The organism is Sulfophobococcus zilligii, assembly GCF_055398255.1.
The window spans coordinates 980,418-1,038,088 of sequence record NZ_AP042406.1 but is presented as its reverse complement, the minus strand read 5'-3'; the positions used below and the strand labels follow the sequence as shown (position 1 = coordinate 1,038,088).

Annotated in this window: 58 protein-coding genes, 1 tRNA gene, 1 pseudogene and 1 CRISPR repeat array (2 of these 61 cut by a window edge); of the genes and pseudogenes, 29 read left to right on the top strand and 31 right to left on the bottom strand. The window is 38.1% G+C overall.

Going from position 1 to position 57,671, the window contains the following annotated elements; translation table 11 throughout:
- The 3 genes from ACZ5YP_RS05915 to ACZ5YP_RS05905 all read right to left on the bottom strand — a co-directional run.
- On the bottom strand, positions 1–1,421 hold the 5' portion of the coding sequence (locus ACZ5YP_RS05915) for a heavy metal translocating P-type ATPase (RefSeq protein ID WP_464834830.1). It extends 961 nt beyond the left edge of the window; only the first 1,421 of its 2,382 coding nucleotides appear in the window; its start codon is at positions 1,419–1,421; the stop codon falls past the left edge of the window.
- Between the two features lie 57 nt (positions 1,422–1,478).
- Complete coding sequence (locus tag ACZ5YP_RS05910; RefSeq protein ID WP_464835968.1) at positions 1,479–1,631, bottom strand: YHS domain-containing protein; 153 nt, start codon at positions 1,629–1,631, stop codon at positions 1,479–1,481.
- A gap of 374 nt (positions 1,632–2,005) precedes the next feature.
- Positions 2,006–2,696: direct repeats of the CRISPR family, unit length 24 nt; unit sequence GAATACAATAAAAAGAATTGAAAG.
- 196 nt (positions 2,697–2,892) lie between these two features.
- Entirely contained in the window at positions 2,893–3,237 is a 345-nt protein-coding gene (locus tag ACZ5YP_RS05905) for a hypothetical protein (RefSeq protein ID WP_464834829.1), read from the bottom strand.
- A gap of 446 nt (positions 3,238–3,683) precedes the next feature.
- On the opposite strand from ACZ5YP_RS05905, the gene ACZ5YP_RS05900 reads away from it, so the two are divergent.
- Positions 3,684–5,651 (top strand): protein NO VEIN domain-containing protein, encoded by a 1,968-nt coding sequence (locus tag ACZ5YP_RS05900; RefSeq protein ID WP_464834828.1) that lies wholly within the window; start codon positions 3,684–3,686, stop codon positions 5,649–5,651.
- A 505-nt stretch (positions 5,652–6,156) separates the two neighbouring features.
- Here ACZ5YP_RS05900 and ACZ5YP_RS05895 read toward each other — a convergent pair.
- The 7 genes from ACZ5YP_RS05895 to ACZ5YP_RS05865 form a co-directional block, all read right to left on the bottom strand.
- Entirely contained in the window at positions 6,157–6,879 is a 723-nt protein-coding gene (locus ACZ5YP_RS05895; protein WP_464834827.1) for a hypothetical protein, read from the bottom strand.
- A gap of 443 nt (positions 6,880–7,322) precedes the next feature.
- Positions 7,323–7,694, bottom strand: coding sequence for a hypothetical protein (locus ACZ5YP_RS05890; RefSeq protein ID WP_464834826.1), 372 nt, complete (start codon positions 7,692–7,694; stop codon positions 7,323–7,325).
- 660 nt (positions 7,695–8,354) lie between these two features.
- Positions 8,355–8,978, bottom strand: a complete 624-nt coding sequence (locus tag ACZ5YP_RS05885; protein WP_464834825.1) for a hypothetical protein — start codon at positions 8,976–8,978, stop codon at positions 8,355–8,357.
- A 120-nt stretch (positions 8,979–9,098) separates the two neighbouring features.
- Positions 9,099–9,488 carry a hypothetical protein gene (locus ACZ5YP_RS05880; protein WP_464834824.1) on the bottom strand — a complete coding sequence of 130 codons (390 nt, stop codon included), beginning with the start codon at positions 9,486–9,488 and terminating at the stop codon, positions 9,099–9,101.
- Positions 9,489–9,507: 19 nt separating this feature from the next.
- Entirely contained in the window at positions 9,508–9,759 is a 252-nt protein-coding gene (locus ACZ5YP_RS05875; RefSeq protein WP_464834823.1) for a hypothetical protein, read from the bottom strand.
- Positions 9,743–10,390: a hypothetical protein gene (locus ACZ5YP_RS05870; protein ID WP_464834822.1), complete on the bottom strand. Its 648-nt coding sequence runs from the start codon at positions 10,388–10,390 to the stop codon at positions 9,743–9,745. Before ACZ5YP_RS05870 ends, ACZ5YP_RS05875 begins: the two co-directional genes overlap by 17 nt.
- Before the next feature lie 892 nt (positions 10,391–11,282).
- Positions 11,283–12,017 (bottom strand): hypothetical protein, encoded by a 735-nt coding sequence (locus ACZ5YP_RS05865; protein ID WP_464834821.1) that lies wholly within the window; start codon positions 12,015–12,017, stop codon positions 11,283–11,285.
- A 70-nt stretch (positions 12,018–12,087) separates the two neighbouring features.
- Between ACZ5YP_RS05865 and ACZ5YP_RS05860 the strand changes: the two genes are divergently transcribed.
- On the top strand, positions 12,088–14,607 hold the full coding sequence (locus ACZ5YP_RS05860; protein WP_464834820.1) for a hypothetical protein: 2,520 nt from the start codon (positions 12,088–12,090) through the stop codon (positions 14,605–14,607).
- A gap of 40 nt (positions 14,608–14,647) precedes the next feature.
- On the opposite strand, the gene ACZ5YP_RS05855 is transcribed toward ACZ5YP_RS05860, so the two are convergent.
- Positions 14,648–15,829: a magnesium transporter gene (locus ACZ5YP_RS05855; RefSeq protein WP_464834819.1), complete on the bottom strand. Its 1,182-nt coding sequence runs from the start codon at positions 15,827–15,829 to the stop codon at positions 14,648–14,650.
- 74 nt (positions 15,830–15,903) lie between these two features.
- Here ACZ5YP_RS05855 and ACZ5YP_RS05850 point away from each other — a divergent pair, with 74 nt between their 5' ends.
- Positions 15,904–17,106: a potassium channel family protein gene (locus tag ACZ5YP_RS05850; RefSeq protein ID WP_464834818.1), complete on the top strand. Its 1,203-nt coding sequence runs from the start codon at positions 15,904–15,906 to the stop codon at positions 17,104–17,106.
- Here the strand turns inward: ACZ5YP_RS05850 and ACZ5YP_RS05845 are convergent, their stop codons facing one another.
- On the bottom strand, positions 17,107–17,385 hold the full coding sequence (locus ACZ5YP_RS05845; protein WP_464834817.1) for a hypothetical protein: 279 nt from the start codon (positions 17,383–17,385) through the stop codon (positions 17,107–17,109).
- A 59-nt stretch (positions 17,386–17,444) separates the two neighbouring features.
- Between ACZ5YP_RS05845 and ACZ5YP_RS05840 the strand changes: the two genes are divergently transcribed.
- Positions 17,445–18,545: a saccharopine dehydrogenase family protein gene (locus ACZ5YP_RS05840; RefSeq protein WP_464834816.1), complete on the top strand. Its 1,101-nt coding sequence runs from the start codon at positions 17,445–17,447 to the stop codon at positions 18,543–18,545.
- Here ACZ5YP_RS05840 and glmS read toward each other — a convergent pair.
- On the bottom strand, positions 18,532–20,373 hold the full coding sequence (gene glmS / locus ACZ5YP_RS05835) for a glutamine--fructose-6-phosphate transaminase (isomerizing) (protein ID WP_464834815.1): 1,842 nt from the start codon (positions 20,371–20,373) through the stop codon (positions 18,532–18,534). The two genes, ACZ5YP_RS05840 and glmS, sit on opposite strands and share 14 nt — an antisense overlap.
- 89 nt (positions 20,374–20,462) lie before the next feature.
- Here glmS and pyrH point away from each other — a divergent pair, with 89 nt between their 5' ends.
- On the top strand, positions 20,463–21,143 hold the full coding sequence (gene pyrH, locus ACZ5YP_RS05830; protein ID WP_464834814.1) for a UMP kinase: 681 nt from the start codon (positions 20,463–20,465) through the stop codon (positions 21,141–21,143).
- A 75-nt stretch (positions 21,144–21,218) separates the two neighbouring features.
- On the opposite strand, the gene ACZ5YP_RS05825 is transcribed toward pyrH, so the two are convergent.
- The 8 genes from ACZ5YP_RS05825 to ACZ5YP_RS05790 form a co-directional block, all read right to left on the bottom strand.
- The gene (locus ACZ5YP_RS05825; RefSeq protein WP_464834813.1) at positions 21,219–21,944 is read right to left on the bottom strand and encodes an RNA methyltransferase; all 726 of its coding nucleotides are present in this window, start codon (positions 21,942–21,944) and stop codon (positions 21,219–21,221) included.
- Complete coding sequence (locus ACZ5YP_RS05820; RefSeq protein ID WP_464834812.1) at positions 21,937–22,521, bottom strand: methyltransferase; 585 nt, start codon at positions 22,519–22,521, stop codon at positions 21,937–21,939. Before ACZ5YP_RS05820 ends, ACZ5YP_RS05825 begins: the two co-directional genes overlap by 8 nt.
- A gap of 3 nt (positions 22,522–22,524) precedes the next feature.
- Positions 22,525–23,355 (bottom strand): 16S rRNA (adenine(1518)-N(6)/adenine(1519)-N(6))-dimethyltransferase RsmA, encoded by an 831-nt coding sequence (gene rsmA, locus ACZ5YP_RS05815; protein ID WP_464834811.1) that lies wholly within the window; start codon positions 23,353–23,355, stop codon positions 22,525–22,527.
- On the bottom strand, positions 23,339–23,890 hold the full coding sequence (locus ACZ5YP_RS05810; RefSeq protein WP_464835967.1) for a DUF655 domain-containing protein: 552 nt from the start codon (positions 23,888–23,890) through the stop codon (positions 23,339–23,341). The genes rsmA and ACZ5YP_RS05810 overlap by 17 nt, the downstream gene beginning before the upstream one ends.
- A 109-nt stretch (positions 23,891–23,999) precedes the next feature.
- The gene (locus ACZ5YP_RS05805) at positions 24,000–24,368 is read right to left on the bottom strand and encodes an RNA polymerase Rpb4 family protein (protein WP_464834810.1); all 369 of its coding nucleotides are present in this window, start codon (positions 24,366–24,368) and stop codon (positions 24,000–24,002) included.
- Between the two features lie 25 nt (positions 24,369–24,393).
- Positions 24,394–24,726: a 50S ribosomal protein L21e gene (locus ACZ5YP_RS05800; RefSeq protein ID WP_464834809.1), complete on the bottom strand. Its 333-nt coding sequence runs from the start codon at positions 24,724–24,726 to the stop codon at positions 24,394–24,396.
- 77 nt (positions 24,727–24,803) lie between these two features.
- Entirely contained in the window at positions 24,804–26,147 is a 1,344-nt protein-coding gene (locus ACZ5YP_RS05795; protein ID WP_464834808.1) for a tRNA pseudouridine(54/55) synthase Pus10, read from the bottom strand.
- Between the two features lie 9 nt (positions 26,148–26,156).
- Complete coding sequence (locus tag ACZ5YP_RS05790) at positions 26,157–27,506, bottom strand: signal recognition particle protein Srp54 (protein WP_464834807.1); 1,350 nt, start codon at positions 27,504–27,506, stop codon at positions 26,157–26,159.
- Between the two features lie 194 nt (positions 27,507–27,700).
- Between ACZ5YP_RS05790 and ACZ5YP_RS05785 the strand changes: the two genes are divergently transcribed.
- Both ACZ5YP_RS05785 and ACZ5YP_RS05780 read left to right on the top strand, forming a co-directional pair.
- Positions 27,701–29,248 carry an APC family permease gene (locus ACZ5YP_RS05785; RefSeq protein ID WP_464834806.1) on the top strand — a complete coding sequence of 516 codons (1,548 nt, stop codon included), beginning with the start codon at positions 27,701–27,703 and terminating at the stop codon, positions 29,246–29,248.
- Between the two features lie 91 nt (positions 29,249–29,339).
- Positions 29,340–30,758: an RAD55 family ATPase gene (locus tag ACZ5YP_RS05780; protein ID WP_464834805.1), complete on the top strand. Its 1,419-nt coding sequence runs from the start codon at positions 29,340–29,342 to the stop codon at positions 30,756–30,758.
- 46 nt (positions 30,759–30,804) lie between these two features.
- On the opposite strand, the gene ACZ5YP_RS05775 is transcribed toward ACZ5YP_RS05780, so the two are convergent.
- Positions 30,805–30,889 (bottom strand) — tRNA-Leu (locus ACZ5YP_RS05775).
- Positions 30,890–31,136: 247 nt separating this feature from the next.
- Between ACZ5YP_RS05775 and ACZ5YP_RS05770 the strand changes: the two genes are divergently transcribed.
- The 10 genes from ACZ5YP_RS05770 to ACZ5YP_RS05725 all read left to right on the top strand — a co-directional run bounded on the left by ACZ5YP_RS05770 (position 31,137) and on the right by ACZ5YP_RS05725 (position 38,193).
- The gene (locus tag ACZ5YP_RS05770) at positions 31,137–31,904 is read left to right on the top strand and encodes an alpha/beta hydrolase (RefSeq protein WP_464834804.1); all 768 of its coding nucleotides are present in this window, start codon (positions 31,137–31,139) and stop codon (positions 31,902–31,904) included.
- Between the two features lie 275 nt (positions 31,905–32,179).
- Positions 32,180–32,728: a flavin reductase family protein gene (locus ACZ5YP_RS05765; RefSeq protein WP_464834803.1), complete on the top strand. Its 549-nt coding sequence runs from the start codon at positions 32,180–32,182 to the stop codon at positions 32,726–32,728.
- Positions 32,729–32,812: 84 nt separating this feature from the next.
- Complete coding sequence (locus ACZ5YP_RS05760) at positions 32,813–33,499, top strand: phosphoribosyltransferase (RefSeq protein WP_464834802.1); 687 nt, start codon at positions 32,813–32,815, stop codon at positions 33,497–33,499.
- Between the two features lie 11 nt (positions 33,500–33,510).
- Positions 33,511–34,332, top strand: a complete 822-nt coding sequence (locus tag ACZ5YP_RS05755) for an S-methyl-5'-thioadenosine phosphorylase (protein ID WP_464834801.1) — start codon at positions 33,511–33,513, stop codon at positions 34,330–34,332.
- The gene (locus ACZ5YP_RS05750; RefSeq protein ID WP_464834800.1) at positions 34,293–34,508 is read left to right on the top strand and encodes a hypothetical protein; all 216 of its coding nucleotides are present in this window, start codon (positions 34,293–34,295) and stop codon (positions 34,506–34,508) included. Before ACZ5YP_RS05755 ends, ACZ5YP_RS05750 begins: the two co-directional genes overlap by 40 nt.
- Positions 34,450–35,208, top strand: coding sequence for a hypothetical protein (locus ACZ5YP_RS05745; RefSeq protein WP_464834799.1), 759 nt, complete (start codon positions 34,450–34,452; stop codon positions 35,206–35,208). The genes ACZ5YP_RS05750 and ACZ5YP_RS05745 overlap by 59 nt, the downstream gene beginning before the upstream one ends.
- 46 nt (positions 35,209–35,254) lie before the next feature.
- Positions 35,255–35,575, top strand: a complete 321-nt coding sequence (locus ACZ5YP_RS05740) for a hypothetical protein (RefSeq protein WP_464834798.1) — start codon at positions 35,255–35,257, stop codon at positions 35,573–35,575.
- Positions 35,576–35,580: 5 nt separating this feature from the next.
- A complete protein-coding gene (locus tag ACZ5YP_RS05735) occupies positions 35,581–36,468 on the top strand; it encodes an ATP-grasp domain-containing protein (RefSeq protein ID WP_464834797.1) in 888 nt (295 codons plus the stop codon).
- A gap of 106 nt (positions 36,469–36,574) precedes the next feature.
- Positions 36,575–37,765 (top strand): N2,N2-dimethylguanosine tRNA methyltransferase, encoded by a 1,191-nt coding sequence (locus ACZ5YP_RS05730; RefSeq protein ID WP_464834796.1) that lies wholly within the window; start codon positions 36,575–36,577, stop codon positions 37,763–37,765.
- Between the two features lie 80 nt (positions 37,766–37,845).
- Complete coding sequence (locus ACZ5YP_RS05725) at positions 37,846–38,193, top strand: DUF167 domain-containing protein (protein WP_464834795.1); 348 nt, start codon at positions 37,846–37,848, stop codon at positions 38,191–38,193.
- Here ACZ5YP_RS05725 and ACZ5YP_RS05720 read toward each other — a convergent pair.
- From ACZ5YP_RS05720 to ACZ5YP_RS05705, 4 genes and pseudogenes are all read right to left on the bottom strand, one after another.
- Entirely contained in the window at positions 38,180–38,728 is a 549-nt protein-coding gene (locus tag ACZ5YP_RS05720; protein ID WP_464834794.1) for an NTPase, read from the bottom strand. The genes ACZ5YP_RS05725 and ACZ5YP_RS05720 overlap by 14 nt on opposite strands.
- A gap of 27 nt (positions 38,729–38,755) precedes the next feature.
- Positions 38,756–39,652 (bottom strand): helix-turn-helix domain-containing protein, encoded by an 897-nt coding sequence (locus ACZ5YP_RS05715; protein WP_464834793.1) that lies wholly within the window; start codon positions 39,650–39,652, stop codon positions 38,756–38,758.
- 86 nt (positions 39,653–39,738) lie between these two features.
- Positions 39,739–40,446: a fibrillarin-like rRNA/tRNA 2'-O-methyltransferase gene (locus ACZ5YP_RS05710; RefSeq protein ID WP_464834792.1), complete on the bottom strand. Its 708-nt coding sequence runs from the start codon at positions 40,444–40,446 to the stop codon at positions 39,739–39,741.
- Between the two features lie 17 nt (positions 40,447–40,463).
- Positions 40,464–41,694 (bottom strand): annotated as a pseudogene (locus ACZ5YP_RS05705) (C/D box methylation guide ribonucleoprotein complex aNOP56 subunit).
- Positions 41,695–41,779: 85 nt separating this feature from the next.
- On the opposite strand from ACZ5YP_RS05705, the gene ACZ5YP_RS05700 reads away from it, so the two are divergent.
- The 7 genes from ACZ5YP_RS05700 (at position 41,780) to ACZ5YP_RS05670 (ending at position 48,760) form a co-directional block, all read left to right on the top strand.
- Positions 41,780–41,944: a 30S ribosomal protein S30e gene (locus ACZ5YP_RS05700; protein ID WP_464834791.1), complete on the top strand. Its 165-nt coding sequence runs from the start codon at positions 41,780–41,782 to the stop codon at positions 41,942–41,944.
- A gap of 146 nt (positions 41,945–42,090) precedes the next feature.
- Positions 42,091–43,452, top strand: a complete 1,362-nt coding sequence (gene gatD, locus ACZ5YP_RS05695) for a Glu-tRNA(Gln) amidotransferase subunit GatD (RefSeq protein ID WP_464834790.1) — start codon at positions 42,091–42,093, stop codon at positions 43,450–43,452.
- Positions 43,445–45,376, top strand: a complete 1,932-nt coding sequence (gatE, locus tag ACZ5YP_RS05690; RefSeq protein WP_464834789.1) for a Glu-tRNA(Gln) amidotransferase subunit GatE — start codon at positions 43,445–43,447, stop codon at positions 45,374–45,376. The genes gatD and gatE overlap by 8 nt, the downstream gene beginning before the upstream one ends.
- A 256-nt stretch (positions 45,377–45,632) precedes the next feature.
- Positions 45,633–46,526, top strand: a complete 894-nt coding sequence (locus tag ACZ5YP_RS05685) for a hypothetical protein (protein ID WP_464834788.1) — start codon at positions 45,633–45,635, stop codon at positions 46,524–46,526.
- Positions 46,519–47,460: a metallophosphoesterase family protein gene (locus tag ACZ5YP_RS05680; protein WP_464834787.1), complete on the top strand. Its 942-nt coding sequence runs from the start codon at positions 46,519–46,521 to the stop codon at positions 47,458–47,460. Before ACZ5YP_RS05685 ends, ACZ5YP_RS05680 begins: the two co-directional genes overlap by 8 nt.
- Before the next feature lie 55 nt (positions 47,461–47,515).
- The gene (locus tag ACZ5YP_RS05675) at positions 47,516–47,809 is read left to right on the top strand and encodes a hypothetical protein (protein WP_464834786.1); all 294 of its coding nucleotides are present in this window, start codon (positions 47,516–47,518) and stop codon (positions 47,807–47,809) included.
- Positions 47,810–48,202: 393 nt separating this feature from the next.
- Positions 48,203–48,760: a hypothetical protein gene (locus ACZ5YP_RS05670; protein ID WP_464834785.1), complete on the top strand. Its 558-nt coding sequence runs from the start codon at positions 48,203–48,205 to the stop codon at positions 48,758–48,760.
- Between the two features lie 22 nt (positions 48,761–48,782).
- On the opposite strand, the gene ACZ5YP_RS05665 is transcribed toward ACZ5YP_RS05670, so the two are convergent.
- A complete protein-coding gene (locus tag ACZ5YP_RS05665) occupies positions 48,783–49,130 on the bottom strand; it encodes a thioredoxin family protein (protein WP_464834784.1) in 348 nt (115 codons plus the stop codon).
- Positions 49,131–49,289: 159 nt separating this feature from the next.
- Between ACZ5YP_RS05665 and thsA the strand changes: the two genes are divergently transcribed.
- The 4 genes from thsA to ACZ5YP_RS05645 all read left to right on the top strand — a co-directional run bounded on the left by thsA (position 49,290) and on the right by ACZ5YP_RS05645 (position 54,526).
- Complete coding sequence (gene thsA, locus ACZ5YP_RS05660) at positions 49,290–50,933, top strand: thermosome subunit alpha (RefSeq protein ID WP_464834783.1); 1,644 nt, start codon at positions 49,290–49,292, stop codon at positions 50,931–50,933.
- 98 nt (positions 50,934–51,031) lie between these two features.
- Positions 51,032–51,355 carry a DNA-directed RNA polymerase subunit K gene (locus tag ACZ5YP_RS05655; protein ID WP_464834782.1) on the top strand — a complete coding sequence of 108 codons (324 nt, stop codon included), beginning with the start codon at positions 51,032–51,034 and terminating at the stop codon, positions 51,353–51,355.
- Positions 51,312–52,406 (top strand): site-2 protease family protein, encoded by a 1,095-nt coding sequence (locus ACZ5YP_RS05650; protein WP_464834781.1) that lies wholly within the window; start codon positions 51,312–51,314, stop codon positions 52,404–52,406. Before ACZ5YP_RS05655 ends, ACZ5YP_RS05650 begins: the two co-directional genes overlap by 44 nt.
- A gap of 41 nt (positions 52,407–52,447) precedes the next feature.
- Positions 52,448–54,526: a DNA topoisomerase I gene (locus tag ACZ5YP_RS05645; protein ID WP_464834780.1), complete on the top strand. Its 2,079-nt coding sequence runs from the start codon at positions 52,448–52,450 to the stop codon at positions 54,524–54,526.
- Positions 54,527–54,533: 7 nt separating this feature from the next.
- On the opposite strand, the gene ACZ5YP_RS05640 is transcribed toward ACZ5YP_RS05645, so the two are convergent.
- The 3 genes from ACZ5YP_RS05640 to ACZ5YP_RS05630 are packed head-to-tail and all read right to left on the bottom strand — an operon-like array spanning position 54,534 to position 55,588.
- A complete protein-coding gene (locus ACZ5YP_RS05640) occupies positions 54,534–55,004 on the bottom strand; it encodes a signal peptidase I (RefSeq protein WP_464834779.1) in 471 nt (156 codons plus the stop codon).
- Positions 54,973–55,278 (bottom strand): chromatin protein Cren7, encoded by a 306-nt coding sequence (locus tag ACZ5YP_RS05635; protein ID WP_464834778.1) that lies wholly within the window; start codon positions 55,276–55,278, stop codon positions 54,973–54,975. Before ACZ5YP_RS05635 ends, ACZ5YP_RS05640 begins: the two co-directional genes overlap by 32 nt.
- Before the next feature lies 1 nt (position 55,279).
- On the bottom strand, positions 55,280–55,588 hold the full coding sequence (locus ACZ5YP_RS05630; protein WP_464834777.1) for a hypothetical protein: 309 nt from the start codon (positions 55,586–55,588) through the stop codon (positions 55,280–55,282).
- Between the two features lie 24 nt (positions 55,589–55,612).
- Here ACZ5YP_RS05630 and eno point away from each other — a divergent pair, with 24 nt between their 5' ends.
- On the top strand, positions 55,613–56,929 hold the full coding sequence (gene eno / locus ACZ5YP_RS05625; protein WP_464834776.1) for a phosphopyruvate hydratase: 1,317 nt from the start codon (positions 55,613–55,615) through the stop codon (positions 56,927–56,929).
- A gap of 47 nt (positions 56,930–56,976) precedes the next feature.
- On the opposite strand, the gene ACZ5YP_RS05620 is transcribed toward eno, so the two are convergent.
- Positions 56,977–57,671, bottom strand: partial view of a S8 family peptidase gene (locus ACZ5YP_RS05620; protein ID WP_464834775.1) — the 3' portion only. 286 nt of this gene lie beyond the right edge of the window; 695 of the gene's 981 nt are visible here — the last part of the coding sequence; the start codon falls outside the window, past its right edge; the stop codon is at positions 56,977–56,979.

The following is a 57,671-nucleotide window of genomic DNA, read 5'->3' as shown; positions in this document are numbered from 1 at the left end:
TTTGCTTTCATCATCCTCTCGAATAAATCACCTCTTCTGATTAAAACCTGGTTTTTCGATGCTTTTATTACTCCTATAGAAACTGCTAGTGGTATTGCTATTCCAAGTGGACATGGACACGTAATTGCCAGTACTGAAGCCATTATTGTAATTGATAATACAAGGTCTCTTGTAACTAGATACCAAGCTGTAAAAGTCATTATTGCTATTGCTACTACAATCCACGTGAGGAAACCTATCACGCGGTCTGCCACTCTCTGAAACCCGGGTTTGTAGAAAACAGCTGTTCTAGCTGATTCAAGTATATTTGAGAGAACTGTTTCATCTCTAACTCTCGTAGCCCTAATCCTCAAGTATCCCGAGACCAGTATGGAACCAGCTAGGACGAAGTCTCTGTTCTCAGCTGTTTTAAACACTGGTTCTGGCTCACCAGTAAACATTGATTCGTCAACGTATCCCCAACCCTCAATTACAACTCCATCTACGAGTATTTTATCTCCAGCTTTTACTTCAACGATGTCTCCAATAGATGCCTCTTCAACACCTATTTCAACAACCTCATTGTTTCTAATGACTCGTATCTTACCATGTAGTGCCTTTTCTAAGTCACTTAGATGTGAGAGTGCCCTGTATCTCAACCTCTCTTCGAGGAATAAACCAAGACTGACAAAACCCAGTACTCCAGCTGACGCTTCAAATAGAGATCCGGTATTGTGCTCATGGTGTCCAATTACAAATAGAATTAATCCAATAGTAAACGTAGATATAGATGACAGTGTTATCAGTGATTCCATTGTAGGTCTAAGATACAGGAGTGATTTAAACCCTCTTACCAGTATATCATGAGACAAGATTATTACTAGTAATGCGAGGACTAGTAGTGTATAACCCAGTGTTACATTGAATAGCATACTACTCATACCGAGTACTAGGGCTACGATACCAATGGTGAAAGACGCTATTCTCCTATAGAATACTCCCATTTCTCTCTTTTTGTGCACTAACTCTCCGGCTTCACTGTATTTTACACCTAGATTACTAAGTTCTCTTAAAACAGTGTTACTTGTAGTTACACGTGGATTATATGTAATCTTGGCTACATGGTTTACTGGATTATATCCAAAATCAAGTACTCCGTTTGTTCTTAGTATTCTATTTTCTAGTAGAGGATATTCTTCTGGCTCAATGTATAAATAGATATTTACTGTCTTCTTTTCAACATCGTATCCAGCGTCTCTTATAGCCAGGTATATGTCTCTCAATGTAGTCTTTGAATCATCATATTCGACAATTGCTTCGCCAGTAGAGGCATCTAAGTCAAACCCCACTACTCCACCAAGCTTCAATACATTCCTCTTTATTACGTATACACAGGTTGGACAGTCTACGCCGATAACTCTTAGTTTCTCTTGTTTAATCAATAGAAAAATACCTCTGGATATTTATTAATAAATATGTTATTTACAACTTATAAACCACTACATACTATGAGAAGGCATACCTCTCGGGCCGCTTTGAAGGTAGTATTCGGGATTCTTCTCGAACTCTTCGAGACACCACTTACTACAGAAGTAGTATATTCTACCCTTATACACAGTCTTATACTTAGCTCTCTCTGTATCAACACTCATTCCACAAACCGGATCAATCGCTTTCACACCAAACACCCTAGTCAACAACAATCCCAAAACCAACTAATACAATACACACAATAAAAACAAAAAACATTCCCTAATCCCCAGGGAAAACCGTTTCCACAGTGTAGACGCACTGGAATTATGAACGGTTCAGATCCCTTAACAGTGTATTATTCCATATGCAAGTGTATTGATCAAAAACTCAAAATTCCCTACTTCCCAGGGAACCACCATGATCACTAGTCATGAACAGTTTTGATCAACCCCTCATGATCACCATGAAGAAAAACATATAAACCCAACCCCACAATATAATAAAACAGACCACGAATACAACATTAAAAAACCCAAATCAAAGATCACAAATAGAATACAATAAAAAGAATTGAAAGAGTGGGTTAAAGAAAGCTTTGAAGAGGTAATACTAGAATTATTGGAATACAATAAAAAGAATTGAAAGTTTCACATTAGTATTACTTGGGTAAGACCCATGGAAAATAATCAAGAATACAATAAAAAGAATTGAAAGACTCCACGGCATTATACCACCAGAGCTCGAAGCAAATAAACGAATACAATAAAAAGAATTGAAAGATACGCTGTGAATACCAGGGCTGCACCAGCCATAGCTAGGAGGAATACAATAAAAAGAATTGAAAGCAACTATAGCTCCAAGCTTCTCAGAGTCAACCATTCTACTCCACCGAATACAATAAAAAGAATTGAAAGTGGGCGGAAGCTCAAACACCCAGTCATCAACACCGAGCTGTCTTGAATACAATAAAAAGAATTGAAAGTCTTAGCAATCCATCCTTCAAGCCATAGCACCTAGTATAGGGAATACAATAAAAAGAATTGAAAGAAGAGGAGAGAAGAAGGCAGGAAGAGGAGCTCAGGAGGAAGCGCGGAATACAATAAAAAGAATTGAAAGGTATTCGTGAGGAAGCTGAGGTAGTCGTGTCATATACAGAATACAATAAAAAGAATTGAAAGGTATTTGAACAACCACTACTACCAGTCAAAGAAATAATAGTAGAATACAATAAAAAGAATTGAAAGCACTACAAGCCGCAGGAGCTGCACTACAAGCTATACATGCAGAGCAATCCACTATTACCTTATACCTAGCCACATATACCACCATGTAAAAATACACATTTGAGATTTACAAGCCTTATTTAAAAATATTAAAACACAATTCTTGAGTTAGAAAACTAAACCAATAAAAACCAAGATATACCCTCTTGAAAACAGACTATTCCCGCCCTCTTAGTTTTTGGAGTATTTTTACTGTGCACCATGTGTAGAAGAGTAGTATTGTGAGGAGGATTGAGCCAGCAATTATAAACTTAGACAGTAAAAACCAGAAGACTCTCCTAGCTAGCTCAATGCTTACCTCGTGTTTGACAAATAACTCCAATAGAGGTAGGTATATCTGGAAAAACACGATAGCGAGAACCATGAATACTATTGCAAGAGTTATCCCTGGAATTACTACTGGGATTAGTTTAACCACTATTTTTGCAAGCCATGGATGTTTCTCAGCGAGTTTTCGAAACTCTCTAACCAATACCTCTACTTCCTCTACAGACAAATGCATAATACCACATCTCACATGATTAAAGATTATTATCCACAATACTGAAAGGCCTGTTTTTAAGTGTCATCCTGGGAGAAACCTCTAGGTATAGATGTATTGATGTGAGAGACTGAATTGTATTTGTTAAATCAAAGTATTAAGAGTACCCGATATGTGGTGTGACATAAGTCTTTTCACTCTAAGTTTATTGATTAAAAAATAATTAGGTGTAGGGTGTTTACTATGTTTTCTCTAGTTTTAGCTATGTATTAGAATGGTAGTTTGTATTTTTTAACTATGTGGTCTATTCCTAGTTTTTCTAGTATTCGGGAGTTTTCACTGGGTTATATTCATTCCTGCCTGTACCAGAGGAGACTACGGAGTTCAACTTCCTTATACAAGCAGATCTTATAACCCAACCCGGTCGAGAAGCCATAGACTATGAAGCAAGGTGGAACAAGTGGATCATGGAGTGCGTAGCAGAACTACTTGAGAAAGCGATAGACTACTTCATTAAACACAGTTATGGAGACCACTACCTAGGACTATTCTCAGAAAGCGATTTACGTAAAATAGAAGAGAGGTATGATGGTCTACACGAAAAGTTGATAAAGCCGATAATAATACCACGTCTGCGTACTAAATTAAAAGATCCTCTTATACCAAGTCTACTGGGTGAATTAATACCCTTATCAAGAGCCGTGAAACCCGTCCATGAGACATATAAGTTCTACCAAGAGGGCCTTGTAGACGAATCAGACTTAGAATTATTATTTAAAGAGAAAGGTCTTAGATTTATAGCTCCAGATATAAAGCTTGGAGAAAGAAGTGTAAGAGAGTTAACTTTGGAGAAATTGAATAATATAGAGTTAATTAGAAAGAAAATCAAAGAAGGTAAAGTCGTAGACTTCCTAGCTAAACTATATACGTCCATAGTCGAATTGTATAGTTCTATGCAACGACCACTACCTACAATATATACAATTGATGAAAACTATAATATCGTTCTAGCACACGAGACATACTTTAAGACACTACCACGAGATGTTATCGAATTGACATCCAAATACCCCGAGGCTGGAAGACTACTAAGAAGCATGTATAGATTTATTCATCCAGAACTCGAAGAGAAGGTAGGTAGAGATGTTTTAAGGCTCTTTGGTGTTAAAGAAACCAATTTCGATAGATTCTACAAAGACGTGGTATCACCAAAACTAACAGATCAACAACCCCCTTCTAGAGAGGAAGCATTGTATTTAACAGCATTACTGAGGAAACGTGAGGAATTATGTAATAAACGCGATAATAATATTTGGGTTTTAACTAAGAATGGGTTTTTAGAACGATCTCACAAAGTATGGCTACCAGTAGAGGATATACTACTAGAAAAACTTGGGCTCCCCGTGTTAGACCTTGATAGCTACGTAAGTATTGATGGAGATAGAGAGAGGTGGCTGAGATGGTTTGAAAGTTGTGTAGATATAGTAAAACTATACTCTCCTGATGTAAAGTTCGCGCATATAGCTGTTGATCTAATAGGCAGCATATTGCGTAGATTGAAAGAGTCGAATGAGGAAGAAATACGCGAGGTTATACCATTACTCAAACATGTAATTAACACATTAAAAACTAAAGGGGAAATAATTAAAAACTCGTATCTTATTCTATTTCCATACGGCCTTGGAATAGAGTTGTCGAAACTCATTGACGAGGAAGTAAACGCCAAAAAATTATATCTATATACTCTTATACTGAGGTATGCGTGGGAGGCTGATAAACAAGCCTTTAACGAGCAACTATGTGTAAAAAGTGATCGACGCTATAGAGGTTTAAAGGTCTTGACTACTAGCGGTATAATGTACTCTACCAACATATTCTTCCCCCAAGAATATAAACCGTCGGTAAACTGGTCTGAATGGAAGGGAAAACTAAAAGACGAAGGCTTTGAAATCGGTCCCTTCCTATCTAATGCGTACTTAGAATTAGACCCCGAAGTAGACAAGTGGAGAGAATTTTTTAAGTGTTTTGGAGTTATTGACGATGATCTTTCAGTTATAGAGGAAAGTATAAGAAACGAATTCGTCAAGAATTTTGCAATAGCCTATGTTAAAAGAGTATTGAAGAAAAATGGATTCCAAGTATACGATATTCCCAGAGAGGGCTGCGACTTGAGAGTAGTGAAAGATAAGGAATACTGCGTTGAAGTTAAAGGTAGAAGCATTCTTAGCGACGTAGAATTGACTGAGACAGAGACTGCTAAGGCTTTAGACGAAGGTGACCAATACATACTTGCCGTGGTAGCAAATATTCCAATCAACCCAGTAATATATATCCTAAGGAACCCAGTAGTAACAACTTTAAAAGCTCATAGAGGTACTTTCAAAATACCAAGAGATGTGATCGCATCCAAAGGCGAGAAATTATATGAAGGGTAAAAAAGTTGCTTAATCCATAATCTCAACTTCATCATTATTCAATTTACGCATTCTTTTACTCCTTGGCCTAGAGGTCCTAATTTTTATGATTCTATAATCGTGTATAAAATTACAACTATAGCCGGTTTAATCAAGTAGTAAACATATTCCTCTCACATTTCTCTCAATGTTTTTGCATAGTTTGATATATGAACAAGTTTCTACCCTCAATAACATAGAAGTGACGGTGATAACTATAGTGAAATCTTTCAACTAAACGAAACACTTATGCCACCATTGGTTTTTCTCCCATATCTCTTTAAAATTTCTTATTAAAGATCCTCAGTGAAACTCCAATAGGACACAGCATTACTTATCAATGAAATATCACTGTATGATTCTACTATTATATATTCACGCCTTTTCACCACAAAGAGGAGTAGTGGAAAAATAAGAAGATATTTTAGCCTTGATCGGCGAACACGTGGTTTATACACTCGTGTTGTAATTGAGGTTAGTTGCTCTGCTAATGTGGTTTCGTGGTCTCTGGATTTATTTCTACCTGATTTCTATTTTGTCCTACTTGTCCTCCTTCATTTTGGTGAACAGCCCCCATCTCCACGCACTTTGCTAGATATGCCAATATCTGGAGTACTAGGTTAAAGACTAGTTCGGTGGTTACTCGTGGTGTTGGACCAGGATGCGGGCCACCATAGTGTAGAAAGCTTTTGATATCGCTAATTAACTTCTCCATTTTATCCTGGAAGTCCTTGGTTTCCTCTAGTTTCTCGACATCTATTCTATATTTATTCAAGAAGTTCTCTAGCACTTCGAGAGTTTTTCGTGTCGCCGTTCTAGCACCCTCAACGTCGTTTTCCTCTAGTCTAAACCATGCATCCCATAAATAGCTTAGTGCTTTGTTGAGCGCTGATTGCTCCAGGATTAGAGATAGTTTCACGCCGGCTTTCTCCAAGTGCTCAAGAATCCCAGGTAACTTGTAGTATACTGCTCTAACACTGGAGGGTATGAGGGGTGTTTCATCGTATTTAGTGATAATTAATACCAGTTTGTATCCCTCTTCTAAATTTAATCTTGAAGCCTTTTCTGCATCTAGCTTTAGACAGAGTATCAGTCGAGTACGATACCGGCGATATCTTGTTTCCAATTGGAGTTTTTCAAATGGCTTGAATCTCTTAACCAGCCTGTTCTGCTCGTCTCTAACCTCGACTAAATAGACTTCTACACTCATATCTTCAGCTATATGGGACTCGATCTCTCTCAATTTGTCTATATTTATATAAAATTTGTTTCTATAGGAATGTGCTTTAGAAGATATTATCGCCGGCATGCAAATTCGCACCCACTTCATTCCGCCTAAAATTCCCATAGTTTTCTAAAAACCCTCTTGTTTATATATCTTCTTAAACCTATCTACTAACCAATCTTTCCCCCAAATTGATTCCACCTAACATCACATTTCACTTTCCTAAGTATCTATTATATGGGGGTGTAATCAAGGCACATATATATGGTATAGCGAGTTGGAGAGTAGCAGACTCACGTCTCTTACTTTAATCTTTGAGGCTAGTCTTACCAGCCGTGAGTAAACTCCACAGAAAAACTACTTCTATTAGGTAATCCAGCAGCTCGGTATTAGACCATTTCTCTTTACCACTTTGTTCACGTGAATTTCTAGCTCTCTTGGGGTTTTGCTCTTAATAATCGGGGTGCAACTATAAATCGTAGATAGTAATAGAAAATTCCTCCAAAGAAGACATACCACGAAAGTATAAACCAGAACATGATACCAAAGACTTCCAAGGCTTGTTTACATGTGATCTGGTATTTAACAAATAACTCCAATAGAGACATGTACACCTGGATAAACAATAGAGCAAAAATTAATGGAACAAAAACAACTATCAATAAGGGGATACCATACAATGCAAGTTTAGCTATTATTGGATGTTTCTCAATGAATTCAACCAGTTTTCTTTTATCATCTTGGGATATACCACCAATTAACCCACCAATAAATTCAATAATTGACTCAATAAACTCCATACTACTTACCTTTTGGAGTCAATAACAATATATTACATCTTTAACTTCCATAAATTTTAATAAACAACCATGTTACAATTTTTGCAATATTTACCAGTTGAAAAATCAATAGCTTAGTAGAGAAATCTATTGGGCTTCCATGAAACTCTACAGGATTTACTTAATTAGACTATGGAAAATTATAATGCTTTATTAGAGCGAACAATTAGTTTTCTGCATTGTCGTTACAATATAATACAAAGCCCAAGGCATTGAAAAATCAACAGCGTTATTGTAATACTCGATTCGACCCCACTTTGATCACACAAACTCCTCTCTCACTTATTATAGATTGAGGTGGGAAAATGCGAAGATCGTGTTTCCTCACCTTGTAGTTGGTATTACTAACTGTGTTGTAGAACGGTCCAGGAAAAAAGTAGTTCTGTTGCTCTATTAGATGGTGCACGTTTTTAACCTACTTAAAGCATTTTTCTTTCTCTCATCTCTTTTCCTCTATTTATTCATTCTATGTTCTTTTTTATCGTGATTTCTACATTATTTTCTCAATTTTTAGGTGTAATATTAAATACTAATGAGGGTATAGTAGGGAAAATATCATACTATGCTAATGATTTAAAATAGAATACCATGAAAAGAATTGAAAATACATGGTTATGTGTTTTATCTATATATTTCTGTTTTAGTGTTTATTAGTGTTGCTAGTTGTTCTAGTTCTTCCAAGTAGTCGCCAATTGCTAGTACTATATGTGCACCCATAGGGTCTTCTAGTATTCTCCTGGTGTATTCTCGTGGTACTTCTATTGTTGCCTGTCTTCTACACCTGTATGAGTGTACTGGTTTTCCTGTTTTCACGATGCCACGTGTTGTTCTTAGTAGGTTTTTCTTTGGATCGTATTTTGCGAGTGTTACTTCTACTCCCTCTTCTAGTACCCCTGCTATACCTGTTGGCTTCTCGCTCTCAAAGTGTGTTGTTAGTGTATAGCTGGTTGTTGGTGTAGTGGCTATTGTACAGTGTGCTATTTCAACTTGGTTTTCACCCACGTTGACTATGTTTGCCATCCATGTTGGTTTCCCGCTTAGCTCGCTTAGTATTAGCATTGTAATCGTTGCTGGTATGTCTCTCTCGCAACCGGCTACTATGCCACTATCTAGTAGCCTGGATACACCAAGGCAACCAGTTACATCCTGGTCCTTGATTAAATCAAAACACCTAATAGTTAAACCCCTAGCGCCTTCTCGCTCTACGAGTCTCTTTAATCCAATAGTTGTCCTCGTGGATTCCACGAGGCCATTGTTATCGACTTGTATACTAGTAGCCTCGAAGAGGTTTCAAAGACCTCTTTTTCAATCAATGGGTCTCCACGACTCGGTAGTTCACTGTAGAGTGATTTGGGGTCTACGTGTTTAAATATTGCTCCAGACTTCTCTCACGACGTCTTCTACTCCAGGGGGGTATACAAGCCATGGTAGTGGAGAACCGAGAACGAGGATTATGTTACCCCTTATTCTATTGAGAGCACTATATGCTTTCATCAATGCACTCACTCTGCCTCCAGCCTGGCCAAGCATGACAACTACAACACTAACACTAAGTATCGACTTTAGGACGGGTTTATCCCCCGGTGTAGCTGGGAGTGAGTTGTCTGATTCATGGTGTACTAGTAAGACGTATCTAAGACTACTACTGGTTCTAATAGTATCAATTGCTGTGTGCTCTGTTCCACCAGTAGCAACCAGTATTATTAAAACCCCGCATTCAACCCCTACGGGCTCAGTGTATACATCGAGAGACATTATCACTCTAGGTTTTTACTCATTGTGTGGGGAGTGTAATTTCTAGTTGGACTCTATGTGTTTTACAGGATCCAGTGGTGTCGACTATGAAGTTTAATGGTATTGTTTTTCCTCTAAAGGATTCTTTGTAGTCGTCTAGGATTTGTATTTGGCCTATTATACTCTTTGATTCCCCGGGCATTACAACAATGTCTGATGGTGTTAAAACCCATCCTATTATGTTTCCTGTTCCAGGGAGTTCTATTCCAATATCACTACCTCTTAGTATCAAGGGCAGGTCTCCCGTGTTGACAATAGTGATTGCTAGGTTTTTCACTCCAAGAAGACCATGTTGTCGGAGTTATAGAAGTATTAAATAACATTTTGAATTCAAAGGTTTTATTGAAGAGTATTGTTTTATTATCGTATGGCCCCTGTAGCCAAATTCCAACTCTATATTCTCCCTCCAAACACGGTTCTTCAAACCACTCAGTGGGTATATAGGCATCACGTATTGTCGAGCCCGAGATGTATCTAAAAGTCTCTGCAATAGTGGAGTAGTCGGGTGGCTCGAAAATACTTGTAGATTCTCCACTTGGAAGTACTTCATCACTACGGCCAACCCACCAATCATAAACCCCACTAATATTAACACGCTCTCTCACATCGACTTCACCATAAATCCTAATCCTCCAATACAACTCTCCATCCAAGAATACAAATCCTTCTGAAACAACACCGGTTATTACCGGCTGAAATAGAGTACTCGTAGTAAGAGGAGTAGAAACAAGCATAGTTGTAGTCTGGGTTGTATGTAGAGTTGTAGTAGTTGATGGTGTAGGGCCTCCTTGATAGAAATAGAGAACAACAGAGAGGGTAATCAATAATTCAAGGACTACGAGAATTAACAACGAAGACTTCAAATTTACACCTCGCAATACCCTTCTACTACACAACTTGATATATCTATCGCTTCTAAGTGTTAAATCCCTGTACAAAACGATTTTCCCTATACATAATGTAAAAACCGAAATCAATATGGAAACAATAATTAATTATGGATAATAAACAATAACAATAAACAGTAATACATGTTAATGTCACATAGCTTCCAATAACAAAAACATTCCATTAAAACCAATAAAGAAAACCAGTCAATTTCACTGCATCAAACCAATTTTTATAATCGACTTTAGTCTAATTATATAGTAAATAACACAGTAATAATACATATAAGAATAAATCAATCCCATAACGGTAATACCATTAATCACCGATCATGGAGCCCAGGCTTCAATATACCTATGTATAATAAGCCCCGGGCCCGGGGCCACTCCACTACAGGTGTTACACATAATGGATCGTATTATTAATTAATAATATTTAATACTGTCTTGTGTATTTATACATTGTTATTGTTGATTATTGGTATTACTAGTTGGGGTTGATCTTGGTGGGTTTTTTGTTTTTTATCTATGTATTGTCTTTGTATGCATGATTTGGGTTTTAATGGTGGGTGTTACGTTTTATTGATTGCTTATTTGTTTCTTGGTTTGTATTTGTGTATTGTTTTATATTTATTGTTGTATTTGTATAATGGTGTTTTGGTTCCGCGCCCCACTCGTTGATGTTTCCACGGGGCTTTATTAGATCGGGGCTTCACAGTGGGGTTCCTGGTTAACTCTACTCTGTCTTAGTTAATTCGCGATTAACTCAACCAATTGATCATGTTTAAAGTAAACCAGGATCGGTATTAATAATATAACTTATTAACAAATCCATGATTTATTAAAGTGTTGGAATCCAGGATCACTACTACCCTCGTGTAAAACACTCTAGTTTACCACCATAATACGGGTCGGCCCCGACTTCCCCCATTGTTTCTACTACTGCACTACACACGTCTATGTTCTCATAGAGTAGTTTTCTTAGAAATAGCAGAATTGCTGTATCACTATGCTCTATGGTTACAGGGCCGTTCCAAGCAATATACGCCAACACCCCTTTCTCCACGAGTTTATCGATGAATACACTATCTCTACTTCCATCACAACCCATTAATACAATAATAGAGTTAGCCAGTCTATCACCAATTCTATCAACCCAGAAACGAGCACTCAATGCAAAAAACTTCTTACCCTCCTCACGGAGATCACCAATACCAACCACTCCTAAAACACGCAAACCCAGATAATCAAATTCGTTATACAATTCCCCAGTAAACAAAAAGAGCTCTCCATCAATAGAAATCGACGAGTGAAGCCTCAATACTATAATATCGTAGCGGCCAATACCAAGCAAGTAGTTAACACTAACGTTTTCTCCACGTACAACATCAACAGAATACCCAGCCTTTAAAAACAATTCCCTCGTATTCTCCACGAAGAAATCACTTGGCTCAATAACACTCAAACCATCAATTACCAGTACACTACGCGTAGTATTACTCTGAGACTGAGATACATTACTATGATCTATAACACCCATAAATACAAATACAACCAGCAATACAGCAACCACTATGAGACCAGTGAGTAAAGCCCTCTTCACTTTAATTTCAAACACCAGAAGACTTAATAACTCAAAACAATATATTAAACTATTTGAAATGGGTGTTACAATGAATAAATTAAAGACTATACTCGTACTTTTAATACTATTCCTAACGCTCTTCACACCACTAACCCCAATAGTAGATACAACACAACTAAAAACACATGGATCCAGCCAGGAAACACCATTAGCATACACGGTTGAAGCACCATACATAGTACCACTAGCCATGGGTAGTACAAATATACCAGTAGGCTTCGTCAAAGTATGGAATGACAATGAATACCTCTACGTATTATTCGAAATAGACTTGGACAGCTATCCAACATATAAAATGTATCAAACACACCTCTACCTCTCAAAAACACAGCCGGTGTGGAGCGCGCCAGGGCTATGGCCCTATAGCAATACATATCCATATCCAAACATGGTGACTTCAGACCTCTATAAAATACCACTAGCAGACATAGATGGAGGAGTTGGTGTAAATGAAACAATATACATAATGGCACATGCAACAATATACCAAGACAACATACAAATGGGAAGTGCTTATGGAGGATACTTCAAAGGCTACTTTACATATACAATCCAAGAGCAGCCACCACCAACACCCACAATATCACTATTGAAAACAGGCCCCATAGAGGCATATCCAGGCGGAGTATACAATTACCTAATCGTAGTTAGTAATACAGGCAGTGTAGTAGTAGACAATGTAGTCGTAGAAGACACTCTACCATGGGGCGTTGAATACATATCAGCCGATCCAGCACCAAGCGAGATAGTAGGCAATACAGTCAAGTGGAATATTGGAACAATAAGCATCAATGGATACGTATTAATCACACTAACAGTGAGGTTTTCACCAGAGCTAACGCCAGGAACACCCGTAGTAAACAATGCTATAGCATGGGGTGAAAACTCCAATACTGCAACAGCTAATTTCACAACGATGATCGTAGCTGGTCCATCACTAGTAATAGAGAAAACCGGGACAAGTATTAGCTATCCAGGTAGTCTAATCACATATATACTCAAGATTACAAATGACGGTAATGAAACCGCATACGATGTAACAGTATACGACTATATACAACTAGACAGAGTAGACGTAGTCTCTACAACACCCGCCTCGGTAATAACCAATAACACGGTAAAATGGAGTATTGGAACACTAAGCCCCGGGTCCACGATATACCTATACCTAGTCGTCAGAGTACGCGAGAGTGTATCAAATGGAACCCTCATACTAAATAGAGCGGAGGTTACATGGCGCGATAATACTGGGCAATTATATGGTCCGCGCAGTGACGAGTTTACAACATTAATACTCTCTAATCCACAACTTACAATAGTGAAATCAGGGCCTTTAACCACTCTGCCAAATCAACTAGTCACCTATACTATCACGGTATACAATGCTGGTGGTTCACCTGCATATAATGTAACAGTAGTCGACCAACTACCCCCAGAAGTAACCTTTGTTACTTCTACTCCAACACCATTCTCTATCTCGGGTAGCACAGTGACATTTAAACTGAGTAGACTAAACCCTGGAGAATACTATGTTATATTGATAACTGTAAATATGAGTGTAGTAGTAGAAGGCGACTACGAAGACTATGTAAACAATGCTAGTGTAACGTGGAGTGATATAGATAGCAGGAGTTATGGACCAGTTAGAGACGCCATTGTAACACGAGTGTATTCTAGGCCGCAAATAATACTTGGTAAAATAGGAAGCATAAGTGGATATATAAATGAAACAATATCGTTCACTATTACCGTGGTAAATACAGGTGGAAGTACTGCATACAATGTCACTGTGTGGGATTACCTACCATACGGGATAAAACTAGTTTCATCGAATTACACGTATCAATACGATAATGAAACAAGGAGGATTACATGGCTTATTGAGGAACTAGGTCCAGGCGAAACAATAATCATCACTATCCAGGCAAGAGTGTGCGAAATAGAATATGATGGAGTAATAGTGATAAACAATGTATATGCTAATTGGAGTGATGTAAATGGAGAACCATATGGTCCCGTCACAGACTTCCACCCAGTAAGACTATTTGTAAACCCATATGTCGAGGTATACAAGTCAGCTCCTACACTCTCACAGCCCGGTGTGAGACTCACATATACAATAAGACTAGTTAATCCGACACTAACAGTGATCACGGGTGTAGAGCTAGTAGACTACCTACCATCTAGAGTGACATATCTATCGAGTACGCCTCTAGGTGTATACAATGCATCAACACACACTATTAAATGGAGTAATCTAACAATACCGCCTGGAGGAGAATTAGTGTTTAGTGTAGAAGTACTAATACACACGGGTTTAATAAACGGGTCTCTAATAATAAACGAGGCCGTGGCAACCTGGCCTACTGGTTCTTCAACAGGACTCTCTACAACAATGATTACAACACCACCGCCTCCACCTACTCCAACTCCACCGAGAGCCGTTGGTGGAGAAGTAGTATATGACTACTCAGCAATAATCATAGTGGTTGTGGGAATAGCCATAGTCTTGCTTACTTCACTGGTTTTCATAGAGAAGAAGACTTAAAGAAACAATTCAACTTTTTTTCCTCAAAACAGCTTTCACTCTATACTAGGAGTACTAGTCCTAGTGTTGATACCACGATGGGTCCGAGTAGGTCTACAAAAGTAGTCATAATTGGAAATACAATGTTGTCTGGATCCCATCCTTCTCTATAAGAGAAAACTGTGAGTATATATGTCGTAGTAGATGCTAGTGTATAAACTATTAGTACAGACAGAGTGATTGTTAATACAAATAAAGCTGTTTTAACCAATGCGATCGGCGAGATAAGAGTTACTATTATACCCGCAGTAGCAATCGATGTATAAGTAGCTATAAATCCACTTATAGCGTCACCGCGGAAAGAACTAGTTGGTTCTTCAACACCGATGTGCAAGTCTATATTGAGCTTGCTTCCAAGATACCCCATTGCAGCACCAATAACAGCATTAAATGCAGGGAGCACACCGAGAATTTCAGGATTAGATTCTATCAAGGCTACTCGAGTAGCGAGTATAAAGCCTCCAATACTACTTCCAGTTGATGCTATAATAGATGAAGACAGGTTTTCTAATAAGTCTTTCAACCCCCCATTACGGTGGACAAACAGGGTAATTGGTATAAGCATAGAATACGTGAAAAACAAGAAGACTAGTTTGAAGTACCAGGGAAATACTTCGTGAAAGTATGCAACACTCAGTAAAACCAATGGGGTTGTAAAATCCCCAATACCCGTAACTATAGCTGCAACAAAAGTAGATGGATCCCTACCCGTCTTATACAAGTATATTATCGATGAAAAAGTAAGGGGTGTTAGAAAAACAAATACTATTAGTGTCGAAATAGAGGCTAGAAACAATAGTGAGAGAGGGTCTGGCGAATTCAGTTTTGTTATAAGTGATAAAACAAGCCCTATTAACGCGAGTATTGATGTAGCAATAATTGAAACTACATATCCAGTAGCAAGGTTTACAAGGTTTTCTCTAGACCAGTATTTGGGCTGAGCTAAACCCAAGTGTAGAGCTTTAGTGAGTCTATAGCCCATAGCTCCATATACATCGCCCCTCAAATCCATTAATCCAGGTGTAATAATTAATAGAACTGGGTAGACAACTAGTAAATCCACGTTAAATCTAAGCGTTATACCAGCTAGTATCTCGGCCAATCCCAGGGAAACCAGTGGTACCAACCACTTTCCAATATCCCTCACTGTCTTTGCAATGCTCTCATCCCCATGGTAGATCACTGCATCCTTCTATAATCACCCGGAGTTAGACTTAAATCCCTCCTTGATAATAAAGATTTTACGAGGAGTCAATATTGTCGCGGTTAACCCCCGACATACATAGAATGCTTCACATTAAACCATCAATGGTGAAGTATAAACCACTCAGTGTTAAATTTATTCTAGAGGAGATCTGGAAGTATGCAAATATAGCTATAGACCTGGCATTCTACGCATTCTTCAATAAAGACAAGGAGCTATCACTGAAAATCCTTGAATTAGACAAGCATATATCAGAGTATATAGCTCAATACATAATGCATAATTCTCTAGCATATGGTCGAACACAAGAGGGGGCGTATGCTAGTCTTCTTTCATTTTATTACGGCTCGGCAATGGATGGTATTTCAGACTCTGTAAAAGACATAGTATACTCTCTCCTAGTTGGTTATACTCCGAGAATAGACTATAATCAAGTACTACTCTACGCCGAGGGAGAAGTAGTAGGAAAGTTTATAGCAGATAAAGATTTCAAAGTAGTTGATTTAACAGATTCATACCCTGTTGACGTACTCCTTGTTGTAGAGAAAAACAAGTATTTATTCAATCCACAACCCAATTACATCGTTAAAAAGAACAGCGAGGTATATGTAAGAGGCTTTAAAGAAGTAGTTCTCAGACTCCTCGGAGATAAAGGATTAGAATACGAAATGAAAGACTTGAAAATACCAAAACTAGAACAAGTCATAAAAAACATCGTCGACATAAAAGACTGTACTGTATTAATGCTAGACCTAGCACACTATGTCTTAATGGAACACAATAGAGAATTAATGGATGAAGTCGAAGACCTAGAAGTATACATGGACTGGGCACACATGGAAACACTAAACATCCTCGGCGAACTAAGAGAAGAAGTAGACCAAGACACGTTTATTGGACTCGTCACAATGCTAAAAGAACTAGAAGACATAGCAGATGCAAGTGCATCGATAAGTAGAATACTAGAACTACAAGAAGAATACCCCGAAGAATACAGAGAGCTATTTAAACACGTATTTGAGAGCACAGCTGAGAAGATAAAATTGGTAACAGCTTCAAAAACTATACCATTATCCAATATTGAACACTATTTGAGAAAATACGGTGGTCACATACTAGCAATAAAGACAAGAGAAGGGTGGATAGCTTACCCTCTAGCTAGAAATATATCTATAAATCCAGGAGACAAGTTAATTATTGTCTACCAGGAGGAATTCTCTGAAGAAGTAGAGAGGCTTTTATCGGAAAAACTATGATTAACCAGCAATATTGTCTTCCATGTCTATACACTTACTTCTACGTAGTCTAACAGCCGCGCTTTTAACTACTTCTATTAAATATCCTTCTTCGCCTACTACACCAGATCCAATGAATACATCATCAATATATATTTCTGGGTCTTCCGTGTTTCCATCTTCAATGTGAACTTCTATTTCATCGCAGAGTTCTCGTGTAAGTATATCTCTTATTTCAAGGAGCCAGTTGTAAACAGTGTATCTCCAATAATTGTTTCTTCCTTTTACAGTGATCTTCAAGTGAAACCCCTGGTTTATTACTTTTCCCAAAAAGATTAATAATTGTAGAGGTGGCATGTTTGACATCTATAATGATTGTGGGGTTGGGTAGAGTAGGATCAAGGACACTAAAATATCTAAGGGAACTCATTCCTAAAGCAAGCTTTATTGTAGTAGACACTGATAAAAACAAACTGGTTGAAGTATCCAAATACGAGGGCATAGAAGCATACCAGTATGAACCAGGAATACTTGGAAAACTAGGAGAAAAAGTAGACTTGGCGGTGACAGCTCTACCATCTAGTATTGCATGGAGGAGCATTCTTGAATTAACTAGTAGGTGTGTAAGTGTAGTTGATGTTTCATTTGTAAACGAAGATCCATACATACTTGAAAAAGTAATTGGTGAATGCAACGGCTTTCTAGTTGTAGATGCTGGTTTCGCACCAGGATATAGCAATATTGTTGCTGGATATGCATTCTACAAACTAGGATTAAAATACAACATAGAAATCGCTGTGGGAGGAATACCAGAATACCCTGTTCCCCCAATAGGCTACGTTGTTACTTGGAGCGCTAGAGACCTACTCGAAGAATATACGAGGCCAGCTAGAATTATAGAAGATGGCGTTGTCAAATCAGTAGATCCACTGGCATTCATTAAAAACATTGAGATACCGGGGATAGGTGTTTTAGAAGCGTTTTTAAGTGATGGATTAAGAACAATGCTGAGAAATATTAAAGCGAGAAATCTAAGAGAGTATACTCTGAGATGGCCTGGACACATATCTGCTATTAGACTACTAAGAGACCTTGGTTTTCTAAACTCCGACGAAGTGGAAATAAATGGTGTTACTATTAAGCCAATAGATTTTACAGCAACTCTATTCGAAAAGAAGTTGTCGTTGAAAATCAATGATATTGCAGTACTCCAGGTATCAGCAAGTGGAGATACACTTCAATATAGAGAAACTGCTTTGCTAAAGGGCTCGATAGAAGACCCTGCAACACCAGTCTTTACAGCACTAGTCCACGCCTACACTGTTAAACTAGGAGTTGAAAAGAAGATAAAACCAGGTGTTATAGCTCCAGAAAACCTCTACGAGTATAAAGAAGAATACGAGAAATACCTTGCCTCGAAAGGAGTAGTTATAAATAAAGAATCTACTATTCAACAGTAACTGTTTTAGCGAGATTTCTCGGTTTATCAGGGTCATACCCGTATTTCACAGCTAGATGGTAGGCTAGTAGTTGGAGGAAGGGAGTATGGGTTAATGGAGTAAGCAACCAGTGTGTAGACTCTACTGTAACCGGATAGTCAACTTTAGCTACGAGATTCGACTCCTTGTAGAGAACACCAATTACAAACGCTCCTCTCGCCTTCATTTCCTCGATGTTTCCAAGTAGTTTTCTTTCTAGTTCACTATCATTAGGTACTATGAATACGACTGGAAATCCGGGTTCAACGAGAGCTATAGGGCCGTGTTTGGATTCTCCGGCAGGATACGCCTCAGCATGGACATAGGCTATTTCCTTGATTTTTAGAGCTCCTTCTCTAGCAACCGGTACTCCTATACCACGGCTTAGATAATACATGTTTTTCGAGCTAGAGATCTTGTCTATTAGTAGTTGAACAGCGTTATTGCTCTCCTCAATTAATTTATCCATGTTTTTAATAGTGGGTTCAACATGGTTGACGAGTATATCTCTAAATTCTGATTCTCTGAGAACTCCGCTTGCTACTCCGTATTTTAAAACTATATAGCTAAGTGTCAGGGTTTGCGTGAGAAAGGTTTTTGTTGCTGCTACTCCTATTTCAGGCCCTGCTCTAGTGTATACTGTATAATCGCTTTCTCTTGGAATAGCTGAATCAACAACGTTTGAAACAGCTATTGCTTTAACACCTCGTTTTCTGAATGCGCGGAGTGCTTTTAAAGCATCTATTGTCTCGCCACTCTGGCTTACAACTACTAGTACATCTCTATTTGAAGCTGTATTCTCGTAGATCTCGTATTCGCTTGCAATAAATGGCGTGACTAGTCTATTAGTCAACTTGGCCATTGCTAGCGCGAAATACTCTGATGCGTGAAAGCTCGTTCCAGCTCCTGTTACATAGATTTTATCTGCATTTAATAGTAGTGATACTGCTTCGTCTACTCTAGGATCACTATATAATCCACTAAGTGTTTGACCGAGAGCTCTCGGCTGTTCATATATCTCTTTTAACATGAAGTGTGGGTAGCCTTCGCGGCTGGCATCTTCAAGACTCCACTCTATAAATCTAACGTATTGATCGAGATTTGAAATCCCGTCTTTTCCAAGTTCTTCTATATAGACACCACTGGGTGTAACATATCCAACCCAGTAGTCTCTAACTACTAAAACCCTCCTCGTGTGTTCGAGGAGTGCTGGTATATCGCTTGCTAGTAGGTTGTAGTTTTCTCCAAGTCCTATTACTAGTGGACTATCTTTCTTGGCAAAGAATATCTTGTCTGGTTCTAATGGTGTAATCATTAGTATTGCATATGTTCCACGTATTAATCCAACAGCTTTTTTAAATGCTTTGTATACATCACCTATTTGTCTATAATACTCTTCAACTAGGTGTGAAAAAACCTCTGTATCAGTCTCAGAGGTAAATATGTGTCCTTTATTCAAGAGCTCTCTCTTTATCTCTAAGTAGTTTTCTATAATGCCATTATGTACAATTGCAAATAATCCCTGACAGTCGAGGTGGGGGTGTGCGTTTATATCTGATGGCGGGCCGTGTGTAGCCCACCTAGTATGTGCTATTCCAACCCTCCCCTCCAACTTTGTAAAGCCATATTTAGACTCCAGCTCGCTAAGCCTCCCCTTACCCTTTAATACAAGGAGTTTTTCAGATTCTACTATGGCCATGCCGGCTGAATCATATCCTCTATACTCTAGTCTAAGCAACCCTCTGTAAAGGGCCTCACCTAGTTTTAATTGATTCTTGTCTCTAAGACAAATGCCTATAATTCCACACAATACACGAGCACCACTAAATACCTGATTTATGTGTTTTTCAAATCCAAATTAATAAGCTTGAAATGAGAGATTGTTTTAAGGTGTTGGTTATGAGTGATCAAGAACTACTAGTTATTAAACTAACTGGCAAGGCCTTTGACAATCCAGAAGTGCTTTCAAAACATATTAATGTATTAAAAAACCTCCTAGAGAAGTATAGAATTGTACTCGTTGCTGGCGGTGGAGGAAACGCTAGAAAATACATTGAACTAGCTTCCCGTATAGGCGTAAACTCAAATTACTGGCTCGACTTGATTGGTATTTGGGCTTCTAGAGTAAATGGATTGGTATTGATATCTGCTCTGAGCAACTATGCATATCCATTTACCCCGGTAACCATTGAAGAAGTACTTCGAGCTGTAAAGTATAGCAGACTAGTAGTTATGGGTGGATTAATACCAGGCCAGTCAACTGCTTCAACACTACTAGAAGTAGCTGAAGCTCTAAGTGCTCGTAGAGTATACTACTACTCAGCAGTGGGCAGAGTATACGATAAAGATCCAGCTAAATACAGCGACGCCAAGCCATTCAGTATTATAAAAGCAAGCGAGTTGAAAACCCTACTAGTCCAGAAAATCCTACCAGGTGAATATGCATTAATAGATGAAAAAGCACTAGACTTGGCAATTAGAAGTAGAATTGAAATACAGCTACTAGACTATAGAGAACCAAGTCAAATCTATAGCGCTCTAAGAGGAGAAAACCCAGGTACACTGATTGTACCAGAATAAACAGTAAACAAGGTTTTATACCAAGTTGTTTTCAACCCTTGAATTCAAAGTATTTTGAACACGGGTTTTAGTAAACTAGTTTCCTGGGGGTGATCCACCTTTTTCTTTTAGTTTTCTTAAAACTCTACGAGACCAGTATAGAAGTGTTTTCCCCTCGAATAGTGATGGAGTTGATCTATAAATAATGTTTTTCAATACTCTATTACACCTCTCAGCCTTGTCTTTCGTTGTAACTACCATTGATGTTACTTCTCTCAATACTTCTAGTGTTTTTTCAATGTCTTCGCGGCTTGCACGTGGAGGTATATTTGTAGGTGTAATACCAGTCTTCTTCCATATCTCCCATAGAAAGATAGCAACAGACTGGCTAATATTGAGAACAGGGTATTCGGGGTTAGCTGGTATTGATACGAGAAAGTCTGCTCTAGCTAGTTCCTCGCGTGTCAACCCAGTACTCTCTCTACCAAATACAAGTGCTATTTTATTGACTCGAGGTAGTACTTTCTCCACGAATTCCTCTATTGATAGTGCCTGTCTTAACGGGTCTCCCTCTGAATAACCTTTCGCGCTAGTAGCTACAACCACGTCAACTCCCTTCAAAGCCTCATCTAGTGAATCTACAATTATACTCTTTGACAAGAACTCTCTACCACCAGCGGAATATCTTAATGCTTCTTCCACACTAGCAACTGGTTTAACCAGGTATAACTCGCTTACTTTGAAGTTTACACATGTTCTAGCTATTACTCCCAGGTTCACTGCTCCCTCTATCCCTACGAGTACAACTCTTACTTCAACCAATTTTCACACACTCAACAAGATATAGTGTTTCAAAAAAGAAGTTTTTAGTATGAGAGTATTTAATTTTAAAGCCTTTGACTTCAAGGTGTCTAACTACTACTTCTGGCTTGGATAAACTAGAATATACGAGGAATAAAACACCATTATTCTTCAACATCAACCACGCGTAGTCAATAAATTCCAGTATTGCTTCATAGCCCTCTATTCCACCCTCAGTAGCAATATCTTCCACTACGCCCTTAAAGGCTGGAAGATATGGAGGGTTTGCGAAAACAATATCAATTGAAAACTCTCTAATAACAGAGCCGTCTCCTTGAACAACAATACTCATCCACGCATTATTCTCTACAATATTCAAACGCGTTGTTTCAACAGCGTCTTCAGCTATATCTATAAATACAACGCGTTGACAGAAACCATTTAGGAGGGCATAGAGCCCTAAAACCCCCGAGCCAGATCCTAAATCTACACAAAGGTCTCCACGCTGTTTCCTCTCAAACAAGGCATTTATAATCATCCAGGAGTCATCACTCGGTCTATAAACATCTCCCAGGTATTTTAAAACAGGGTGTTTCAACTCCTACACCAATCCACGAGAGTGCAGTTCTCTCGATATTGCCAGCCAAGACTCGGGGTCTATAGTGTAAACCCTCCTACCGGCAAACTCGGAGAGTACACCTAGATCCCTGGTTTCCACACCAAACTTCTCGCGTAGTACTTTCTCGAAAAATCTTTTCCTCTGAGTGAAAAACACTCTAGTTACATCTTCAACTACTCTTACCTCGTCTGTATATCTACGTTTACGTGTCAATACGATTACTTGGTGGCTGACTTCTGGTTTAGGGTAGAAACTACTTGGTGGGTAGACACCACCTAGTTTTACATTAAATAATAGTGATACTAGAATAGTTATTCTACCATATTGTTTAGAGCCTGGGGGAGCTGTAAGCCTCTCTGCTACTTCTCTCTGAATAGTTAATACTACTTTCTCTACTGTGTTTTCCCTGGCTGTTTTAACGAGGAGTTCAGATGTAATGTGGTAGGGGAGATTTGAAACCAGTGTCCTACTTGTAAAAGGTGTTTTCAAGGCATCTCCATTAACAACTATAAACTCGGATTTACCAACTACATCTCTTGCAATACTGCATAATCTAGGATCTAATTCAATACACAGCAACCTCCTGGTTTTACTTAGAAGAGCCATGGAGAGCGTTCCAAGACCACACCCTACCTCCAATACGTAGTCTTCACTTTCAAGGTATCCAGTGACTTCTCTGAGTAGTAAGGGGTCGACAACGAAGTTTTGACTAAACCTCCTTCTTGGTTTCACTCCGTGTTTTCTAAGTATAGTTTTAGTCCAGGAGAGAAGAAAAGACCTTGTTGATTCAAGTGGATTAAAATATTTCTCCATAAAGTCTCTCCAAGTAGCCGAGGTAAATAGCACTTCTATCTCTCGGCTTTATAAACAAGTAGTATTTTTCATTGCCAATCAACTCCTTTATTACTCTCTCAACAAGTGCTTTCACAGGGTCTATTCCAACCCTTGTCTTGATGTCTTCGAAACTAGTAAATCTTGATTGTCTACGAGCATCGAGAATAGCATTCATTGTCTTTTTACCAATATCGGGTAGGAGTTCTAGTGAGTGTAGTCTTATATTTATGGGTTCAGCTATATTGAAAAACTCTACAAAGTACTTTTCGTTTTCAAGTATTATACGTCTAATAGCTTCGGGGAGGTTGGTGCGAGACATAGAAGTTAACTCGTTGTAGGAAATAGGAATAATTCTTCGGAGTTTACTGGGAAAACTCAAATCCACTCTCTCTAAGTATTCTATTCTAACACCAATAAGAGGACTTGCTTCTAGTAGAGAAAAGTATTTTACACCAATACACTGGACAAAGGGTTGATTTCTATGCTCATAGTGTATATCTGAGGGATTACCCATTTCAAGATAGTCTAATACATATACAGCTGGCTCATAGTGTTTTCCTACTCTATGTGGACTACGAGGAGGATGAGACAATACAAACCCCTTTAAATCCTAGTTATATAACTTATTGAGATTGTAAACAATACTCTTTAACAAGAGAGAGGATAGCTTCTAAATTCTCTTTCTCTGGAGTTTTCTCCTCAAAGACTAATAGTGTGAATAACTCGTCAATGGTTTGTGGACATATATTCATAATCATTACAATACTCTCTTCTCTAAGCCCGAGCGAAGCAAGCTTCTCTCGGAATTCACTTGCTTTTTCCACGGGGACTTTTGAGAATTTTTGAAGATAGTCGAGTACTCTCTGTGCAATAAGTGGAACAGCTCCTGTTTTTTCTCTTTCTCTCTCTACATACTCCCTCAGAATTTTCAATGCCTCTGGATTAGAGAGTAAAGTAATCTTGTCTGTTTTTGCCTTCATTGGGAGGCTCAAGAACAACCACCACTATATAATCAAACTACTGGCCGGTAACTTGTGTAGTTTGTGTTTGAATTGGTGCAACAGGTCTGAGGTGTTCTGGCCTTATAAACAATATCTTTTCTTTGTTTCCAACTACTACTTTTACAATATAGCTTCTACCCCTCTTCCCGATTACTTCTCCTGTTTTACCATGATATCTTCTATGCGGCATGCCTTTATGAATTGCTGGATTTGTAATAATGTGGACTTTGTCTCCTGGTTTATACTCAATCATTAGTAGGCTTAGACTAGGCACTGCTCCTTTTTCACGAATGTTCTTTTTGTATAGTTTTCTCGTTCTATGTCTTAAACCCCTTGGTGCTTTAACCATGTAAATACACCCTTAACCCACTAAGCAAAACAAACTTCTAACACATGAACTAGTCTTGTCGGCTCTTTTATTTTTAACTATTTTACGTCTTCAACATATACAACATCTAGCTCAAAGGGTATTAGTTTTTTACCGAGGTATTCGCTGAAACTAGGAGTTGTTCTTCCATTATCTCCATGAACTAATTCCTTTACGTAGAGTCCACCATCACAGTGTATAAGTGCCTCGAACACTCTGTTTGACACCATGTAAGTTTTAACAGTGTAGACTCTACGACGCCTCTCTCTATCCTTCTTCCTTCTAAGTATCCTTGTTGGAGTTCTCTGTTTAATCTCTCTATTCGAGAAGAACTCTTCTAGAGCTTGTAGCTCGCTTGGATTTACTGGTTCACTAGAATAAATAGATACTCTATAAACCTTCTTTTTCTGCTTACTGGTCTCTTTGATTAATCCGATTTCGCGCCTAGAGCTCTCTGAGTAGACTTCTACTCTTATAGGAGCTATTGTATACTTCTCTAAGAGAACACTATTGACTTGATCAATGGGAACACTCCTTCTTTTTGGTTTTTTAACTTCTATGATTAAGGGACGTCCACTACCAATCATTCTAGCATCTACGTCTTCGCGTCCAGCAGCGTGGATAACAACTTCTTCTGCTTCAAAGAGGTCTTTTAATGCGTATTCAATAAACTCCTGTATGCTAATAGGGTATTTCTTGCCTCCGCTACGTGTATACCATGGTATATGTGATATATTTCTCCCATTCTTCCAGTATTTGCCAGTGAGGAATATGGGGTTTGCTTCTACACTAATAGAGTAGTTGAATTCTCTATCGAAAGATATAACTAGTACAACATCTGGTTTTGCAAAATCTGGCTGTATATTACAGGTTTCCATTATGGCCTTGCCTATTTCTCTCTTTAACTCTCTTTTAATTGACTCGGTTGAATCTGATCCATGTTTTACTATTATTTCTAGTTCTCTCTCGAGTATTTCTCTATCAAGTACTATTCCAACTAGAAATGTAGATGCACTGTATTCTCTGAGTTTACTACAAGCCTCTCTAGCTATTGCTTCAATTAGTGTTTCTCCTAGTTTTCCACTGCAAATATGGCATTTTCTAGGTTCTATTTGTTCACCATATATCTTTCTATAGGTAGATGCTATTTGGCCCCCTCCATTCTCTGCTAGTATCTTGTGTACTTCTCTCCTCGGGGTATTGGTGGTATACTCGTTATGTATTTTTATGGCTAGAAGTGTTTTCAATGTAAATCCTCGATCATAGTTTGAAAGTCCAATACCATATTTTGCAAACATTCTTCCAAGACACGAGTTACACAATGGGTATTCTATGAGAATGCTTTCTGCTTTATTGACGATGTTTTCTACTAGTTTACTAAATCCCTCTATGTTTTGATTCACAGTAGACCCCTATTTTCCAGCTCCTTCTTCCTCTTCTAGTGATTCAGGTAGTTGAATACCTAGTTTCTTCAATACATCTTTTCTCCTCAATGTCTTCATTAACTTCTTCATAGCCTCGTATTGTTTGAGTAGTTCGCGTACATCGTTTATTGATGCTCCTGCTCCATAAGCAATTCTCTTCATACGAGACCTGTCTATTATTTCTGGATTGTCTAGTTCTTCGTAGGTCATAGAGTTTATTATTGCAATCCACTTATCCATTTTCTTCTCTAATTCCTTGGTATCTACCTCCATTGGAATTTTGAGTTCGAATCCAGGAATCATTTGAAGTACTTTTCTAAGAGGTCCGAGCTTCCTCATGCTCAGAAGTTGCTTGTATACTAATCTCATATTTAGTTTTCCTTCTATTAGCTTCTTAGCGTCTTCTTCCGTGAACTCCAATTGCATTTTCTTTACTGATTCAACAAGGCTTTCAATATCTCCAAGACCGAGAACTCTCGAGATAAACCTCTGTGGTTTAAAGACTTCTAAATCCTCTATTTTCTCGCCTGTTCCAATGAATTTTATTCTAGCACCAGTAGCTGCAACGGCTGATAGTGCACCACCGCCTTTTGCTGTACCATCTAGTTTTGTAACTATTATTGAACCTATTGGAGTTGCCTCGTGGAATTTCTTGGCTATATTGTATGCTTGCTGTCCAATTGCAGCATCAATAACTAGAATTATTTCGTCTGGATTTACTGCTTTATAAATCTCTTTCATTTCTTCGAGCAACATCTCCTCTCTATGGTGTCTTCCAGCAGTATCTATTATTACAATATCAAATCCTCTTTGAACAAAGTATTCAACACCCCTCCTGGCTATTTCAACAGCGTCTGTCTCGCCTGGCTCGCCATATACTGGAACACCTATTTTCTCACCTAGTTGCTTGAGTTGCTCGTATGCTGCTGGTCTATACGTGTCTGCTGCTACCAGTCCTACTTTATAACCCTCTAGTTTATAGAAGTATGCTAGTTTACCAGCCGTGGTGGTTTTACCACTACCCTGTAATCCAACTAGGAGTATAATCCATGGTTTTTTACCTGGTTTAACAACTGGCTTCTTTTCTCCCCCAAGAAGCCTCAGTAGCTCCTCATATACAATAGTAATAAACCAGTTCTTCCTTGAAACCCCTGGTGGTGGTTTTTCATTTAGTGCTCTTTGTTTTATTCTACTTGATATTTCAGAGACTAGTTTTAAATTAACATCTGATTTAATCAACTCCCTCTGTAAATCCCTTACAAACTCGTTAACAGCCTCCTCGTACTTCTCTTGACTAAGAAACTTCTTGAGTGCTTCCTTAACACCTTCGAAAACCACGTTTCAAATACCCCGTTTTCTAGTCTAGGCATTAAATGCGTTTGAGTCAATTTATCCCTTTAATACGAGAAGTCATAATAAGTTTTTCCAGTGGCTAACGAGCAGGCTCATATAGATAAAAATATTAGTGTGAATTAAAACTATGAGTATGTGTAGAGAGGGGGTGTACGTAGAACTGGCACCGTGGTGGTCTAATGAGTGATATGGAAAAAAGTAGGCGAGTCTTTACATGGCTTGATGTATTCCTCTGGAGTATTGCAAACCCCCTGGCTTCTGGACTACTATTCTTCTCTGTAACAGTAACAGGGTTTCCAGGAGCATATGGCGGTGTAATTCCACTATCGTTTTTCTTCGCCGGCTTGCTAATATACCCCTTGGTTTTAATTACTGCGATTTTCTCTTCGTTTTTTCCGAGAACAGGGTCTTTCTACTACTTTATTACACGTGGATTAGACCCGGTTGTAGGTATTATAGCGATATGTCTATATCTATATGCGTTATTCCATGGAATTGGTTATTTATCTTATTCATCAGTTAAAATACTGGGTAGTGCACTCGTTACAAGTGGTGTTATAACTGGCGACTCTCAACTCGTATATCTCGGAGAGGTGTTTTCAAAGCCTATTACAGCACTTGTTTTTGGAGCACTAGTTGTAATAGTTGTTTTTGCATTGAATATTAGTGGAGTAAGAGTATTGAAGGCGAGTCTTAGGATTACGACGTTAATTCCACTCGTTGCATTGTCTTATATATTAATTCTAAGCATACCATTTTCTAACACTGTATTTGTAAATAACTGGAATAGATTCTTCAATGGAAGCTATTACTCAATAACTCAATTAGCACTGAGCGGGGGGCCTGGAATACCTAGACTTGAAGCCGTAGACCCGTTTACTAGTACATCATATTTAATACTCGTGGCGTTATGGGCTTTCTTCGGTGTTGAAACAACTGGTTTTATCGCTGGAGAAGTAGAAAACCCACATAGGTCTTATTGGAGGGGTCTTTTAGCAGGGTATAGTGTCCTACTAGCACTATATATTGCAACACCTGTTGTCGTTACAGCTTTCACTGGATACGAGTTTATATCTGCATATAGCTATCTCTACAACTTCTATCGTTCAGAACTAGCTGGCATCATGGGGACTACTCCAATAGAACCCGGTATTTCACTGTATTTATCAATATATTTTGCCAATAAGTACCTGGTCATTCTACTTGGTATAACTGGTTTTCTATTCTACTTCAATACTGTTTTAACAAGCTTTGCCACTGTTATAAGGATATTTCACGCTATAAGTAGTGATAAATTAATGCCGGGGCGTTCACTTAGAAGCCACTATTATATAGCCTTTACTCTCTCACTCCTTGTTTTAACGCCGTTTTACCTCGTTGAGGTATACCCGGTTTTAAAACTAGCTTTATTTGGTATAGCCGTTTTAAACTATGGTTTCTTCATGGTTTTCATTGGGATTTCAGCGCTCTCCATATCTCTAGTTAGAGAGAGATTGTTTAGACAACTTGTCTTCAAGAATAGAAAGCTCATGGTTATATCTGGAGTTATATTGACTAGCACTGGTTTTGCATCTACACTGATAGGCCTTGGCGAGTCTTTAATAATAGTTGGTTTCACCATGATTGTCTCTCTATTAATTCTAGGCATGCTAGTATTAATGGTATATACTGGTAGAAAGAGAGGTGTAGACTACGAGGTGTTATTTTCAGAGATTCCTCCATACTAGTTGGGAAATCCATAGGAAAACTTTATATGTATCTTTAAACATTTATAAAGAAGGTGAAAATCCATATATTTCGGAGTTCTAGGTGCTCTTGGTGGATAATGGCAAACAAAGAGTAATAGATTTTCTAAGTAGATATTTAGGAGAGTCTATTTGGAGAAATGGTACTATTGTAATTGCTGGACAACCAGGAACAGGTAAAACGGTTTTATCGTCAACTATATGTTATGAAAGAGCATTAAAGGATATTCCATGTCTCTTTATGGAGTTATATGAAGACAAAGAGAAATTATATAGAAACCTCAAGAGCCTCGGATTAGACTTTGAATACCTGGAGTCAAAGGGACTAGTGAAATTTGTAAAACTACCAATATTCTCCCAGGAAGGATTGTTTGAAGAGTTTCTTAGAAGCATTTCAAGAGAAATAGCCAAATTTAAACCAGGAACACTCGTAGTAGACTCTATAACTCCTGCTCTAGAGGTTATTGCTGAAAGCGCTAGGAGTAAAGCATATCTACAAAACTTCTTCTATGAATTGTCGAAAACCATTAATGGAGTAGTTGTTCTAACAGCAGAAATACCACTTGGAGAACATAGAATTAAAACAGAGGGTATAGAGTTCATCGCAGACGCAGTGATAATCTTGAAGAACGAAATTGAAAAAGACAAAGTAGTTAGATCAATGGAAGTGAAAAAGATACGTGGTGAGGAACTACGCGACTCCGTAATCTATTTTTCAATTCAGAAAAATAAGGGAATAATCTTCCTAGAAGCCCCTCTCTCCGTCGAGCATAGAGAAGATATTGGAGTTAAACTAAGAGAAATCGTAGAGAAAACAGGGTTAGACATCGATGTTAAACCAGGTGAATACATATACATAGAAGTTATACCAGAACATCAATCACCCGAATTCACTTTGTTAATACCGTTAATTGCCGCAGCGAGTGGTTTAAAGGTCTTGTTTATTTCATATTTAAATATAGAGGAAGCCATTGTAAAACAATTAAAAGAGGTAATAGAGAAAATTATAGGTGTAAAATCCGAGTCTCTTATAGAGTCACTTATAGAGAAAATACTTAGTAATATGAAATTTGAATATATAGATCCATTTAAATACAGCCTTAGAGAACAGAGCTATCTAGAGTATTCACTGATCAACGAATACAAGCCACACATTGTTGTCTTTCACGGCGTTGAGATTTCGATGTGTGCCACAGAGAAACCAGATCGATATAGAGAACTACTATATCAAATGATACTAGAGTTAAAACAACGAAAAATTATCTTAGTGAGAATTTCCAGCAGGCTAGATCCACATCTAAGTAGATTCAATGCCTTACTTGCTGATATAGTAGCTAGAGCCGAGTGTATTAATGAATGCAGAGAGATGAAGTACTATATAGGGAGAAAAACAGGAAAACAAATGACAGTGTCTTCAAAGGAGCTAGAAAACTACTTGAAGAAGTTATTAGAAGTTATGCCGTTAACTACGAGTTCCATTAAATTGAATTAAATCATTATAGAGTCATCCTAGTCTACACAGAGTATTGTTATAGGAGTGCGGGGGGTGGGATTTGAACCCACGCAGGCCTACGCCATCGGGTCCTGAGCCCGACCCCTTTGACCAGGCTCGGGCACCCCCGCACTCTCATTCAATACTCTATTTATTGATGCTTTATAATTCTTTGAGAGAATAGTTTCATTGGGGATCAAGTGTATAAATCAATAATTACGAGTAACTACAGCTTTCTCCATCTACGACCGGTCTACTCGACTGTTCCTAGATTCAAGTAGTAGATAGTAAGTGTAACTTAACTTATTGTATTCCCGTCGAGTACACATTAAAAGTCTTATAAGTTGACATGTTCCTTTATATAAAGCAGTGATAAAAATGTCTTGTTTTGAAAAGCCCTTAACTTTTCCAAGTAACGGGTTTGAGCTGTCTTCATATATACATATACCTGGTTCAGGTACATCTTCAATGGTTTTAATGTTACATGGTTTTACAGGTAATAAAATTGAAGCTGGTAGGCTCTTTGTAGATATTGCTAGGGAGCTATGCAGTGCTAATATAGCCGTTTTTAGATTTGACTATAGGTGTCATGGAGAGAGTCCTTTACCTTTCGATGAATTTAAACTAGATTATGCTATTGAAGATGCTGAAAACGCTTTGAAATTTATCGTGGAACACTTTAAACCCAGAAAAATAGGTTTGATTGGTCTTAGTATGGGTGGTCACGTAGCTATTAAAACTGCTGTTAAATATCAAGATAAAATTTCATCTATAGCTCTCTTAGCCCCTGCCATAAATTTTGGTGAACTTGTTGAAAGAGATATAAGAAACAAAGTCTTTCAGAAAGTTGATGAATTCTATATATTTGGTCCAAATAGACTTAGAGAAGAGGGCGTAGAATCTATAATTAAATCAAATGCAATGGATCTAGCTGAGAAAATACATGTACCCATTCTCATAATACATGCAAAAAACGATAATGTTGTACCATATAAGCAGTCAGAAGAATTCTTTAGTAGAGTAAACTCTATAGACAAGAAACTAATATTGCTTGATGAGGGAGAACACGTATTTGTTACATATAATTCGAGAAAAAGGGTTATAAACGAACTGGTTGATTGGTTTAGAAATAGATTAATATGGTAAATTACTATTTTAGATTTAATTTTGAAGCTCATAGCTATAAGTTATGCTTGATTTTTATTAGTGAAAGAAAGAAGTAGGTGTTGAATAGTTTATAGATTTACGATTTTTTCACGATTAGAGTAAGTAATACTCTGTATTGAAGTGTTTAAAGAATATAAAGAAAAAACAATTATTATAGCTCTAATCCAAGCAAGCGTAAAGATATGCTTTGATTTATCATTATTGCGAAACATTTAAATTTTTTATTGGAATTGTTTTCATTAAAGGGGGATCAAATGTATAAGTCTATATCTCCAAGTAACTATCACGTCCTCCACCCACGCCCAGTGTACTTAATCGTCTCTAGGAATAAGAGTAGTTCGTTAAATGTTATGGCTGCATCGTGGGTTTCACCTGTTTCTGATGAACCCTTTCTCATTACTGTATCTATTTGGAGGGGTAGTCTTACACACCAGTATATTTCTGAGACAAGAGAGTTTACTATTAACATTCCCAGCGAGAAACACGTAGATATAGTCTACAAGGCTGGAACTACTAGTGGGCGTGAAGTAGATAAGTTTAAACTACTTGGTTTGAAAACCGTGAAATCTAGTGTTATCGAGACACCTGGATTAGATGGAATGCTTGGTTTTCTCGAGTGTACTGTGGTAAACCAGGTAGAAGTCGGCGAGTCAACTCTATTTATAGCCGAGGTTAAAGCGGTACACGTACTAGAAGAGCTTTATACTAGGTATGGATGGGATTTAAATAAAGCCAAGATACTACTACACCATAGTGGCAGAGGTTTTACAACACCATCAAAACTAATACTAGCACTCAAATAATCTTTGTTCACAGCACTGTAAACTATTGTATCAATAGAGTTATTGATTTAAATCCAGAGTGTATATAAGTAATATGTGATAGAGATGTCCCGTATTCCAGTAAAACTAGTTTCATGGGAGGAAATAGTAGACTGGGCAATGCACCTAGCAGACATCATTAAGAGAGACGGGTTTAAACCAGATTTAATTGTTGCAGTAGCACGTGGTGGATATGTTCCAGCAAGACTTCTATGCGACTTTCTAGGCGTGGAAAACCTAGCTAGTATTCAAAGCCAGCACTGGACAGAAGCAGCTAAAGTAGAAGAGAAAGCAATAATAAAGTTTGCATATGATATAGACGCCTCCAATTTGAATGTACTCGTAGTAGACGACATAGTAGACACTGGTGAAACACTCCTACTTGCTCGCGACTATATAAAAACACACTGGAATCCAAGAGAAGTAAAAACAGCTGCACTACAATGGATAAGCCCCGTAGCAAAATTCAAACCAGACTACTACTACCTAGAAGTCAAAGAATGGATTTGGTTCCAGTATCCATGGACAAGGCTAGAAGACACTTATCAATTCATAAAGAGAATGATGACTGAAACCCACAAAGAAACCGGTAAAACAGAGTGGAGTTACGAAGAGATAATACAAGGATTCAAAGACTGGTACGGTATAGATGTCGGTGAAGAATACTATAAGAGAGCACTAGAAGTACTCATCGAGAAAAACATTATTGAATACAATACAGAGAAAAAGATATATAAATTGAAAACAGCATAGTGGTGGAATCAATGCTCCTCGAACCACCAGTCAAAGCCGAGATAGGAATAATTGGTGGTAGTGGACTATACGAACTACCAGGCATCCAGAACATCAGAGAAATAAAAGTATACACTCCATATGGAGCACCAAGCGACAATATAATAGTGGGCGAGCTAGCAGGACGTAAAATAGCATTCCTCGCTAGACATGGAAAAGGCCACAAAATACCTCCGCATAGAGTAAACTACAGGGCAAATATCTGGGCTTTGAAAACACTGGGTGTTAAATGGGTTATTGCTGTCTCAGCAGTTGGGAGTTTAAGAGAAGACTATAAACCAGGAGATTTTGTCGTACCAGATCAATTCATAGATATGACAAAAGGATATAGACCCCACACATTCTTCGAGGGAGGAGTAGTAGCACATGTAGGCATGGCCGATCCATTCTGCAACCACCTCAGAAAAATAATATTGAAGGCGGCAGCTGAATTTCCAGATATCAAGATCCACGATAAGGGTACATATGTATGTATTGAAGGCCCGAGATTCAGTACAAGGGCCGAGAGCAGGGTTTGGAAAGAAGTATTTAAAGCAGACATTATAGGAATGACGCTTGTCCCCGAAGTAAACCTTGCATGTGAAGCACAGTTGTGCTATGCTACAATAGCAATGGTAACAGACTACGATGTATGGGCAGAGAAACCCGTTACAGCTGAAGAAGTAATTAAAACCATGAATGAAAACGTTAATAAGGTTAAGAAGCTATTGCCACGTATAATAGAGTTACTACCACCACAACCGGATGAACGAGAATGCAGTTGTTGCAAGTGCTTAGAGACAGCAGTGCTCTAGACAAAGTAGTTAGAGAAATAGAAGAAGTAGAAAGATTTGCACGCAGTCTTTCAAGTAAATTAATTAGTTTTTTAAATCAATCACCAGGAAACATCCATATATACTCGTATACAGGATTTGGATATTCAGCTGCTGAGTCTACTCTACTGGGCTTCACTAATATTTCAGGGGAGTAAACACCCAGTATTAGCCGAGAGCGAAGAGTCTAGTATTTATCTCCTACCATACCGAGAAGACTATTCTGCAATAGTATTCAGTACTGGTGAGTATTCAAAACTAATACAGTCGCTTCAAGTACTACGTATTCTAGGAGTTGAATACCTCGCATTTTCTCCAACACCACCTAATGAAATGATTAGAAATACTCTTAGATACTACAATGTAGAGTTGATTCCAACAAACGACTCTGTATCAGCATCACTATATACAACACTAGCATCATTCATAGCGATCTCTGAAATCTATAAATCAAGCCTGAATATAAGGGGGAAGAGGCTGTTTGAACACGGCCGCGAGGGATTTACTGTTACCGTGAAATCCTTTATTGAAAAATACAGTGATGTTATAGAGGCCTCGCTGAGTAAACCAATAACTGCTATTACATCTACAAGGTTTCTCGAGGGAGCTGGAATACTATTATCCCATGTACTCCGCTCAATAGGAGTAGAAGCCGTCTATCTACCAGTAGAAGAAGCATTGACTTATAATAAACCACTACTTGGAGTATTTCTATCAAGCGAAGAGCGTTTGAGAAGAGAGTTTAAAACACAGAAAGGAAGTAATTTATACGAATTAGTATTGAATGTAGAGCCACTAGAGGGAATTGTATACACTGTTATTTTATCCTATGTACTCTACAAACTCGTAAAACAATGATTTAAATTAAAAATCTCATTGATGTATTAATCAGCAAGGTGTGATAATGAAGAAGTATGATACACTAATAGGCTTGATCTTGTTGGCTACACTGGCTTCCACAGCGCTAATTATAGTTCTAGAAGACTCGGTATACCGCTTACTTAGTATGACGGTATTAGTTGTAGCTTCTCTACTAGCTACTAGATTAATCGATGTACATCTAGATAGAAGTGACGCGATTGCTTTATACGCTCTACTCTCTACATTTATTATATTGGGTTCACTAATAGGAGCCGTTATATCTCATTCTATCCAAGCCACTCTCCTAGCCACTATTATATCTCTAATTGCAGTTATCTACATAGTAGTAGCTTTCAAGGTGTAATCCAAGTGAAAATAGCTGTTATTGAATATAGAAAAACACCACCCAAAACAGCTCAAGAGTTAATAGAGGCAATAGAGAGAAAAGGTCATACACCAGTCTATTTAAAAGCTCATCTACTAGACGCCAAAATCACTACGAGAGGAGTAGAAGTATACCACGGCCCCAACCCGGTTGATGTCGACGCTGCATTAATGAGAAATATTGGATTATACCTCTCACTAGATACTTTTTTAAAGAGAATAGGAGTTATCGAGGCCCTCGCTTCTAAAATCCCCGTAGTTAACAATCCAACTGCAACACTAGTTACCAGGGACAAATGGAGGTGTTTATTAAAACTCCACTTAACTGGACTACCAGTACCAGAAACACTAGTTACAGAAAACCCGTTTTCAGCGATGAGGTTTACAAATGAGAAAAAGAAAGTAGTTTATAAACCAATAATTGGAAGCCTTGGTTTAGGTAGTACTTTAATCCAAGACCCAGATATTTCATTCCACATAACGAGGAGTTTGAAAAACCTTGGACTACCAAGCTACTACCAGGAATTCCTTGAAAAACCAGGATTCGACTATAGAGTCTTTGTTGTAGGTGATAGAGTTATAGGTGCAATGAAGCGGATTAGTAGTTCTTGGAAAACCAATATAGCACAAGGCGCAAGTGGAGTAAGAGTTGAAGAGAGTGAAGCACCAGAAGTATTTCAAATAGCTATTAAAGCAGTAAAAACACTTGGTTTAGACTATGCAGGTGTTGACGTAGCATACGATTTAAACACGGGTAAACACTACATACTAGAAGTAAACGCGTTTCCAAACTGGGAGGGTTTAAGGAGGGCTACAGGAGTAAATCCGCCAGAAATAATCGTTGAATACCTCGTTGAAAAAACAAAGAAGTAGTAGTTTTAATACTCTTATAACACAATTTACAATTGATGATGAATAGTAAACCGCCTGATTAATGACGAGGAGCTCTCATTCTGAAAATTAATTACAAGTGAGGTATATGATGGTTAATACACAATACGAAGAAGTATTAAACGAGGGGCTTGCAAAAATAATTGTTCCACGCCTAGAGCGATATAAGAGGCCTGATGGCTCAATAGAACCAGCATGGATGCCTGTATTCTACAATCCACAAGCAGTTATCAGCCGTGATTTCACCACTATGTTTCTAAAAACAATATTTAAAAACAAAGAATTTTTCTTTGTAGACGCTCTTGCAGGTACTGGTATAAGAGGAATTAGAATAGCGCTTGAATCAAGCGGCAAAGGTATATTAAACGATGTTGACCCCAGAGCCTACAACTACATTGTAAAAAACATATTGTTAAATAATCTCGCTGAGAGGCTTGAAGCATATAACAGCGAAGCCAATACACTACTAAACAACCTTGTTTTTACAGGTGTACTTGTAGACTACGTCGACGTAGATCCCTATGGCTCGCCATCCCCCTACATAGATTCCGCGCTTAAACCACTAAATAAAGAAGCATATATAGGAGTAACAGCCACTGATACCGGCCCCCTCTCCTGTACCTATCCACATAAAACACTATCAAGATACTGGAGCAATTGCTTCAAAGTAGATTTTGAAAAAGAATTTGCTACAAGACTACTAATAGCAAACACTGTGTTGAGAGCGGCTTCTCTAGAAATAGATTTAAAACCACTCGTAGTCCTTGTATACAAATACTTTATAAGAGTATTCTTTAAGTCTAAAAGGAGCGCGTGGGAAGCATATAAAACAGTAGAAAACTGTATTGGCTACCTATGGTATTGTCCAAAGACACTGGAGAGAGGATTTACTAGTAGTATAGAGGAATTAGATGTTAAATGCAGTGATGGTTCAAAACCACTAGTCGCCGGCAAAACCTGGATTTGCAATATATACGACTACAATACTACTAGTGAACTAATTAACAACATTGAAAAACACAATTGGATATCAAATGAAACACGTAAAACAGCTAGTTTAATACTCAACGAAGCAGAAATAGAAAATCCATACATCAGACTAGACAAGCTATGCTCAGTACTCAAAATCAACATGCCTAGTGTAACAGTCGTTATTGAAAAACTACGTGAAGCAGGATTTAAAGCATCAAGAACACACATGGACCCACGTGGAATACGCACCAATGCTGGTTACAACGAGCTAACCAGTCTACTACTTAGTCTCACAAACAACAGTTAGTAAAATATATTGAGACATGTCTCTTCACTGAAAAACATTTATACCACAATAGTATAAATTAAATACTTGGTGTCCGGGATTTGACTACTATAGATGAATTCCGCGAGTCACTCCTCAAAATAATAAGTAAAAACATTTCTGAAACTAGTGATGGACTATTACTAACTGTGAGAGTGGAAGAAGACCCTAGAGAAACCTATTTAACTATAGATAATGATGAACTAGTCTTTAAAACTAGAGACGTAGAAAATGATAGTAGATGTAATTCCAGTCTTATAGGGTATTTATCGTCAAACTTGAAAATACCATCATCAAATATAGATGTAATTTATGGTTTAAGAGGGAGCAGAATAAAAACAGTTCTAATCAAGGGTGTAAAGAGAGAGGATTTCGAGAAGAAAATACTTAGATACATCAGGCCGATCTAGACTCTGAGCCGGCTAAAGCTCTTATTATTTTCAATGGTATTTCTCTTCTTAGTTTTTCTCTGTTTTCAATTGTTACAACTATCCTCTCAGCATCTCTTAATCTCGAGAGTATTTCTTCATCGTTTAGTCTATAGTGTACAACGAGTATTACTGGTTTATTTGAGTCTAGTGCTTTGAGTAGATAGGGTTTGAAAGAGGGTAGTTTTAACTCCATAGGTCCAACTTCGTCTACTGCTATAACACTGGCTTCCTGGATTGCTTTTTCAAGTGCTTTAACAACAATTCTATCCGCTTCATCAACTAGTACGCCATATGCACCGACTTTTACTGTACTAGGATAGTCTCGTCTAGCTAGCCAGGTTTTTTCACCTGTTGCTATATCGACAATCATAAATCCAGTTCTCAATGTTCCCTCGCGTACTTCGGGTGCTATTATACCTCCTACTGTAAAGCCGTGTTTCTTTAATGTATCTACTATTGTATTAAACAATGTAGACTTTCCTACTCCAGGTCTACCAGTAATTACATATTTCAACTACTCCACCAATTTATATTGCTAGAGCTATGTTTCCATATTGGGGTTTTCTTCTATATCTTTTAACTGTAAAACGTCTCTTGGTGATTTAACTAGAATTAGCTTCGAGTTTATTTTCTCGGCTAGTTTTCCAGCGTTTTCTATTTTTTCTCTCAGGTCTTCATATACGTTTTCTTTGACAATTGATATACATGTCCTTCCCTTTAACACTATGTCTACGGGCATTCTAGAAAAAGCGACAAGTGTTTTTCTCATATTACTCGCTATTTTATAGAGTATTCTTTCAACCTCGTCTCTGGGTTTTAAAGCGAGGTCTTCACCCGGCGACTCCTCTGTTATTGATTCATTAAATATGTCGAATTCGTCAAATACGTCTTCGCCGAGTAGAGAGGCTAGTTTCAAGCCTTTTTCTAGAGTTATATACATTTCTCCGCGTTCATACATATATACTGCTTTTTTACTTATACCTAGCGCGTCGGCTATTGCTCCTCGAGATATGCGTGTTTCTTCTAGTTTCTTTTTGAACTTCTCGGGGTTTATCTTCAAAATATAGTTTCCACGTATGTATGCAACAATGAGTTTTTCGTTTTTAACAAGGTTTTGCTCGAGTGTGCCGGGTGTAATTATTATTGAACCGTATTTGTAGTAGACTACTTCGTCTTCCATTTTCTCACTTCTATCTTCATGTGCGACGATAACAGTTGATGCATTATATGCTATTCTAGCTTTTTTCAAGTCGCTTATTTCCTGTCTCGTCAGTTTACTAGCATCATTTACTACTTTGATGATTAGTGCTTTATCACCTAGTCTAGCAACTACGTCTACACTTCTATTTTCTCTCGGATATAGTATCAAGTCTGCTTTAAAACCCGCTTTTTTCACTATTTTTAGGACTTCTTCTACTAGTTCACTGGTCTCTGGCAACTGTCAACCCGTTTATCGTGTTTACTCAAAAAACCATAATTGTTTTCCAACTTAATATCTTTTAACTTGGAAAAAACATTTTGTTTTTACTTCTTTCTATGGAATCTAGCTAGTATCATTGCGTGGTCTTTGTCGTATGGTTCTAAGTGTACAACGTCAATTATTTCAAATCCGCGTTCTTTGAGAGTATTGATTTCTCTCTTGTAGATCTCGCTTGGCTCCTTGGTTACATCAATACTTCTCGCTTTAATAGCTAGGAGTAGGTATCCACCATCTCTTAAGAACACGTCTGCGTTGTCAGCTACTATTGATGCTTGTTCCGGCTGTGCTACATCAGCATATATTCCATCAACTAGTTCTACTATGTGACGGTATTCTCTGGGTTTTCTTGCATCAGCTAGAATTGGATACAAGTTCTTTCTAACTTCTGCAACCATTATGAATTCTCTCATTACTCTCGGCGCTACATCCAACCCGTAAATCCTGCCCTTTGGGCCAACAATGTCTGATACGTGGCTAGCTGTTGTTCCAGATGCAACGCCCAAGTAGAGTATTCTATCTCCCTCTGAAATAGGCTGTTCGGCAAGGCCGTTCATTAGTGCACCAGCGAGTTTACTTCTGTAAGCATTCCACTCGCGGTATTCAACATCTCCATATTTAAAGAGTCTTTCACCGTAGACTCTGTGTCCTGGAACAAGGTTTTTCGTTGCTAGTCTTATACTGCCGTCTTCTAATTCTACGATGTAAACGCCCTTGTATTTCTCGTGTGGTTTAATAGAGACAACCATGCTCATTTCTACTCACCTACATACTACTTCTTTTTCTCCCTCTTTTTCTTTTCTCTTTCTGGGTGTCTTGGTGGTTTCTCGGGTCTTGGTGGTGGTTTTGGATATAGTTTCTTAACTTCTTCTACTCTCTGTTCGAATTCTTGTACTAGTTTATCTCCAATATACCTACCGGAGAAGTAGTCTACTTTCAGCCGCTATAGCTAGTTTTGTAGCTAGTGCTCTGGCGATTTTACCTCTTTGCCACCTGGGGCTCTTGTGTATTGCTGGGTGCTGGAATATAACACCGTGTTTTGGTGGTTTACCACCTGTTCTAAGTGCTCTAAACAATGCTTTCTCGGCTCCTAGTACTTGTATTGTGCTTGCTGGGAGTTTTGCTAGTTTTTCTAGTCCACCAGCTAGACTTAGTAGTCTAGCACCTAGTTTGGGGCCTACTAGGGCTACAATGTTTGGAGCTACTTCTTTCATAACGATGTCTATGTATGTTTCAAGTGTTTCTCTTAGCTTGTACAGGTCTAGTATAATACCTGCAAGTATTCCAATGTAGTCTAAGTCGAAGTCGCTTAGATCAGCACCTATACTCTTTGAAGCCGCATCTGCTATTTTACTTGCTTTATCTTCTGGTAGTCCGAGTCTACGTAGGTTTTCAACTGTAAAGTTAGATCTATGTCTGAGATCGTATACTAGTCTAGCGTATTCCTGGTGGTCTCTAACTAGCTCGTCTAGTTCTGGGAAGTGGACGCTATACCATTCTCTCAATCTAGCTACATATAAATTAATTGTTCTATCAATATCGTCGATTGCTCTTATAGCCTGTACTGCTAGTAAGTCTCTCTTTTGGGCTTCTCTTCTAAGTTTTCTCCTAACATACTCCATCATTATCTCGTGGATTTTAGCAAAGTATTCCTCTGTGTTTTGTGCAAAACCAAATTTAACTGCTAGTTCTGATAGAAGCGATCTTATGTATATAGCTTTTGGATTACCAGGTACTACTTCTGGTGTTAAACCAGCTTGAGAAACAGCTTTTGCAGTACTGTAGTCTTCTACAACTACGTGTGTATAGCCTTTTTCCTTCAATAGAGAAACTATTTTCTCGTGTTGAGGTACTGTTTCACCTCTCTCTATACTCAACAAGTATTCTACTATATCATCTAGTCTACTAGGTGCTTCTACAAAACCAACTATTTCATTATCATCGTTGACTGCTAGTATACCAAATGGTGTTTCTACTAAATAGACTTTATTTGTTGAAGACATGTTCTTTACCCAGTCAAATATGGATTAAGTTAAAAAGCTATTTTTAAATATCACTATTTAGCATAAATACAATTGGTGCAAGAATATGCCTACACACGGTTCACTTACAAAAGCAGGTAAGGTAAGAAGTGCAACACCAAAAATACCACCAAAACCAAAGAAAAACAAGCCACCAAGAGTTAGAAATAGAGTAGAATATGTTAGAAGATTCCTAAAACCGCAAACAGCAGAGTCTACACCATCCATGTAGAATCCACAATAAAGTTTTCTTGGAAATACGCCTCGTAGAAACTACTCGTGCATATTTGAAATACTCCTCTCCTTCATATTAAACTATTTATTTTGTAATAAAACGTGTATAATCCTGGATAAAAACCTGCAATTAGCGTGGTAGACATGCTTATATACTATGGATACACAGAGAAAGCAGCTGAATATCTCTTAACAAGGAATTTAAAACCAGGCGACCGTGTAGTCTTAAAACTAAGAGATGGATCTATACTCAGGGGAATACTACTTCCACGCCCAGAACTCTACTCTACTTCAAACATCATCAATATTAAACTGAGTAACGGCTACAATGTAGGTATTGACATCTCGAAAATAGAGTCTATTGAGAAAGAAGAAGTAGCAGTTACCGTAGAACACGGTTTAATCGAGACAACAATGGAGAAAAAACAACAAGGCAATCTACCAAGAGTAACTATGCTCAGCACTGGTGGAACAATTGCGTCAAAAGTAGATTATTCAACAGGTGCTGTAACACCTGCATTAAAACCCGAAGAGATCATTGAGTGGATCCCCGAACTAACAGATATAGCAGTTGTAAACACAAGGGAAATTATGAGTATATTTAGCGAGGATATGAATCCAAAACTATGGGAGAAAATAGCAGAAGAAGTATATAGAGAGCTGACAAGTGGAGTTAGTGGAGTAGTCGTTGCACACGGTACAGATACAATGTCTTATACTGCTTCAGCATTGGCTTTTGGAATAAGTAATAAATCAGCACCAATAGTATTCGTTGGATCACAGAGAAGTAGCGATAGACCAAGTACAGACGCTGTCTTCAACCTTATAAGTGCATTTATAGTAGCTAGCAAAGCCCCCTTTGCAGAATCAGTAATAGCAATGCACAGGGATATTTCAGACGAATACAATGCTGTTCATAGAGGAGTAAAAGCTAGAAAAATGCATACTAGTAGAAGAGATGCTTTTCAATCAATCAATGACAAGCCACTAGCAATAGTTAATCCATTAACACATGAATTAAAAGTAATAGGGAAAATATACGAGTATAGAGGGGAAAAGCAACCAGTATTAAAAGCTAGATTTGACGATAAAGTAGCATTAATCAAGGTGTATCCTGGTCTACAGGGAGAAATAATAGATTTCCTAGTAGACAAGGGCTATCATGGTATTGTCTTAGAGGGAACGGGTCTAGGCCACGCATCAAACTCTCTATTAAACACAATAAAGAGAGCTGTAGAAAACGGTATACCAGTAGTTATGACGAGTCAATGTCTCTTTGGACATGTAAACATGAATGTTTATAGTACTGGTAGAAGGTACCTAGAAGCCGGGGTTATACCTGGACGCGACATCCTCCCAGAAGTAGCATATGTAAAATTGTCTTGGATTCTAGGCTCGATTACAAGAGACCTTGATGAAGTGAGAAAATTGTTTGAATTAAACTTGGTTGGTGAATTCAATGACCGCCACACACTAGACTTGTATCCAAGGTGGTATTATGAGTAGTGTTGACTTCTACAAGTCTATTGGTTTAAAAGTAGGACTTGAAATCCACGTACAACTAAACACTAAGAGAAAACTATTCTGTCCATGTCCAACAAGCGAGGAGTCTACGAGTAGCCAGGTATATTCCTTTAAACGCTATTTAAGACCAGCGAGAAGCGAAACAGGAGAAGTAGATCCAGCCGCAATGCTGGAGTGGAAGCGGAGTAGAGCTTACATCTATAACGCTCCATCTCCAACAACTTGTCTTGTAGAAGCAGATGAAGAACCACCACACCACGTCGACGAAGAATCACTGTTAACAGCTATAGCCGTGGCAAAAGCACTCAACATGGAGTTAATAGATGAAATCTACGTTATGAGAAAAATAGTTGTTGATGGAAGCAATGTCAGTGGCTTTCAGAGAACAATGCTAGTTGCATTCAATGGCAGTATTACTGTTGAAGATAGAAAAATAGGTATTCAAACCCTCTGCCTCGAAGAAGACGCAGCTAAGAAAATAGAGGAAAAAGAAAGTGAAGTCTACTATTCACTAGAAAGGCTCGGTATACCACTGATAGAAATCGCTACAAGTCCAGACATAGACTCTCCAGAACTAGCATTGAAAACAGCATTAAAAATCGGGCAATTAGTGAGATTGACTGGTAAAGCAAAACATGGATTGGGGAGTATTAGACAAGATATAAACATCAGTATTGCCGGCGGGGCCAAAATCGAGGTTAAAGGAGTACAACACTTGTATCTAATACCAAAAGTTATAGAATACGAAGTACAACGCCAGCTAAAACTACTAGAAATAAGAAGTGAACTCTTAAATAGAGGTGTAAGCGAAAAAGACCTTCTAGACGATATAGTAGACGTATCAGAATTATTCAAAAACAGCCAGTCAAAAATCATAAAGAGAGCTCTATCCCTACCAAACGGTGCAATACTAGCTGTTAAACTACCAGGATTCAAGGGGCTACTTGGTAGAGAAGTACAACCCGGGCGGAGATTTGGAACAGAGTTAAGCGACTATGCAAAAGTATGGGGAGGTGTAGGAGGAATTATACATACAGATGAACTACCAGGTTATGGCATAACAAGTGAAGACGTTGTAAAACTATACGAGTATATAGGTGCCGATCCAAACAGAGATGCAATAGTACTAGTTGCAGATGAAAAAGAGAAAGGAGTAAAAGCACTAAAAGCCGTAGTTGAAAGAGCTAGACTAGCACTAATTGGTATACCAGAAGAAACAAGAGCTGCAAACCCCGATGGTACTACAAAGTATATGCGTCCAAGACCGGGCTCTGCTAGAATGTATCCCGAGACAGATATACCACCAATTCGTATAACGAGTGAACTAGTAGAGAAAGCAAAAACTCTAATACCAGAACACCCCGATGTAAAATACAAAAAACTCGTTGAAAAACACGGATTGAGTAAAGCTCTTGCAGATGCATTAATAAATGCACTAGAACTAGACTTTTACGAATACCTAGCTGAGAAATATGGCGATAAAGTACCATATTCAGTTATAGCTAGTATATTTATTAATACCATTCCCATGTTGAGGAGAGAAGGAATACCAATAGATGAAGTTGATGAAAACACCATAGAAAGAGTTGTTGAAGCCGTTGCGAGGGGAGTTATTGCTAAAGAAGCAATTCCAGACATCCTCGCATACCTCGCGAAAAACCCGGGAACCACCGTAGAACAGGCAATCAACGCTCTTGGATTAAAAACAACTAGTGTAGACGAACTCGACAAGTTAATTGAAAACATCATAGCTTCCAACAAAGAAAAACTATTATCTAAACAGAGCAAGGCATTCAATATAGTAATGAGCGAAGTAATGAAGACTATGAGAGGTAAAGTTGACGGTAAGTTAATAGCAGATAGAGTAAAAGTTAAATTAAGGGAAGTACTCAATATAGAAATATAGCGATGAGGAGTACTCCCGACAATGAGCAGTGATTAAAAGGCATTTGGCCGAGCACTCTACGTGATGAAAACATGGTTTAATGATAGAATGATTATGCACGAGCGTGCTGATCTAATAAATGCAATTTTTATATTACACTCTACTAAATCATACCATATAGATGTTGAACCTTGGCCGCGCCTGATTAATGATGTAGAAGTGGTAGCCGCTGAACAATTAAAACAACTATAATTCCCCTCCACTACTTAATCCCATAGTGGTGGAGATTATAGATATACATAGACTAGTATTGGAATTAGACAAGTGGAAGTCAATTAGCGAAGTAAGTAAGCATCTAGGATACAATACATCAAAACTGTCGAGGGTTTTAAATAGACTCATAGAGAAAGGCGAGATCTCCAAGTACTTTGTAGTACCACTCGAAGCACTCTCTCCCAAACCAAGTATTTTATTAATTAGTAAAACCCAGAAGACAAATCTACCCTGTTTTAAAAAGTCTTTGAAGACCATTACTTCATACTATTCCTTCACCAGTGTACCATTCTACATAATATACTTTCTCGGAGACTGCTCACTAGTCGAAGAGAACGTGGTTTTCCCACTATGTAAATACAGTGTATGTATGTCAATACGTGAAACACTTATTCCACTAGTAAACCCCGAGACGTACACAATAGAGTTGACTTCAGCTCTAAGTGATAAAATAGAAAAACTCGACGAAAACGACGTGATATTGCTAGTAGAATTATTCAGATTGTTTAATCCACCATCTAGAAGCATACGGAGAAATAGTGAAGTAATAAAATACCTTGAATCTAAAATAGGCGTAAAAAATCTTCGCTCTAGGTTTTACAACAAACTATACAAGTATTTAACACTACGCTATGCATATAGAAAAGACTCCGACTACCTCTTAATACACATTACTACTCCTTCTACGAGAGAGCTCGTCGAGGTATTAAATATGTTTTTGCAAATGGAGATTGCAACTAGCTATCTACACGTAGATGTTTTAAGCGATATTCCACTAGAAGTGATTGTTCATGCATGGGGATTTTACGATAAAGTAATAGATGAAAACACGAGTCATCAATATGTAAAAAACGCTTCTTATGCAATCTATCCCGTTATAGGTGTGAGTTATGACTAGTATAGACCTGGATTTATTAAATCGTGAAATCCTAGAGTTACACCGTGAAGTCCTTGAAACAGTTAGTTCTCCTTCTACATATAGAAAACTCCTAGAAGAAGCTATTACCTATGTAGATAAACCCCCATTAAACTCCTCGTATGCTACTCCAAGAGTAATCCAAGTACAAGGCGGCGTTGAATACGCGTTTATAGGAGATATTCACGGCGACTACTATACACTCCTCAAAATACTAGATACCATGTGGAGTATTCGAGACAATACGGTCCTAGTATTTCTCGGAGACTACATAGATAGGGGCTACATGCAACTTGAAACACTTGCATTTCTATTAAAACTAAAAGAGAAATTCAATCAGAGAGTTGTATTGCTGAGAGGTAATCATGAACCCCCACTATGGCTTATACCACATCCACACGACTATCCAGTTGTTCTCAAGAGGAAATATGGATTGGAAGCTAGTTCTCTATACGAATACTCCATAGAGATATTTGATAAACTACCACTGACAGTAGTGAGAGAAGGTGTTTTTCTAGCACTACATGGAGGGCCTCCTTTGAAAGTATTAAATACTGGTTCATGGCGTGAAGCATTTACATGTTCCACTAATGAAGAATGTAGTAGGTTGTTAGAAGAGGTTTTATGGAGTGATCCCACCGAGCACACAGACTACTACACTATTTCACCGCGCGGTGCAGGCATACTATATGGTAGAATAGTGAGTAGTAAAACCATTCAGTTAATTCAAGGAGGCATTGTAATTAGAGGACATGAAGCAGTTAACGGTATTCGTTTATCGCATAATGGACTAGTAGTAACCGTGTTTTCATCACCACTAGTATATGAACTTCAATGTGCTGGGTTGTTAGTAGTTAGACCGGGAGAACCAGGTAAACCAGTTGTTGAAAAACACTGTATTAGTCCACCTCTATAGATAATTAATATTTAATAACTCCTTAACCCCATAGGATTTACTAGCAGGGAAGAACATGAAAACGCAATACAAGAGAAAACTAATAGACGGTGTTGAAAGCGTTATAGGAGATATTGTTGCAGAGTTGATTGATAGATATTATGGTGATAAAGTCGAATCAGAATTCGACTACGAGAAAATACTCTACTCCATAGCTAGACAAATAAAACAAGAAGTATTCAATAATAAAGCAACACCAGAAGATGTAATAGAATACCTAAACAAGTTGAGAACAAAGAAAAGCATTGCAAAACTAATTATTAGCTATATGATTGCAAAGGCCCTCGAAGAAGAACCAAGCGAGTCCTAGTAGAATGAATCTAATTAAAACTCTTCCTTGATTCCTCAATAAATCCCCCTATATACTAGTGGAGAGGGGGTTGATATTCCCGGTAAACAAAGCCGTAAAAAACAACCAGTTAAAACCACTGAAGATACTAGTAGACAAGTAGAAGAAGGAAAATCAAAAAAGACCATTGAAACCGAGAGAAAAACAGAAGAAGCAACCAAGAAAAAACCCGCTAAAAAGAAAACACAGCCTAGTATAAACATAGATAAACTCGTAGATGAAGTATACGAGCAAATAGATGCATTATTTGGATTATCTAGTGAACTACAACTCCCACCAGATAAAACTCGTAGTATAATAAGAGAAATAATAGAAACAATTGCTTCTGGTTATAGTAGTAAGCCAACGGGAGAAATGATCGTTAAAAAAGCCAAGAGACTAGCTCCTGTTTTAAACGAGTATATTGCTTCTAAAATCCTTGGTGAGGTAGATAATCTCACACCAAACCAAATCGAATACATTGTAACAAGGGGCGGACGCGCCGTAATACCAGAAATTAGTAGATTATACAATGCCTCAGTAAAACTTGGAAGAGAAGACCTTGTTTCAATACTACGCTATACTTGGAATACACAGGGCCCCAAGGGGTTTTTAGAGTGTCCTCGTTGTGGCTTTAAAGCTATCTCACCAGATAGATCCTGTATAGTGTGTGGAACAGTAGTAACAGACGAGTATTTGAGAAAGGCCCTTGGATTCTCCGAGAAGTTCGAAGTATTTCTTAAATCAGCTAGTGTTGCAGAGTTAAACGAGGTTTTAAATCATGGATATGTATTGGTTGGAGAGAAGGGTGTTTATAATCCCAGGTCTAGTAGAGCACGTATTGAAAACCCAGTTGTATATATTGTCTACTTGAGAAAAGAAGAGCTATCAAGAATTGTTGAAGAAGTAAATACGAGAGAACTACCCATATAGTAATGTATCAAACCACGAGGAACTACACTCTAATTGAAATATTTCGATTACTAAATACTTCTCTAATACTCCTTCTTATCACTCTTAGATTTAATTCAGGAGAGCTCAATACACCGAGTTGTTCGAATACTACCTCTCCTCTATAGTATACTCGTAGAGCTGGTATAGAAGATACATCGGCCATTTCAGGGTGTTCGCGAATGTTTACTCTGCAAAAGAAGATAGATTTATCAGCGTATTTAGCAAACTCCTTCATAGATTCATACATTATTTCACAATCTTTGTTTTCTGGTTCATAATACTCTATTAATACTACTTCATTACCCATAATAGCTCTGATCAATTCCTCTTTTGTTTTCAATTCATACATTGCCATCTCCTGTAACAAGTTTCTCTAAATAATATTATATTTTTAGGTTTTGGTGGGCTATGATAGGGGCTTCAATGATCATTTATTTAGTTATGGAAAGAAAATTTATATAGAACCCGTTTAGATTACGAAATAACTGGATTGATAGGGTGAGCATTCATGGCCCTCTACGGTGTACCAGTTTTAATACTAAAAGAAGGAACAAAGAGAACCACTGGTAGAGAAGCGCTTAGATCCAATATAGCTGCTGCAAAAGCACTTGCAGAAGTATTAAAGACTAGTCTTGGACCACGTGGACTCGACAAGATGCTAGTTGACAGTTTTGGTGATGTAACAGTTACAAATGACGGTGCTACAATCGTCAAGGAAATGGAAGTTCAACATCCCGCTGCTAAACTCCTTGTTGAAGTTGCAAAAGCCCAAGATGCCGAGGTTGGAGATGGAACTACAAGTGCTGTTGTATTAGCTGGTACACTTCTAGCAAAAGCAGAAGACCTACTAGACCAAGACATTCATCCAAGTATAATTATTGAAGGCTACACCAAGGCCTTGAAAGAAGCTCTAAGAATACTCCGTGAAACAGCTATTCCAATAGACATCAACAATAGAGATGAACTAAGAAAAATCGTAATGACATCTATTGCAAGCAAGTATATTGGTGGAGACGTAGTAGCAAACAAACTAGCAGATATGGCAATTGATGCTGCACTAGCAGTTGCCGAGCCCAGACCAGATGGAACAAAAGACTTTAGAATAGATGATGTTAAAATCGAAAAGAAGAAGGGTGGTAACGTCTTAGACACCCAGCTAGTATATGGTGTAGTATTAGACAAAGAAGTAGTTCACCCAGGTATGCCTAGAAGAGTTGAAAAAGCAAGAATAGCCCTACTAGACGCGGCCCTCGAAGTAGAAAAACCAGAAATAACAGCTAAAATCAACATTACAAGCCCAGAGATGATCAAGGCCTTCCTAGACGAAGAAGCAAAAATGCTAAAAGAAATGGTTGACAAAATAGCCGAAGTAGGTGCAAACGTCGTAATATGCCAAAAAGGCATCGACGAGGTTGCTCAGCACTTCCTTGCTAAGAAGGGTATTCTTGCTGTTAGAAGAGTTAAGAGAAGCGACCTAGAGAAACTAGAAAGAGCAACAGGTGGAAGAATAGTAAGTAGTATACGCGACTTGAGACCAGAAGACCTTGGATACGCAGAACTAGTAGAAGAGAGAAAAGTCGGCAACGACAAAATGGTATTTGTTGAAGGATGCAAGAATCCAAAAGCTGTTACAATACTAGTACGTGGAGCAAGCGACATGGTACTAGATGAAATAGAGAGAAGCCTCAAAGACGCACTCAACGTATTGAGAAACGTAATGAGGTCTCCATACATAGTTGCTGGTGGAGGCGCATCTGAAATCGAAGTAGCAATGAAACTCCGTGAATACGCAGCTAAAATTGGTGGTAAAGAACAACTAGCTATCGAGGCCTTTGCTAGTGCACTAGAAGAAATACCAATGATACTAGCTCAATCAGCTGGTAAAGACCCACTAGAAGTACTAATGGAGTTGAGAAAACTCCACGCTGAAGGCAAGAAAAACGCTGGCATAGACGCAATAACAGGCGAAATAGTTGAAGACATGACAAGAAGAAACATAATTGAACCACTACTAGTAAAAGAATCAATGATAAAGACAGCCGCTGAAGCAGCACTAACAATCTTAAAGATAGACGACATTATTGCTGCCAGCCCACTAAAGAAGGAGAAGAAAGAAGAAAAGAAGGAAGAAGAGTCTAAACCAGAATTCTGAAGTAGGGTTTTAAACCACAATTATCTTTTCTAACTAATTGATTTTTAAATCCCGATTTTTATTACACATTTAGATATCTTGTTTACTTGGTGGTGGAATTGAGTATTGCGCTTTTAGAAGTTTATAGAAAAGTGTTCAGCCAGAAATTAACAAGATTTGAAATAGCTAGAGTAGTTGGTGTTAGAGCACTCCAATTATCTATGGGTTCTCCAAGCCTAATAGATCTCTCCGAAGTCAAAGTATACGATCCAGTATACATTGCTATATTAGAGTTAATTAATGGATTATTACCAATGTCTATTTTAAGACCGAAAGAGACAGGAGGAGTAGAACTTGTACCCGTCAGCAAACTCATTACACCAGAAGTTAGAAAATATCTTGAATCTATTCTCGAAAGCTGGGATCAAAGTCGTAGAACTTAGAGACTACGGGTTTACAGTAGACCTAGTTCTCCAAGAACCAATAGAATCCAGTTTGTTTAGTAAACTCTATCGTCAATTACTATTGGAATATAATGTTTTAATGATTCAATTAAAAGACGTGTTTCCCATCGTTAGACTTCTTCCATATACTAGTAGACACCACTCCCTCTACAGGTATAGATGGATTCTCACAATACTCACATTTACAACTGTTTTTCTAACAGGATTTGGACTATCTCAATCACTTTATAGTTTAACTGGGCATATTTCAACAATAGAGTTAATTCTATATTCTCTCTCATACACTATTCTCTTCCTTACCACTCTTCTATCACATGAGCTGGGACATGTATTTGCAAGTAGGAAAAATAGTATTGAAGTAGAAGGCCCAGTTTTAATTCCAGCTCCTCCAATCCAGCTTGGATTTATTGGTACTCTTGGAGCAGTAATATTTACTAAAACACCACCACCTACAAGGAAGTCACTAGCACAGCTTGGAATATCAGGGCCTCTCACAGGGTTTATAATTGCAACTCTAGTTGGACTACTAGGACTTTATTTATCGCCAATTCTACCATTTGAAACAGTTGAAAAACTCGTTGAAACTGGTGAAGTTCAACCATTAGCGTTTGCTAGTTTAATATTCTACCTTATTCTTGGATTAAAAAACACAGAGAGCGGGGTTCTCATTATACATCCTATACTCTTTATTGCATACATTATGTATTATATTACATTCCTCAACCTACTACCAATTGGTCAATTAGATGGAGGCCACGTAGTGAGGAGTATTATAGGGAGTAGAGAGTTTAAATTCATTAGTACACTCACACCAATAGTATTTCTAGTAGTGGGGTTAACACTCCAGGTTTTATATGGAATAGGATTTGTATATATTGGTATTGGCTTATTGACCACCATATTGTATGTTATAATAGGTGTTCACGGACACCCCGGAGTGGCAAATCAATACGATGAAAGCAAGTGTAAATGGTGTATACTTACATATATTGTACTATTGGTTTTAACTATTCCAATACCTTTAACATAAATACAGTATTCTAACAATATAGTAGTAGGGGAGCAAGAAGATTGTACTGGCACACAAGTGAACACTATTTAAGCAAACTACAAAGACCAATCAGTATATGGAGCCTACATGGTAGAGTACTTGTAGTAGCTGAAAAACCAAAAGCAGCTAGAAAAATAGCTGAAGCACTGTCCTCTAACTACATAGTTAGAAAATACTATTCACTACCATACTACGAGATAAAACAAGATGGATTGACAATAATTATAGCGAGCGCTGCCGGCCACTTATACGAACTCTACACTAGTCAATCAGGCTATCCTGTTTTCACCTATGAATGGGTACCAGCATATATTGCAAATCAAGAAAAGAAACACGTAAAAATATACCTCGACCTACTTCGAGAACTATTTAAAAACTGTAACTACTATGTTAATGCATGCGACTACGATATTGAAGGAAGCGTTATTGGATATTTATTAATTAAAAATCATGGAGACGAAAAAAGAGCATTAAGAGCAAAATTCTCGAGTTTAACTCCAGCTGAAATAAGAGAATCATTTACAAAACTTTCCCCTCTAGACTACCCGATGATAGAGGCTGGTCTCTGTAGACACGAACTCGACTGGATGTGGGGTATAAATATTAGCCGGGCTTTAATGCACGCTGTTTTAACAGCTACTAGGAAAAAAGTAATACTTAGCGCTGGTAGAGTACAAACACCCACACTTAAACACGTATACGAGTACGAAGTAAAACGAGGAGTATTCATCCCTCTACCACAATACAGTATTACTGTAACTGTGAAAAAAGGAAGCGACTTAATAGTATTTGAATACGTTAAAAACCCTGTTGAATCCTCTCAAGAAGCGAAATTAATTAAACAAATAGTTGAAAAATCCAAGTTCTTAATAGTTAGAAACGTTGAATCTTCAAGTATAAGGTATAATCCTCCACCACCATTTAATCTAAGCGACCTACAAGACGAGGCCTCGCGAATATATGGTTTTAGCCCCATGAAAACACAGGAAATAGCCGAGCAATTATATCTAGATGCGTTAATAAGCTATCCAAGAACAAATAGTCAAAAACTACCACCAACACTAAATTACAAAGCAATACTGAGCAAACTAGGAGAAAACAGAGAGTATAGAGACCTAGTTACAAGACTACTAAGTGAAACAAAGGGATTTCTAAAACCAAGAGAGGGAGAGAAAGAAGACCCTGCACACCCAGCTATTTATCCAACCGGTATTCAACCAGGAGAACTATCCAAAGAACAAAAAGCTATCTACGACTTAATAGTTAGAAGATTTCTAGCTACTTTTGCACAGCCAGCCCTAGTATACCACTTAAAAATAGAGGTATCAACACCAGACAATAAATACTTCTTTACAGCTACTGGTCAGTCAATAGAAAACCCCGGGTGGTTTGTCTACTATCCATTTCATACACCTGCAACAAAACTACTACCATATATGCGCCCCGGAGAGAAGCTAGAAGTTGTAAAGGTTACAGCGAGAGAGTCTTATACAAAACCACCACCTAAACTCAAGAAAATCGATATATTAAAATGGATGGAAAACATTGGAATAGGTACTGAATCCACGCGTGCTATAATTATTGAGAAATTATTTGACCGGGGATACTTGAAAAACACAAAAGATGGAGTTGAAATATCAGATCTTGGCATGGGAGTTATAGAAGTCATAGAAGCGTTTTTCCCAGACCTCGCCAGCGTAGAGTTAACTAGGAAATTCGAGGTATTAATGGATGAAATAATGCATGGAAAGAGAAAAAGAGAAGAAGTAATTATGGAGGCTAAACGAGTAATAAAAACACTCCTCGACAACTTCGACCAGAAAATAAACGAAGTAGGAGTAAATCTATCTAAAAAACTCGCATTAATAAACAATTATGAGAAGTGTATTATTCCAGAATGCCGTGGAGACGTATATACAAAGGGTTTATGTAGACTACACTATAATGCACTAGAATCAATAATTAAAAACTATGAAGAGTGGACTAGGAGAAAACAGATTTCATACAATGAATACCTAGAGAAACTAGCTAAAATGAAGTCGACTGGTAAATATGTTAGAGATGTATTAAACTACTATTTACTGAAAAACAAGAAGTAGTAGCAAGTTAACTCCTTATTTTCAATGCAAGTCCTCCAATACAGGGTATTTTAACAATATAATCGTTTATCTCTACGACTTTTCCAACTACTTTATCAAATGGAATGCGGCCACCATAATAGATGTCTGGTCCGGGGTTGTTGTCGCCTAGTGTAACATAGTAGTATTTACCTGCTTCGATAAATATTTTGATTACTCTGTGTACAACTAGGCTACCACTTGGTTCTTGGTAGACAATGACATCTCCCACGTGTATGTTTTCTGGCCGTGTTTTCACAATGAAAACAATATCTCCTTCTCTCAGAAGTGGAAGCATACTTCTTCCTTTAACAACAGCTATTGTTAGTACTCCAGTGTAGATGGAGTATACTATTATTCCTCCTATAACGAGGAAAACAATTAACGCTATTAATTGCCGTGAACGGTTTTCCTCGCTCATATCTATCTTATTCCTCGTCTTCTTCTCTAAGTATTTCATCGAGGTCCAATACTATTTCCTTAGGGGGTCTTGTTTCTTCTTCTTTTAAAACCTCTCCTTTACCCTCTACTTCTACTCCTCCTCCAACTTTCAATTTACTTACTACTCCCTTCCATGTGTAGTTGCAGTCTTTGCATTTGAATACTCCCATTACAGTAATTGTTATTCTACCGGCTTTGTCTGGGAGTGGCGAGACGAGATTCCATGTTCTAGTTACTTCTACATTTAAAGACCCGCATTTAGGGCATTTCTTTACATCTTCTTTCTTCTTCAATTTACTTCACCAGGGTATAGTATACTAGGCTTAATACTATTGGTATAGGTGTAGTAACGACAATATAAATATTTCTACGTAGTTTCTCCACAAAGACTATTATTGAGTATAACAGTACACTGGTAGCAATACATAGAAATACTATTCCATCCAGATAGGAGTAGTAAATCAATGGAAGAACATATAGCGCCAAGGGAAAAGCCAGGTATAACACCGTGTTTTTAACTCTACTATAATTTAAAACCGTGTATACCATCCACGCTATATATGATAACACTATATTAGCCAATAGCAATATATCTCCATCCATGGAAAACACCAGGGCGTGGTATATATGTCACTATTTGAAATATATTGGGACTCACTAATAATAAGAGACGTCAAAGCAAGAATGATTCTCGACAGCAGAGGAAATCCAACTGTTCAAGTTAGAGTTGTAACAGAGGGACTAGGTGTAGGAGTAGCAAACGCCCCCAGTGGAGCCTCGACGGGAATACATGAAGCAGTTGAAATACGTGACGGTGGAAGAGAATACATGGGTAAAGGCGTAAAGAAAGCAGTGGAAAACGTAAATAAAATTATAGCTCCCGCCATTATTGGAATGAACGCAATGAAACAACGTGAAATAGACTATAAAATGATCGAGATAGATGGAACAGAAAACAAGAGCAGACTTGGTGGAAACGCCATAGTTGCTACTAGTCTAGCTGTTGCAAAAGCCGTTGCAAACACGATTGGACTACCACTATACATATATCTCGGTGGTAAAACAGCAGAATACCTACCAGTCCCCTTATTAAACATTATAAATGGAGGAGTACACGCAGGCAACAAACTAGACTTTCAAGAATTCATGATTGTTCCAGCTGGATTCAACGACTTTACAGAAGCTATCAGGGCAGCCGTTGAAACCTACCATGCATTGAAGACACTACTCAAAGAGAAATATGGTCCTCTAGCAATCAATGTAGGAGATGAAGGAGGATATGCACCACCACTAGAAAAGAGTAGAGATGCACTAGACCTACTAGTTAAAGCAATTGAAAAAGCTGGTTATGAACCAGGTAGACATATAGCTCTAGCACTAGATGCAGCTAGTTCAAGACTCTACAGAGAAGACTTGAAACTATACATCCTCGAAGGAGAAGGCAAGCATTTAACTAGAGAAGAAATGATCTCGTTCTACGAAGAACTAGTTAGAGACTATCCAATAGTGAGCATTGAAGACCCATTACACGAAGAAGACTTTGAAGGCTATACAATGATTACTAAAGCACTAGGCTCAAAAATACTAATAGTAGGTGATGACCTATATACAACCAATCCAAAGAGACTAAGTAAAGGTATTGAACTAGGAGCAACAACAGCAATACTCGTCAAAGTAAACCAGATTGGAACACTAACAGAAACCATTGATGTCGTTAAAATGGCCCATGAAAACAACATGAAAACAATAATAAGTCATAGAAGCGGAGAGACGGAAGACACTAGTATAGCAGACATAGCAGTGGGATTAAACGCAAAACTAATAAAAACAGGTGCACCAGCGAGAAGCGAGAGAACAGCGAAATACAATAGACTACTAGAAATATATGAAGAACTAGAAAAACCAAGATACCCAGGCTTCCAGGTCTTTCCAAGGAAGCCATAAAACAAGAAAAAAAATACTTTATTTTTATCTTTTAAACTGGTTTAATCCTAGACTCTAAGACCGTTATATACTGCGTAGTATGCATCTACTAATCCATATCCATATAGGTAGTCGTAGCCAGAGGCGCCGAGGTCTATTGCTGTAGCTGTAATTAAGTATTCAACTGTACTTGGTGATAGCTTTGGCTTACCAGCAACTAGTCTTAGAGCTTGCATTAGAGCTACCACTCCTGATACATGTGGACAGGCCATGGAGGTTCCACTCATTGATCCATATTTACCGCCTGGTAGAGTCGAGTAGATGTTTACACCTGGAGCTACAACGTCTGGTTGCCTGTTGCTCCAGCTTGGAACATTATAGTTGATGTCTACTGCTCCAACAGCAATTACTTCCGGATAACAAGCTGGACAGCTTGGAGAAGACGCTCCCTCGTTTCCAGTTGCTGCTACTAATACTACTCCATAGCTATATGCATATTTAACTGCATCATATAGTGTCGAAGAGCCTGAGCCGCCAAGAGACATTGAGATTACATCTGCATCATCAGCTGTTCCGGGCACGCCGTCTGGGCCCTTGGTTGCTTCAATGATACCCTTTGCAATGTCGCTAATGTATCCGCTACCACTGTCGCTTAGGACTTTAACGGCGTAGAGTTGTGCTTTGGGTGCTACGCCGGCTACGCCGTAGCCGTTTAGTCTAGCTGCTATTATTCCAGCGACGTGTGTTCCGTGTCCATTACGGT

What these genes read in the sequence shown, in the direction of transcription:
- gatE (WP_464834789.1), top strand. Translation starts at nt 43,445, where the DNA reads ATGAGTAGTGTTGACTTCTACAAGTCTATTGGTTTAAAAGTAGGACTT.
- ACZ5YP_RS05785 (WP_464834806.1), top strand. Translation starts at nt 27,701, where the DNA reads ATGAGTGATATGGAAAAAAGTAGGCGAGTCTTTACATGGCTTGATGTA.
- ACZ5YP_RS05860 (WP_464834820.1), top strand. Translation starts at nt 12,088, where the DNA reads ATGAATAAATTAAAGACTATACTCGTACTTTTAATACTATTCCTAACG.
- ACZ5YP_RS05675 (WP_464834786.1), top strand. Translation starts at nt 47,516, where the DNA reads ATGAAAACGCAATACAAGAGAAAACTAATAGACGGTGTTGAAAGCGTT.
- ACZ5YP_RS05770 (WP_464834804.1), top strand. Translation starts at nt 31,137, where the DNA reads ATGTCTTGTTTTGAAAAGCCCTTAACTTTTCCAAGTAACGGGTTTGAG.
- ACZ5YP_RS05665 (WP_464834784.1), bottom strand. Translation starts at nt 49,130, where the DNA reads ATGTATGAATTGAAAACAAAAGAGGAATTGATCAGAGCTATTATGGGT.
- thsA (WP_464834783.1), top strand. Translation starts at nt 49,290, where the DNA reads ATGGCCCTCTACGGTGTACCAGTTTTAATACTAAAAGAAGGAACAAAG.
- ACZ5YP_RS05740 (WP_464834798.1), top strand. Translation starts at nt 35,255, where the DNA reads ATGAAGAAGTATGATACACTAATAGGCTTGATCTTGTTGGCTACACTG.
- ACZ5YP_RS05800 (WP_464834809.1), bottom strand. Translation starts at nt 24,726, where the DNA reads ATGGTTAAAGCACCAAGGGGTTTAAGACATAGAACGAGAAAACTATAC.
- ACZ5YP_RS05640 (WP_464834779.1), bottom strand. Translation starts at nt 55,004, where the DNA reads ATGAAATACTTAGAGAAGAAGACGAGGAATAAGATAGATATGAGCGAG.
- ACZ5YP_RS05760 (WP_464834802.1), top strand. Translation starts at nt 32,813, where the DNA reads ATGTCCCGTATTCCAGTAAAACTAGTTTCATGGGAGGAAATAGTAGAC.
- ACZ5YP_RS05905 (WP_464834829.1), bottom strand. Translation starts at nt 3,237, where the DNA reads ATGCATTTGTCTGTAGAGGAAGTAGAGGTATTGGTTAGAGAGTTTCGA.
- ACZ5YP_RS05765 (WP_464834803.1), top strand. Translation starts at nt 32,180, where the DNA reads ATGTATAAGTCTATATCTCCAAGTAACTATCACGTCCTCCACCCACGC.
- ACZ5YP_RS05910 (WP_464835968.1), bottom strand. Translation starts at nt 1,631, where the DNA reads ATGAGTGTTGATACAGAGAGAGCTAAGTATAAGACTGTGTATAAGGGT.
- ACZ5YP_RS05755 (WP_464834801.1), top strand. Translation starts at nt 33,511, where the DNA reads ATGCTCCTCGAACCACCAGTCAAAGCCGAGATAGGAATAATTGGTGGT.
- ACZ5YP_RS05890 (WP_464834826.1), bottom strand. Translation starts at nt 7,694, where the DNA reads ATGGAGTTTATTGAGTCAATTATTGAATTTATTGGTGGGTTAATTGGT.
- ACZ5YP_RS05630 (WP_464834777.1), bottom strand. Translation starts at nt 55,588, where the DNA reads ATGGATGGAGATATATTGCTATTGGCTAATATAGTGTTATCATATATA.
- rsmA (WP_464834811.1), bottom strand. Translation starts at nt 23,355, where the DNA reads ATGGAGAAATATTTTAATCCACTTGAATCAACAAGGTCTTTTCTTCTC.
- gatD (WP_464834790.1), top strand. Translation starts at nt 42,091, where the DNA reads ATGCTTATATACTATGGATACACAGAGAAAGCAGCTGAATATCTCTTA.
- ACZ5YP_RS05810 (WP_464835967.1), bottom strand. Translation starts at nt 23,890, where the DNA reads ATGGGTAATCCCTCAGATATACACTATGAGCATAGAAATCAACCCTTT.
- ACZ5YP_RS05670 (WP_464834785.1), top strand. Translation starts at nt 48,203, where the DNA reads ATGATCGTTAAAAAAGCCAAGAGACTAGCTCCTGTTTTAAACGAGTAT.
- ACZ5YP_RS05700 (WP_464834791.1), top strand. Translation starts at nt 41,780, where the DNA reads ATGCCTACACACGGTTCACTTACAAAAGCAGGTAAGGTAAGAAGTGCA.
- ACZ5YP_RS05730 (WP_464834796.1), top strand. Translation starts at nt 36,575, where the DNA reads ATGATGGTTAATACACAATACGAAGAAGTATTAAACGAGGGGCTTGCA.
- ACZ5YP_RS05710 (WP_464834792.1), bottom strand. Translation starts at nt 40,446, where the DNA reads ATGAGCATGGTTGTCTCTATTAAACCACACGAGAAATACAAGGGCGTT.
- ACZ5YP_RS05680 (WP_464834787.1), top strand. Translation starts at nt 46,519, where the DNA reads ATGACTAGTATAGACCTGGATTTATTAAATCGTGAAATCCTAGAGTTA.
- ACZ5YP_RS05900 (WP_464834828.1), top strand. Translation starts at nt 3,684, where the DNA reads ATGGAGTGCGTAGCAGAACTACTTGAGAAAGCGATAGACTACTTCATT.
- ACZ5YP_RS05895 (WP_464834827.1), bottom strand. Translation starts at nt 6,879, where the DNA reads ATGAGTGTAGAAGTCTATTTAGTCGAGGTTAGAGACGAGCAGAACAGG.
- eno (WP_464834776.1), top strand. Translation starts at nt 55,613, where the DNA reads ATGTCACTATTTGAAATATATTGGGACTCACTAATAATAAGAGACGTC.
- ACZ5YP_RS05750 (WP_464834800.1), top strand. Translation starts at nt 34,293, where the DNA reads ATGCAGTTGTTGCAAGTGCTTAGAGACAGCAGTGCTCTAGACAAAGTA.
- pyrH (WP_464834814.1), top strand. Translation starts at nt 20,463, where the DNA reads ATGAGTGATCAAGAACTACTAGTTATTAAACTAACTGGCAAGGCCTTT.
- ACZ5YP_RS05880 (WP_464834824.1), bottom strand. Translation starts at nt 9,488, where the DNA reads ATGTCTCTCGATGTATACACTGAGCCCGTAGGGGTTGAATGCGGGGTT.